Genomic DNA, 54,641 nt, shown 5'->3' with positions numbered 1-54,641 from the left:
CCTGAAAGCGCGCAAGGCGTACTTCCGCTCCTGGGACCACCAGCTGATGCAGGAAGCCTATCCCTTCACCGTCAAGGCCAAGGGCCAGGCGAAGAACGACAAGGACTTCCTGAAGTTCGGCGACGCGCTGCCCGCGCCCAACCAGCCGCTCGAACTGCTGGCGCCGCCCAAGTCGGAGAACGCCTGCAAGATGTGAGATGGAACTCACCTTCCTCCTCGAGCAGCTGGTCAACGGGCTGGTTCTCGGCGGCTACTACCTGCTGCTTGCGCTCGGACTCTCGCTGATCTTCAGCGTCGGGGGCGTCGTCAACCTCGCGCACGGCGCCTTCTACGCGCTGGGCGCCTATCTCTCGCTGGAGATCGGGCGCCGGCTCGGCTGGGGCGCGGGTGTGGCGTTGTCGCCGGTGGCCGTCGGCGTGCTGGGCATCCTGTTCGAGCGCTTCCTGCTGCGCCGCTTCTACACGGCCGACCCCATCCTCAGCCTGCTGGTCACCTTCGGGCTGGCGCTGCTGGCCGAGCAGGCGATCCGCATGCTGTGGGGCGCGGCGCCGCTGCCTTCCAGCATGCCGCCCGGCTTCAAGGGCAACGTGCTGGTCGGCGACTTCATGTTCTCGCGCTACCGCCTGCTGCTGCTCGCGCTGGTGCTGGTGCTGCTGGCGGGCGTCTGGCTGCTGTTGAACAAGACGGCCTTCGGCCGCGTCGTGCGCGCCGGCGTGCAGCGTCCCGACATGGTGGCGGTGCTGGGCATCCGCCTGCAGCCCTACATGACGGCGATCGTGGTGCTGGGCGTGGCGAGCGCGGCGCTGGCCGGCGCGCTGTTCGGGCCGATCACCATCGTGCATCCGGCCATGGGCACCGAGGTGATGACCGCTGCGTTCGTCGTGGTCGTGATCGGTGGCCTGGGCAGCTTCTGGGGCGTGGTGCTGGCCGCGGTGCTGGTGGGCGTGGTGCGCGGGGCGACGATCTTCTTCCTGCCGGCGGCCGCCGAAGCCTCGATGTACGTGCTGATGTTCCTGGTGCTGCTGCTGCGCCCGCGCGGCCTGTTGGGAGAGCGGATTGAGCGTTTCGAATAGCATCGCCGCGCCCGCGGGACCGGCGCACGCCGCGGACCACGCATGGCGGCCGCTGTGGCTGGGCGCGGCCGGCCTGGTGCTGCTGCCCTTCCTGCTGCGGGCCATCGGCCTGACCGTGGACAACGCCATCGTCGTGGTCGTCTTGTGCATGGCGACGATGGCCCTGAACCTGCTGGTGGGCTACACCGGGCTCGTCTCCTTCGGCCATGCCGCCTGGTTCGGTGTCGGCGGCTATGCGGCGGCGCTGGCGCAGAAGCACTGGTTCCCGGGGCAGGTGTGGATGCCGTTGCTGTGCACCGCCGTCTTCATGGCCTTGCTGTCGCTGGTGGTGGGTTTCCTCGTCCTGCGCCGGCGCGGCGTCTATTTCTCGCTGATGACGCTGGCGCTTTGTGCGCTGACCTATGCGGTGGCTTTCCGCTGGACCGCGGTGACCGGTGGCGAAGGTGGCATGGGCGGCCTCGAGCGCGGGCGGCTCGGGCCGATCGACTTGAACGACGACCGCGCCTACTATGCCTTCACCGCGCTGGTGGCGCTGGGCGCGCTGTACGCCTTGCTGCGCGTGGTGCGCTCGCCCTTCGGCCACGTGCTGGTAGCGATCCGCGAGAACGAGCAGCGCGCCGCCTTCCAGGGCTATGCGGTGCGCCGCTACAAGCTGCTGGCCTTCGTCATCGCGATGACCTGGACCGGCGTGGCGGGCGGGCTGCTGGTGTTCGCGCACCGGCTCGCCGCGGCGGAGTCGACCACCGTCGGCTTCTCCGGCGAGATGCTGGCCATGGTGGTGATCGGCGGCATGCGCAGCTTCCTGGGGCCGGCGCTGGGCGTGCTGTTCTACCTGCTGTTCCGCGAGCTGTTTTCCATCCACACGGACAACTGGCTGTTCTGGTTCGGCCTCACCTTCGTCGGCTTCGTGCTGTTCTCGCCCTCGGGCCTGGCCGGCATCTGGGAGCAGGTCCGGCGCCGACTGAAGCCGCCGCCGGAAGAGTCCGCGGCCATGAGCCGGCGGCGCATCCACGAAGGACTGCCGCTGCCTTCCTTCCTGTGCCCGGCGCCGCGCGTGGGTGCGGTGCTGGAAGTGGACGGCATCCGCAAGAACTTCGGCGGCATCCGCGCCGTCGATGGCGTGAGCCTCACGGTGCAAGCCGGCCAGGTGCATGCGCTGATCGGGCCCAACGGCGCCGGCAAGACCACGGCCTTCCACCTCATCTCCGGCATGTTCGGGCCGGATGCCGGCAGCGTGAAGCTGCATGGCCAGCCCGTGGACGGAATGGCGCCGGAGCGCATCTGCCACCATGGCCTGGCGCGCTCCTTCCAGATCACCAACCTGTTCAAGGGCCTCAGCATCGAGGAGAACCTGCGGCTGTCGCTGCAGGCGCGCCACCCGGGCCGCTTCAACCTGTGGCGCGACGCTCGCAGCTACGCGCAGGTGCAGGAGGAGACGCGCGAGCTGCTGCGCTTCCTGGGCCTGGAAGGCATCGAGGACACCTTGGGTGGAGACCTGTCCTATGGCGGCCAACGGCTGGTGGACCTGGGCATCGCGCTCGGCTCCAAGCCGCAGGTGCTGCTGCTGGACGAGCCGCTGGCCGGCCTGGCCGCGGCGGAGCGCGAGCGCGTGTGCCGGCTGGTGAAGACCATCGCGCACCACATCCCGGTGCTGATCGTGGAGCACGACATCGACCGTGTGCTGGACTTCTCGCAGCAGGTCACGGTGATGAACCAGGGCCAGGTGCTGATGACCGGAACGCCGGAGGCGGTGCGCACGGACCGGCGCGTGCAGGAGGTCTACACCGGCACCGGCACGCCGGCAGTCACCGGGCGCACGGCGGTGGCCGCGGGTGTCGAGCGGCCGTTGCTGCTGAAGTTCGAAGGCGTCAACGCCTTTTACGGCAAGAGCCATATCCTCAACGACGCCAGCCTGGAAGTGCGCGAAGGCGAGATCGTCGCGCTGCTGGGGCGCAATGGCGCGGGCAAGTCGACCCTGCTGAAGTCTCTGTGCGGCCTGCTGCTGCCGGCCTCAGGCAGCATCGAGTTCGAAGGCCACGCCATCGCCGGCCTGCCGGCGCCGAAGATCGCGCGGCTGGGAATCGGCTACGTGCCGCAGGGGCGCGGCCTGTTCGCCGGCATGACGGTCGCCGAGAACCTGGCGCTGGGCCGGCTGGCGCGGGCCACCGACGGCAGCCACGGCGTGGCCTGGAGCGAGGAGAAGATCCTCGCGTACTTCCCGCGGCTGAAGGAGCGCATGCACGTCGCCGCCGACTACCTCTCCGGCGGCGAGCAGCAGATGGTGGCCGTGGCCCGCGCGCTGTCCGGCAACGTCAAGCTGCTGCTGCTGGACGAGCCCTTCGAAGGCCTCGCGCCGGCCGTCGTGCAGGAGCTGTTCACCGTGTTCGACCAGCTGCGGCGCGAGGTCTCCATCGTCATCGTCGAACACAACCTCGACCTGGTGCTGGCGCTGGCCGACCGCGTCTATGCGCTGGAGCGCGGTGCCGTGTTCCACACCGGCCCGGCCGAGCCGCTGCTGGCCGACCTCGAGTACCGCAAGAAGATCCTCTGGCTCTGAAGGAAAGACCATGACCGTCCGCAAGACCCGGCGCGACACCGCCTTCGTGGAGAAGATGGCGCTGCTGCCGTGGAAGGAATACCCCGGCCACTTCGGCGGCGCGCTTTCCAAGGCGCTGGTGGGCCCGGAGAACGCCGGCTCGCGCCGCGTCGACTTCCGCATCTCGCGCTACGCGCCGGCCGCCTACGTGGGCGAACACGTGCACGCGGTGCAGGAACAGATCTATTACGTGCTGGAAGGCGAGGGCGTGCTGACGCTGGACGACGAGCGTCACCTGATGCGGCCGCACGACTACGTCTACGTGCCGCCTGGCATCCGCCACAGCTTCACCAACACCGGAACGAACGGCCTTGTGTTCCTGGTGGTGACGACGCCGGCCGAGGACCACGAGGAGGCGCTGTGATGGAAGCCTTGCCGGAGTGCCGGGTCCTGGTCGGCGGCGAATGGGTCGCCGGCGCAGAGACGAGCGAAGTCCTCGACAAGTACCGGCTCACGCCCTGCTGGAAGCTGCACCGCGCGGGCCGCGAACAGGTGCGGCAGGCCGTGCAGCATGCCCATGCTGCGTTCGAATCGTCGGTGCTGAGTCCCTTCGAACGCGGCGCGATCCTCGATCGCGCGGCGGCGCAGATCGAGCAGCGCGCGGGCGAGATCGTCGCCGCCATGCAGCGCGAGGCCGGCTTCACGCAGTCGGATGCGCAGGGCGAACTGAAGCGCACGGTGCAGACCTTCCAGCTGTCCGCCGAAGAGGCGCGGCGGCTCGCCGGCGACGTCATCCCGCTGGCCGGCGCGCCGCAGCAGGAAGGCCGTTTCGGTTTCACCATCCGCGTGCCGCTGGGCGTGGTGTGCGCCATCACGCCCTTCAATGCGCCGCTGAACACCGTCGCCCACAAGGTGGCGCCGGCGCTCGCGGCCGGCAATGCCGTGGTGCTGAAGCCGTCCTCGCACACGCCGCGCACGGCCAACCTGATGGCCGAATGCCTGCTCGCGGCCGGCCTGCCCCCTGGCCTGCTGGCCGTGGTGCATGGCGGCGCGCAGGTGGTGCAGTGGCTGCTGGACGAGCCGCTGGTGCGCTTCTACGCCTTCACCGGCAGCACCGAGGTGGGCCGCGACATCCATGCCCGCGCCGGCCTGCGCCGCACGCAGATGGAGCTGGGCTCGATCGCCTTCACGGTGCTGGCGGAGGACGCGGACCTGGACAAGGCGCTGCCCAAGGTGGTGAACGCGGGCTACCGCAAGGCTGGCCAGGTGTGCACCTCGGTGCAGGTCCTGCTGGTGCAGCAGGCGCTGCGGGAGCGCGTCGAGGAGCGGCTGGGCGCGCTGGTGCGGGCGCTGCCTTTCGGCGACCCCGCGAAGGCGGACACGGTGGTCGGGCCGGTCATCAGCGAGGCCGCGGCCGAACGCATCGAAGCCTGGATCGCGCAGGCGATGGCGCTCGGTGCGCGCCGGCTGGCCGGCGGTGAGCGGCGTGGCGCCGTCATTCCGCCGACCTTGCTGAGCGGGATCTCGCCGGCGATGAACGTGTCCTGCCAGGAGATCTTCGGGCCGGTGGTCTGCATCGAGCCCTTCGCGAAAGTGGACGAGGCCATCGCCCGCATCAACGGCACGCCTTACGGCCTGGCCACCGGCATCTTCACGAACAAGTTGGACGACGCTTTCCGGCTGGCGCGCAAGCTGGTGGTCGGCGGCGTGCACATCAACGAGACTTCCAGCTCGCGCGTGGACATGATGCCCTACGGCGGCAGCAAGGACAGCGGCTTCGGCCGCGAAGGTCCACACTACGCCGTGCGCGAGATGACCGAAGAGCGCATGGTCACGATCACGGCTTGAGGGAGAAGGACATGGCCAAGATGAAGGGCGGCGAGCTGATCGCCGACTACCTGGTGCAGGAGGAGGTTCCGTACATCTTCGGCATCTGCGGGCATGGCAACGTCGGCATCCTCGACGCGCTGTACGAGCGGCGCGACCGCATCAAGCTCATCTCGCCGCGGCACGAGCAGTGCGCCGGCCACATGGCCGACGCCTACTTCCGCGTCAAGCACAAGCCGGTGGCGACGCTCACGTCCACCGGGCCGGGCTCGGCCAATCTGGTGATGGCGGCGATCACGGCGCTATCGGACTCCTCGGCCTTCCTGGCGATCACGTCCAACGTGCCGACCTCGCAGCACAACCGCGCGCCCTTCCAGGAGCTGTACAAGCACAACCAGGCGGACTTCGCGCAGGTGATGCGACCGGTGACCAAGCGCGCCTTCCAGCCGACGCGCGTCGACATGCTGCCGCTGGCCCTGCGCCAGGCGATGGACACCATGGTCACCGGCCGGCCCGGGCCGGTGAACCTGGACATCCCCTACAACGTATACCAGGAGGAGGCGGACGTCGAACTGCCGCCGCGCGCGCACGTGCATGGCCGGCACCGGCCCGGCGCCAGCGAGGCCGACATCGCCGCCGCATTGGATCTATTGGCGGCCGCGCGCAAGCCGGTCATCTTCATCGGCCATGGCGCCACGCTGTCCGAAGCCGGGCCCGAGATCACGGAGCTGGCCGATCGCCTGCAAATCCCCGTGATCACCTCGCCCAACGGCATGGGCTGCATTCGCGGCGACCACGCGCTGGCGCTGGGCTTCATCGGCCGCAACGGCGCCTATCCCGCCAACGAGGCGGGACGCCGCAGCGACCTGGTGCTGACCCTGGGCACGCGCTTCGACGACCGCTCCGCATCGAGCTGGCACGCGGGCTATTCGTGGAACTTCCCGCAGACGAAGCTGGTGCACGTGGACATCGACCCGCAGGAGCTGGGGCGCAACTACGCGCCAGACCTGGGCGTGATCGCCGACGTCAAGGTGTTCACGCGGCAACTGCTGAACGCATCGGCAGCGCGGCCCGAGATCGAAGCGAAGCGCTACGCGCCCTGGCTGGACCAGGTGCGCGGCTGGCAAGCCGAGTGGGAAGCCTTCGTGCGGCCGCACTTCGAGGATTCCACCAGCCCGCTGCGGCCGGAGTTCGTGGTCGGCACCTTGCAGAAGCTGCTGCCCGAGGACGTGATCCTGTCGCTGGACTCGGGTGTGCACCACAACTGGTTCATGCAGTTCTGGCAAGCGCGCAGGCCGCAGAGCATGTTGAACAGCTGGGGCTATTCCTCCATGGGCTTCGGCGTCTGCGGCGTGCTGGGCGCGCAGCTTGCCGCGCCCGGCCGGCCCTGCGTGGCCGTGGTCGGCGATGGCGGCTTCACGATGGCGCCTTACGTGCTTTGCACGGCGGTCGAATACAACCTGCCGGTCGTCTGGATCGTCTGGAACAACTTCGCCTGGGGCGCCATCCGCGACCTGCAGTACGGCTTGTTCGACGGCCGCGAGATCGGCACGGCCTTCTATCACGGTGCCACCGGCGAGCCCTACAACCCGGACTTCGCGGCCTGGGCCCGCGCCTGCGGCGCCGACGGCATGACGGTGAAGCGCCCGCAGGACCTGGGCGCGGCCGTGCAGCAGGCCTTGAAGAACAAGCGGCCCTGCGTGATCGACGTGCACGTGGACGCCGACGTGCGTCCGCCTTCGACCGGCACCTGGCAGCTGCCACCCATCCCCTACAAAGAGCCGGCCTACGGCAAACCCTTCAAGGCATGAACGACATGGACAAGAAGATCGCCCTCGTCTTCGGCGGCACCCGCGGCATCGGTGCGGCCTGCGTGCGCCGCCTGGTGGCGGATGGCTACGCCGTCGCCTACACCTTCGTCTCCACGGCGGACGGCCCGGCGGGCACGCGCGGCTACCAGGCCGACATCCGTGATGCCGCGCGGGTGGCCGAGGTGTTCGCCGCGGTGAAGCGCGACCTCGGCGGCGCACCGCATTGCGTAGTGGCCAACGCGGGCATCAACGTGCCACCGGCGCCGATGGCGCAGTTCGACCCGGACAACTTCCGCCAGCTGGTGGAGACCAACATCGTCGGCGCCTTCAACGTGCTGTCGGCGGCGGCGCGCGAGGTGGCCGATGGCGGCAGCATCGTCGCGCTCACCACCTCGATGGTGCGGCATGCGGTGCCAGGTGGCGGTCCGTACACCGCGAGCAAGGCCGCCGTGGAAGGCATGGCCCGCTCGATGGCGAAGGAGCTGGCGGCGCGCAAGGTGCGCGTGAATTGCGTGGCGCCCGGCCCGGTGGACACCGACCTGTTCCGCGCCGGCAAGACCGACGAGGCCAAGGCGCGCTCGGCCGCCATGAGTCCCTTCAACCGGATCGGCACGCCGGAGGAGGTGGCGCAGGTGGTGGGCTTCCTCGCGTCCGACGCGGCGTCCTGGGTGCATGGCCAGGTAGTGCAACCGAACGGCGGCATGGTTTGAGCGGCACGGCCTGGGACGTCATCGTTGTCGGCGGTGGCGGCGCCGGGCTGGCCGCTGCCATCGAGGCGCGCGCGGCCGGCGCCACCGTGCTGCTGCTGGAGAAGAACCCGCGCCTGGGTGGCTCGACGTCCTGGTCCATCGGTTCCATCACGTCCACGCAGACACCGCACCAGCGCCGCAAGGGCATCGTCGATTCGCCGGCGGAGCACTGGGCCGACATGCCCGGCTTCAACGGTGAGCTCGATCCGCGCGACAACCCGGCGCTGCGACGCGTGCTGTGCGAAGGCATCCCCGACACTTTCCAGTGGCTGCTGGAGTCCGGCGTGCGCTTCATGGGGCCGATGCCCGAGCCGCCGCACCGCCAGCCGCGCATGCACAACGTGCTGCCCAATTCGCGGGCCTTCATCTACCACCTGGAGCGGCGCGCGCGGGCCGAAGGCGTGGCGATCCGCTGCGATGCGCGCGTGGTGCGGCTGCTGCAGGAGGAGGGACGCGTCACCGGCGTCCTGATGCGCAATGCCGGTGATGCCGAGGAACTGCGGGCGCGCCGCGCCGTGGTGCTCGCCGCCGGCGACTTCACCAGCAGCCCGGAGCTGAAGGCGCGCTTCATGGGCGAGGTCGAAGCGCAGGTGGGCGGAGTCAACGCCACGGCCACCGGCGACGGCCAGCAGCTGGCCGAGGCGCTGGGCGCGCGCATCGTCAACGGCGACCTGGCGCTGGGGCCGGAGCTGCGCTTCATCCCGCCGCAGCGCGAGACCCTGCTGCGGCGCCTGCCGCCCTGGCGCTGGCTCGCGAGCGGCATGGCCTGGGCCATCGAGTTCCTGCCGGCCGCGATCCTGCGGCCTTTCGTGATGCAGTTCGTGACGACGGCGCTGGCGCCTTCGCCCGCCTTGTTCGACGCGGGGGCGCGGCTGGTCAATGCGCGCGGGGAGCGCTTCTGCGACGAACGCGACCGCCCGGCGTATCGCGTGCCCATGCAGCCGGGTGGACAAGCCTGGATCGTGCTGGATGCGAAGCTGGCGGCTCGCTTCTCCGCCTGGCCGAACTTCGTTTCCACCGCACCGGGCGTGGCCTATGCGTACGTGCCCGACTACCTGCGCAACCGGCCAGACGTGACCGTGTGCGAGGTGAGCCTGCCGGCGCTGGCCGGCCGGCTGGGGATGGACGTCGCGGCGCTGGCGCGCAGCCTGCGCGATGGCGACGTGCCGCCGCTGGGCGAGGGGCCTTATGTGGTGCTGGGGCCGGTGCGCTCGGTGTTCGTGCATGCCGAGGGCGGGCTGATGGTGGACCTGCAGCATCGCGTGCTGGACGCGAATGACAAGCCGATTCCCGGCCTGTATGCAGCGGGTTCGACCGGGCAGGGCGGCTTGCTGCTGAAAGGGCACGGCCATCATCTCGCCTGGGCGTTCGTGTCGGGGCGCAGAGCAGGAAGGAACGCGGCAGCGAAGCCCGGTTAACCTTCGCGCATGGAACTGCGCCAACTCCGCTACTTCGCCCGCGTCGTCGAATTGGGGAGCATGAGCCGCGCGGCGCTGGACCTGGGAGTCGTGCAGTCGGCGCTGAGCCAGCAGATCAGCCGGCTCGAAAGCGAACTCTCCACCCGCCTGCTCCAGCGCAGCGCCAAGGGCGTGACGCCCACCGAAGCGGGCCTGGCCTTCTTCCGCGAGGCGCAGCTGGCCCTGCGCCATGCCGATGCCGCGAGCCGCGCCGCGCAGGAGTCGCGGCTTTCGGGCAGCGTCAGCGTCGGCCTCGCGCCCACCACCGCTTCGGTGCTGGGGTTGCCGCTGCTGCGCGCGATGCGCGAGCGCTACCCGGACGTGCGCCTGCACATGGTCGAAAGCCTCTCGGGCCACCTGTCGACGATGCTGAACCAGCGCCAGCTGGACCTGGCCGTGCTGTTCGACACCAACCCGGCGCGGCGCTGGAGCGTCACGCCGCTGCTGGAGGAAAAGCTGTTCCTGATCCAGGCCCGCGGCGCCGGCCGCGAGCTGCCGGCGCGCATCCGGTTGAAGGACCTGCGCGGCCTGCCGCTGATCCTGCCCAGTGGCGGCCACGGCTTGCGCAGCACCCTGGACGCCGCCTTCCGCGGCCGCCTGAGCCCCGATGTCGGCGCCGAGATCGACTCGCTGACCATGCTGATGGACGCGGTGTCCGCCGGACTGGGCGCCACCATCCAGCCCTGGGCGGCGCTGGGACGCTTTGCCGACGCGCCGCAGCGCTTCCAGCTGGCCGAGATTTCAGACGCCGGCGCCCGCCGCCTCAACTCGCTGTGCAGCCTGTCGGACGACGAGCTCTCGCCGGCGGCGCTGGCCGTGCGCGTGGTGCTGGCTGCCTGTGCCCGCGAACTGGTCGAGGCCGGGCGCTGGGGCGGGGCGAAGCTGAGCCATCTGGTTTCGTGATACCCCCTTGCCGGCGGCAGGCTTCCCGCCGGGGCCCAAGCGGCAGAGAATCCGCCGCGATGATCGATGTCCTGGTAATCGGCGGCGGCAACGCCGCCCTCTGCGCTGCGCTGATGGCCCGGGAGGCCGGCGCCAGCGTTCTCCTGCTGGAGGCCTCGCCGCGCGAATGGCGCGGCGGCAACTCGCAGCACACCCGCAACCTCCGCTGCATGCACGACCAACCACAGGACGTGCTGGTGGACGCCTACCCCGAAGAGGAGTTCTGGCAGGACCTGAGGAAGGTCACCGGCGGCCTCACCGACGAGAAACTGGCGCGCCTGACGATCCGCGCGTCGTCCACCTGCCGGCCCTGGATGCGAAAACATGGGGTGCGCTTCCAGCCGGCGCTGGCCGGCACCTTGCACGTGGCGCGCACCAACGCCTTCTTCATGGGTGGCGGCAAGGCGCTGGTCAACGCCTACTACCGCAGCGCCGAGAACCTGGGCGTGCAGGTGCGCTACGACGCGCCCGTGGATGCACTGGAGATCCGTGACGGCCGCTTCATTGCGGCGCACGTGGGCAGCGAGCGCATCGAGGCCAAGGCCTGCGTGCTGGCGGCCGGCGGCTTCGAGTCCAACCGCGAATGGCTGCGCGAAGCCTGGGGCCAGAACGAGCGCGGTGAATGGCCGGCCGACAACTTCCTGATCCGCGGCACGCGCTTCAACCAGGGCGTGCTGATCAAGCACATGACGCAGCAGGGCGCGGACATCATCGGCGACCCGACCCAATCGCACTGCGTGGCCATCGACGCCCGCGCGCCGCTGTACGACGGCGGCATCTGCACGCGCGTCGATGCGGTCTCGCTGGGCGTGATGGTCAACCGCGACGGCGTCCGCTTCTACGACGAGGGTGAGGACTTCTGGCCCAAGCGCTACGCGCTGTGGGGCCGGCTGGTCGCGCTGCAGCCGGGCCAGATCGGCTACTGCATCATCGACAGCAAGGCCATCGGCCGCTTCATGCCGCCGGTGTTCCCGGGCGTGCAGGCGGACAGCCTGCCGGAACTGGCGCGCAAGCTGGAATTGCCGGAAGCGGAATTCATGCAGACGCTGGACGCGTACAACGCCGCCTGCCGCGTCGGCCACTTCGACCACACGGTGCTGGACGACTGCCACACCGAAGGCCTGGCGCCGGTGAAGTCGCACTGGGCGCGGCCGATCGATACGGGGCCGTTCTTCGGCTATGCGCTGCGGCCCGGCATCACCTTCACCTACCTCGGGCTGAAGACCAATGAGAAGGCTGCCGTCCATTTCGGCGGCCAGGCCAGTGAAAACCTGTTCGTGGCCGGCGAGATGATGGCCGGCAACGTGCTGGGCAAGGGCTACACCGCCGGCGTCGGCATGAGCATAGGCACGGCTTTCGGCCGGATCGCGGGGACGGAGGCGGCGCATGCAGCGGGTCATTGAAATCGTCGAACTGGCGCGCGCCGAGAGCGAAGGCGAGGTCGCGCGGCAGATGCAGATCTGCAATGCCTGCCGCTACTGCGAAGGCTTCTGCGCGGTGTTCCCGGCCATGACGCGGCGGCTGGACTTCACGAAGGCCGACATCCACTACCTGGCCAACCTGTGCCACAACTGCGGCGCCTGCCTGCACGCCTGCCAGTACGCGCCGCCGCACGAGTTCGCGGTGGCGGTGCCGCAGGCCATGGCCAAGGTGCGGCGCGAGACCTATGCGGCCTATGCCTGGCCGCCGTCCTTCGGCGCGCTGTACCGGCACAACGGCCTGGCCGTGGCGCTGGCCACCGCCGGCGGCCTGGCGCTTTTCCTGGTGCTGGCGCTTGCCTTGAACGGCACGCTCGCGTCCGGGCCGCTGGCCGGCAACTTCTACGCCGTGTTCCCGCACAACCTGATGGCGACCTTGTTCGGCGTGGTCTTCCTCTATGTGGTGTTGGCGCTGAGCCTGGGCGTGGCGAAGTTCTGGCGCGACGTCACGCCGGGCGCAACGGCGCCGGGCGCCGCCGGCGAGGCGACGCGCAACGCGCTGGAGCTCACGTATCTGGGTGGAGGCCACGGCGACGGCTGCAACGAGGAAGACGATCGCTTCACCCTGGTGCGGCGGCGCTTCCACCACCTCACTTTCTACGGCTTCCTGCTGTGCTTCGCGGCGACCAGCGTGGCGACGGTCTACCACTATGCCTTCAACTGGCACGCGCCTTATCCCTTCTTCAGCCTGCCCGTCCTGCTGGGCACGCTCGGTGGCATCGGACTGCTGGCCGGCCCCGCGGGCCTGCTGTGGCTGAACCTGCGCCGGCATCCGCTGGAAGGCGACGTGGCGCAGCGGCCCATGGACCGGGGCTTCATCGCGCTGCTGCTGCTCACCAGCGCCACCGGCCTGGCCTTGCTGGCCGCGCGTGGCACCGGCGCGATGGCGCTGCTGCTGGCCGTCCATCTCGGGGTTGTCATGGCCTTGTTCCTCACGCTGCCCTATGGCAAGTTCGCGCATGCCGTGTACCGCTGCGCGGCCCTCCTCAAATTCAATATCGAGAAACGGCTGCCGAGCCGCATCGCGCTGGGCGCGGACTGAAGGAAACCTGGACATGAAAAGACCCGGCGTACTGGACATCCCTTCCATGAGGGGCCGCTGTTCCGAGGCCGAATGGCAGGCGCGCGTCGACCTGGCCGCCTGCTACCGGCTGGTGGACCTGTACGGCATGTCGGACATGATGGCCAACCACATCTCCATGCGCGTGCCGGACGAGGAGGGCGCCTTCCTCATCAACCCCTACGGGATGATGTACGAGGAGATCACGGCCTCCTGCCTGATCAAGGTGGACATCGAGGGCAACATCCTGTCGAAGCCGGACTTCGGCGCGCTGAACTACGGCATCAACCGCGCCGGCTACGTGATCCACAGCGCCATCCACGAAGCGCGGCCGGAAGTGGGCTGCATCATCCACACGCACAGCTGGGCATCGATGGCGGTGTCGGCGCTCGATTGCGGGCTGCTGCCGATCACGCAGACCGCCATGCGCTTCCTGAAGATCGGCTACCACGAGTACGAAGGCGTGGTGCTGGACGAATCCGAGAAGGCCTCGCTGATCGCCGACCTGGGCCAGGGCGAGGCGCTGATGCTGCGCAACCACGGCGCGCTGGTGGTGGGCAAGACTGCGGGCGAGTGCTTCAACTGGACGCACCGGCTGGAGCTGGCCTGCCGCTCGCAGATCGCCGCGATGTCCTGCGAGACGAAGTTGCGCGCCGTGCCGCCCGAGGTGCTGGAAGAGACCTGGAACAACTACCAGCCGGGGACGCGGCGGCCGTATGGGCTGATGGAATGGCCGGCGTTGCTGCGGAAGCTGGAGCGGATGGATCCGGGCTTCCGCGAGTAGTGCCGCGCTTGCGGCGGTGATGACAAACCAAGGAGACGAGCGATGATCGATTCGGTTCCCTTCACCCGCCGCGAAGCGCTCGTTGCGCTCGCTGCCGTCCTGCCCACTGCCCACGCGCAGACGGCCGACTACCCCGGCAAGCCCGTCCGCGTCCTGGTCGCCTTCACCGCCGGCGGCACCACCGACATCCTGGCGCGGGCCGTCTGCCAGAAGCTCACGGAGCGCTACAAGCAGCCCTTCGTCGTCGACAACAAGCCGGGCGCCGGCGGCAACCTCGGCACCGAAATCGCGGCGCGCGCCGCGCCCGACGGCTACACGCTGATCGTCGATTCGGTCGGGCCGATCGCGGTGAATCCCACGCTTTACAAGAAGCTCGCGATCAACCCGCTGGTCGACCTGGTGCCGGTGGTGCAGATCGCCGACGTGCCCAACGTGCTGGTCGTGCACCCGGCGATCCCGGCGCAGACGCTGGAGGAATTCGTCGCCTATGCGAAGGCGAACCCGGGCAAGCTCAATTACAGCTCCACCGGCATCGGCACCTCGTCGCATCTTTCGGGCTTCATGCTCAGCCAGCGCAGCGGCGCCGACACCACGCACGTTCCGTACAAGGGCGCCGACGCGCTGAAGGACCTGCTGGCCGGCCGCGTGCAGTTCATGGTCGCCACCATTCCCTCGGTGATCCAGCACATCCAGGCCGGCAGCCTGCGTGCACTGGCCGTGTCCAGCAGCCGGCCTTCGCGCTCGCTGCCCGGCGTGCCCACGGTGGCGGAGCGGGGCTTCCCCGGTTTCGAGGCCGGTTCCTGGTTCGGCTTCTTCGCGCCCAAGGGCACGCCGGAGACCGTGATCGCCGAACTGAACAAGGCCGTCAACGACGCGCTGCCCGCCATGGAGGCGCAGATGGTGCGCGAAGGCGCCGACCCGGTGGGCGGCTCGCCCGCCCAGTTCGCCGGCTTCGTGCGCAAGGAGTACGAGAAATGGAAAGTGATCGTGCAGGAGTCCAAGGCGACGGCGGAATGACGCTGCGCATCCTGCTGTCGGCGGCAGCTGCGCAGGACCTGCGCGGCGCGATCGCCGATGTGCTGGCCGACCGGCCGCATGTGCTGGTCACGCCGGAGCAGGGCGTGGAGGCGGACATCGCCTTCGTCACGCGCGACGTCACCGGCCTCTCGACCAAGCACCAGGTGCTGCCGGACACGCAGCGCTTCTACGACGCGCTGGAGGCTTCGCGCCCGCTGCGCTGGCTGCAGATCCACTCGGCCGGCACCGACCGGCCCGTCTACCAGCGGCTGCAGGCGCGCGGCGTGCAGCTGGCCACCGCTTCGGGCGTCAATGCGCTGGTGGTAACGCACACCGCGCTGGCCGGCGTGCTGGCGCTGGCGCGCCGGCTGCCGCAGCTGTGGCGGGCGCAGCAGGAACAGCGCTGGGCCTCGCTGATGGCGGATGCGCTGCCGCGCGACCTGGAAGGCCAGCACGCGGTGCTGGTGGGCTGGGGTCCCATCGGCCAGCGGCTCGGGCCGCTGCTGCAGGCGCTGGGCCTGCGGGTCACCGTCGTGCGGCAGCAGGACAGCCCGGTCGGCGGCGGCCTCGCTACCGTGCCGGCCGCGCGCTGGCGCGAAGTGCTGCCGCAAGCCGACTGGCTGCTGCTGGCCTGCCCGCTGACGCCGCAGACCCGCGGCATGGTGGATGCTGCGGCGCTGGCGCTGCTTCCGCGCCATTCCTATTTGATCAACGTCGCGCGCGGCGAGCTGGTCGAAGAGCCGGCCCTGGTGGCCGCACTGCAGCAAGGCCGGCTGGCCGGCGCCTTTCTCGACACCTTCGCCCAGGAGCCGCTGCCCGCCGATTCACCGCTGTGGAGCCTGCCCAACGTCATCGCCACGCCGCACAGCGCCGGGCTGTCCGACGGCAACGCGGCGCGGGTGCGGCGGCTGTTCCTGGACAACCTGCGGCGCTGGGTGGCGGGCGAGCCGCTGCTGCACCTGGCGCCCGACTGAAGGAGGCTGGCATGGACCTGCAACTGCAAGGCAAGACGGCGCTGGTGACCGGCGCCAGCGTCGGCATCGGCCGCGCGATCGCCAAGGCGCTGGCGGCCGAAGGCGTGCGGGTGGCCGTCTCCGCGCGCCGGCTGGAGAAGCTGGAAGAACTGGCCGGCGAGATCGTCGCGGCCGGCGGGCCGCGGCCCGTCACCATCCACAGCGATCTTTACGAAGCGGATGCCGCGCGCAAGCTGGCCGATGCGGCCCTGGCCGGACTCGGGCAGGTCGACATCCTCGTCAACAACGCCGGCGGCTCGCGCAGTTTCAAGGACCTGCATGTCAGCGAGGAGGCGTGGCAGGAGGCGATGACGCTCAACTTCCACCGGCCGCGGCAGGTGGCCGACGCGCTGGTCGACCAGATGGTCGCCCGCAAGTGGGGCCGCATCATCAACATCACCGGCAAGAGCGAGCCCGAGCACATCAACGGCGCTTTCTGCGCCAAGGCGGGCATCCACAGCTGGGCCAAGGGCTTGTCACGCATGGTGGGCCGGCACGGGGTCACGGTGAACTGCATTCCGCCAGGGCGCATCCTTTCCGAGCAGATCCTGCGCAACTACACGCCGGAGTACCGGGCCTGGCAATCGGAGCACGAGATCCCGGTGGGCCGTTACGGCGAGCCGGAGGAACTGGCGAACCTCGTGGCCTTCCTGGCTTCGCCGCGCGCCTCTTACATTACCGGCGCGGTGATCCCGGTGGACGGCGGCCTGCGGCGCTACCAGTTCTGAGTCACTTGGCGCCGGCGACCGGCTGCGGGTCGTAGACGCTGGGGTCCGTGTAAAGCGCGGACAGCGGCAGGCGCACGCCGGCCAGGTAGTCCTCCATGCAGCGCAGCAGCAGCGGGCTGCGATGGCGGTCGGCGCTGGCGCGGATCTCGTCGGGCGTCAGCCACAGCGTGCGCACGATGCCGGTGTCCAGTTCGAGCCGCGGGTCGCGTTCGCCCAGTTCGCCGGCAAAAGCGAAGCGCAGGTAGGTGACGTCCTCGCCGTTGGCAGCCTTCACGAAGCGCGAGATGTAGACGCCCAGCAAGGCGGTGGGACGGAAGTGCCAGGTGGTTTCCTCCAGCGCCTCGCGGGCGCAGCCTTCCACCAGCGACTCGCCCGGGTCCAGGTGGCCGGCCGGGTTGTTCAGGCGCAGGCCGTGCGAGGTCTCTTCTTCCACCAGCAGGAAGCGGCCGTCCTTCTCGATCACCGCCGCCACCGTGACGTTGGGCTTCCATCGATTGCTCATGGTTGATTGTGGTCCAGAATGCGGGGGTCCCAGGCTTCCGCTGCCATCCATGCACCGCATCCTGCCTGCTTTCCTGTTCGCCGTGGGCGCCATGGCGGCCCACGCCCAGGGCACGCTGCCCGCCATCCAGGCGCCCGCCGCCGCCAACCCCTATGGCCTCGGCGCCCTCTGGGCCCAGGGCGACCCGGTGGCCCGCGGCACCATCGTGATCCTGGCGCTGATGTCCCTGGGCAGCTGGTACGTGCTGGTCACCAAGCTCATCGCCCAGGGCCGCATGGGCGGCCAGGGCCGCGCGGCCAACCAGAGCTTCTGGAAGGCCGACAGCGTGCGCAAGGGCGCCGACGCGCTGCAGAAAGGCAGCCCTTACCGCTACATCGCCGAAAGCGCGCTGGAGGCCGCGCGCCGGCACGACGGCCTGATCGGCAAGGTGGACCTCAACACCTGGGTGGCGCAAAGCATCGAGCGCGCCGTCGGCGCCGTCCACAGCCGCACCCAGGAAGGCCTGGCGGTGCTGGCGACGGTGGGTTCCACCGCGCCCTTCGTCGGCCTGTTCGGGACCGTCTGGGGCATCTACAACGCGCTGGTGCGCATCGGCGCCTCCGGCCAGGCTTCCATCGACAAGGTGGCGGGCCCGGTGGGCGAGGCGCTGATCATGACGGCCATCGGCCTCGCGGTGGCCGTGCCCGCCGTGCTGGGCTACAACTGGCTGGTCCGCCGCAACAAGGTGGCGATGGACACGGTGCGGGCCTTCGGCTCGGACCTCCATACCGTGCTGCTGGCGGCGGGGCCCTGACGATGGCGATCCGCTACAGCGGGCAGGATTCCGAAGACGGCCTGATCGCCGAGATCAACACCACGCCGCTGGTCGACGTGATGCTGGTGCTGCTGATCATCTTCCTGATCACGGTGCCGGTGTTCAACAGCGCGGTATCCGTCGACCTGCCGCGCGAGCCGAACCAGGCCAAGAACCCGCAGATCGAGAACGTGATCATCACGGTGGACGCGCAGGGCGCCATCTACTGGTTCGACACGAAGCTGCCGGATGCCAGCGGCCTGCCCGAGTTGTTCGGCAAGATCGCGCAGATGCAGCCGCAGCCCGAGCTGCACATCCGCGGCGACGTGCGCGCCGACTACGCGCCCATCGGCCAGGTGGTGCAGGCCGCGCAGCAGGCCGGCATCGCGCGCATCGGCTTCCTCACCGAGCCGCCGGGACGCTGAGCCATGCACATCCGCGCCGGCACCGAGCCCGAAGCCGAACCGATGGTGGACATCAACACCACGCCGCTGGTCGACGTGCTGCTGGTGCTGCTGGTCATGCTGATCATCACCATCCCGATCCAGCTGCATGCGGTGGACGTGGAGATGCCGGGACGCAGCGCGCCGGTGCCGCCCGTGCCGCCGGTGGTGGTGCAGCTCGAGGTCGATGCGCTGGGCCGCTTCAGCTGGAACGGCGAGCTGCTGGCCGATCGCGCGGCGCTGGAGACCCGGTTGCGCGAGGCAGCGGTGGAAGCGAACCAGCCGGAGATCCACCTGCATCCGCATCCGCGCGCCAAGTACGACGCGGTGGCGGCGGCGCTCTCGAGCGCGCAGCGGCTCGGCCTGCGGAAGATCGGCCTGGTCGGCGAACCGGCGCCTTAGGTCTCGTACTCCGGCGCGCCCTGGACCCACATGAACGACTGCAGGTCGATCATGTCGCGCGCCTTGAACCCGGGCTTGCGCTCCAGGTCGCGGCGGATCACGGTGGCGAAGGTGAGCAGGTCCTGGTATTGCGCCCAGCTGGGCTTGGCCTGGTAACCGAGCGCGTAGCCGTACAGGTGCGCCGCCTTGCGCGTGGCGCGCGGCTTGAAGAACAGGTGGCGCTCCGGCCGTGCGATGAAGCCGAACACCGTCGCCACCGGCCAGGTCAGGACCGGGCTGCGTGGCTGCGGCAGGTCGCGCAGCGCTTCCAGCCAGTCGTTGAAGCGCCGCATCTGCGAGCCGTGGCCGTAGAGGAAGGCGTAGAGCTCGGTGGCGAACAGGCGCGCGCCGGCCGGCGTCTTCACCGCGTCGCGCAGCGCCATGCGCTCGAACGAGAAAAGCAGGTTCGAACGCGACTCGATGCGCACCGCCGCATCGGCGACGGCGCGGAACTCGCCGCGCGCCAGCAGCTTGCGGAAGTCGGCGGGAGGCAGCTCGGTGTCCCACTCCAGGTGCGCGCGCTCCTTGTGCGAGCGTTCGGCCACGAGGTAAGTCTCGTCCTCGAAGCCGGCGGGGTAGAACAGCTCGAACTTGCGCCGGCATAGCGACGCGCCGAGGTAGATGACGTTGGCCGCGGCGGCGCCGGCAAGACTGAACGGTAGGGATGCTGGACGTGCCATTCGGGCAGTGTTCTCTGCCCTTCAAGCTCAGCTACGTAGGACATTCCGCCGCCGGACTGTAGGACTCAGACTGACGCGGCCAGGCGGAGCTCGGAAATTTCAGATGGTGCACCCACGCGCTTCGGCGGGCCCCAATACCCGGTCCCACGGCTGACGTAGACGCGCAGGCCGTCGAGTTGGTGCAGTCCGGCCGTGAACGGTTGCTGCAGCGGCACGAACAGCGACCAGGGGAAGAACTGGCCGCCGTGCGTGTGTCCCGAGAGCTGCAGGTCGAAGCCCGCCGCCGCCGCGGCCGGCGCGGTGCGCGGCTGGTGCGCGAGCAGCACCTTCACCGCGTCCTCCGGCGCGCCTTGCAACGCCGCCACCGGGTCGCTGCGATGCGCGCGGTCGTAGTGGTGCGCGCCGTAGTCGGGCACGCCGGCCAGCACCAGCTGCTCGCCTTGGTGGCGCAGCACCACGTGCTCGTTCTGCAGCACGCGCACGCCCAGGCGCCGCAGCTCCGCGAGCCAGCCGTGCACGCCGGAGTAGTACTCGTGGTTGCCGGTGACGAAGTAGACGCCGTGGCGCGCGCGCAGCCGCGCCAGCGGCGCGACGTGGCTGGCGAGCTCCGCCACCGTGCCGTCCACCAGGTCGCCGGTGATCGCCACCACGTCGGCATCGAGCGCGTTCACGCGGTCGACGATGGCGTCCAGGTAGTCCTGCTTGATGGTCGGCCCGACGTGGATGTCGCTGATCTGGACGATGCGGAAACCGGCCAGCGCGGACGGCAGGCGTTGCAGCGGCACGTCGACCCGCCTCACGCGGGCCGTGCGGCGCGCGTTGGCGAGGCCGATCGCCGACGCCAGCAGGGCCAGTGCGAGCACGGCGCCGGCGCTGTCCGGGGCCAGCGCGGACGGCAGCGTCGCGCCGAAGTGGGCGGCGGCGGCCGCGGCCAGCAACAGCAGGTCGCGCAGGAAGGTGAAGACCAGCAGCGAGGAGAACAGGCCCATGGCCAGCATGCCGGCCCAGGTCAGGCGGTCGGCGGCTGGCCCCTTCAGCAGGCGGCGCGCGAGCAGTCCCAGGGGCGACAGCAGCGCCGAGACGGCCAGCCAGAGCGAAAGCGCCCAGCCGGCGTCCGCCGGCAGGGACGGCACCAGGCGCAGGCCGACGTAGAAGTGGAAGGCCGTGGACAGGGCGATCAGGGAAAGCAGGGACATGGGAAGGTTTTGCAGAGCTCGACAAGCCTTCATGTAAGCTTGGGTTCAGCGCCAGAAGATCAACAGCTCCCACCCAATCCGAGGAGAAGAGTCCATGCAAACCGCTGCTCCTGCCGTGCCAACGGCGGGTGAATCCCCCGTGGTCCTCGCACCGGCACCGGCCCGGCCGCCCATGCTGATCGGCGTGCCCAAGGAGACGGCGCCGGGCGAAAAACGCGTCGCCACGGTGCCGGACGTAGTCGCCAAGCTCGCCAAGCTCGGATTCGCGGTTGCGGTGGAAAGCGGCGCGGGCGATGCCGCCAACTTCTCCGACGAAACTTACCGCGCCGCTGGCGCCGAGGTGGTGCCGGACGCGGCGCAGCTGTGGTCGCGCGCCGATATCGTGTTCAAGGTGCGCCAGCCAACGCCGGACGAAGTGCGGATGCTGCGCGAGGGCGCGACCCTGATCGGCTTCGTCTGGCCGGCGCAGAACCCCGAGCTGATGCAGCAGCTGGCTGCGCGCCACGCCACCGTGCTGGCGATCGACTCGCTGCCGCGCCAGCTGTCGCGCGCGCAGAAGATGGACGCGCTGACCTCCATGGCGGGCGTCAGCGGCTACCGCGCCGTGATCGAGGCCGCCAATGCCTTCGGCCGCTTCTTCAACGGCCAGGTCACGGCCGCCGGCAAGATCCCGCCGGCGCGCGTCTTCATTGCCGGCGCCGGCGTGGCGGGCCTGGCCGCCATCGGCACTGCTGCCAACCTGGGCGCGATCGTGCGCGCCAACGACACCCGCGCCGAGGTCGCCGACCAGGTGGTCTCGCTGGGCGGCGAATTCGTCAAGGTCGACTACGAGGAAGAAGGCTCGGGCGGCGGCGGCTACGCCAAGGTCATGAGCGAAGGCTTCCAGCAGGCGCAGCGCGAGATGTATGCGCGCGAGGCGAAGGACGCTGACATCATCATCACCACCGCCCTGATCCCGGGCAAGCCGGCGCCCAAGCTGATCACCGCGGAGATGGTGCGCAGCATGAAGCCCGGCAGCGTGATCGTCGACATGGCCGCCGAGCAGGGCGGCAACTGCGAACTGACCGAGCCCGGCCAGGCCGTGGTGAAGCACGGTGTCACCCTCGTCGGCTACACCGACCTGGTCAGCCGCCTGGCCAAGCAGTCGTCCACCCTCTATTCGAACAACCTGCTGCGCGTGGCCGAGGAGCTGTGCAAGGCCAAGGACGGCCGCATCGACGTCAACATGGACGACGACGCCATCCGCGGCCTCACCGTGGTCAAGGAAGGCAACATCACCTGGCCGCCACCGCCGCCCAAGATCCCGGCCGCGGCGGCCAAGCCGAAGGCGGCGGCGCCGGTCGCCGCGCCCAAGGGGCACGGCCACGGCGCCGGCGAGCCCATGTCCGGCAAGTCGCTGGCCATCGTGTTCGGCGTCGGCGCATTGCTGTTCCTGCTGGTGGGGCTGTACGCGCCCATCAGCTTCCTGGCGCACTTCACCGTGTTCGTGCTGGCCTGCTTCGTCGGCTACATGGTCATCTGGAACGTGACGCCCTCGCTGCACACGCCGCTCATGAGCGTGACCAATGCGATCTCCTCGATCATCGCGATCGGGGCGCTGATCCAGATCTCGCCGCCGCTGACCGGGACGCCGGCCGACCGGCCGACGCACATCATCCTGGCCCTCGCCGTCGTTGCGCTGGCGCTGACGGCCGTCAACATGTTCGGCGGCTTCGCGGTGACGCGGCGCATGCTGGCGATGTTCCGCAAATAAGGAGGGACGGACATGAACGCAAGCCTTTCCACCGTCTCCTACATCGGTTCCACCATCCTCTTCATCCTGAGCCTGGGCGGCCTGTCGAACCCGGAGACGGCCCGCCGCGGCAACCTCTTCGGCATGATCGGCATGGCGCTGGCCGTGCTGGCCACGGTGTTCGGCCCGCGCGTCACGCCGGCCGGCCTGCCCCTGATCATCGGGGCGCTGGTCATCGGCGGCAGCGTCGGCCTGCTGGCCGCGCGCAAGGTGCAGATGACGCAGATGCCGGAGCTGGTCGCGCTGATGCACAGCCTGGTCGGCCTCGCGGCCTGCCTGGTCGGCTTCGCCAGCTACATCGACACGTCCTTCGACTACGAGGGCGCCGAGCACTCCATCCACCAGATGGAGATCTACATCGGCATCCTGATCGGCGCGATCACGTTCTCGGGCTCGATCATCGCGTTCGGCAAGCTGTCCGCCAAGATCGGCGGCAAGCCGCTGCTGCTGCCCGGCCGCCACTGGATCAACCTGGTCGGCCTGCTGGTCGTCATCTGGTTCGGCCGCGCCTTCCTGCATGCCGAGACGATCCAGGCGGGCATGACGCCGCTGATCGTGATGACCGTCATCGCGCTGCTGTTCGGCGTGCACATGGTGATGGCCATCGGCGGCGCCGACATGCCGGTGGTGGTCTCGATGCTCAATAGCTACTCGGGCTGGGCGGCCGCCGCCACCGGCTTCATGCTGAGCAACGACCTGCTGATCGTCGTCGGCGCGCTGGTCGGCTCCTCGGGCGCGATCCTCTCGTACATCATGTGCCGCGCGATGAACCGCAACTTCCTGAGCGTCATCGCCGGCGGCTTCGGCACCGGCGGCGGCACCACGGCGAAAAAGGGCGATGCCGCGCAGCCGGCCGGCGAGGTGTCGCCGATCAGCGCCGTGGACACGGCGGAGCTGCTGCGCGATGCCAGGAACGTCATCATCGTCCCCGGCTACGGCATGGCGGTGGCGCAGGCGCAACACACGGTGTTCGAGATCACCAAGCTGCTGCGCGAGAAGGGCGTCAACGTGCGCTTCGGCATCCACCCGGTGGCGGGACGCATGCCGGGCCACATGAACGTGCTGCTGGCCGAGGCCAAAGTGCCTTACGACATCGTGCTGGAGATGGACGAGATCAACGCCGACTTTCCGCAGACGGATGTCGCCATGGTGATCGGCGCGAACGACATCGTGAATCCGGCCGCGCAAGATGACCCCACCAGCCCGATCGCCGGCATGCCGGTGCTGGAAGTGTGGAAGGCCAAGACCTCGATCGTCATGAAGCGCAGCATGGCGTCCGGCTACGCGGGCGTGGACAATCCGCTGTTCTACAAGGACAACAACCGCATGCTGTTCGGCGACGCCAAGAAGATGCTGGACGAAGTGCTGGCTGCCCTGAAGACATAAGATCGCAAGACGAGGAGACGAGAACAATGAGCAGCAAACCCTGGCTGGGCGCCTATCCGCCCGGCGTGCCGGCGGAGATCGACCCGTCGCAGTACGGCTCGCTGGTGCAGCTGATGGAGGAGAGCTTCACCAAGTTCGCCGCCCGGCCGGCCTATTCCTTCATGGGCAAGGAAGTCAGCTTCGGCGAGACGGATTCGTACAGCCGCGCCTTCGCCGCCTACCTGCAGGGCCTGGGCCTGCAGAAGGGCGACCGCGTCGCGATCATGATGCCCAACGTGCCGCAGTACCCGGTGGCCGTGGCCGCCATCCTGCGCGCCGGCTTCGTGGTGGTGAACGTCAACCCGCTGTACACGCCGCGCGAGCTGGAGCACCAGCTGAAGGACTCCGGCTCCAAGGCCATCGTCATCATCGAGAACTTCGCCAATACGCTGCAGCAGTGCATCGCGCACACGCCGGTGCAGCACGTGGTGCTGGCCACCATGGGCGACATGCTGGGCGGCCTGAAGGGCGCGCTGGTCAACTACGTGGTGCGCAAGGTCAAGAAGATGGTGCCGGCCTTCGACCTGCCGAATGCCGTGCGCTTCAAGGACGCCATCGCGCGCGGCCAGAAGGGCACGCTGCGCAAGCCCGAGATCCGTCCGGACGACGTGGCGGTGCTGCAGTACACGGGCGGCACCACCGGCGTCAGCAAGGGCGCCGTGCTGCTGCACCGGAACGTGATCGCCAACGTGCTGCAGTCGGAAGCCTGGAACGCGCCGGTGATGGAAAAGGTGCCCAAGGGCGAGCAGTCCACCGGCGTCTGCGCGCTGCCGCTGTACCACATCTTCGCCTTCACGGTCGGCATGATGCTGTCGCTGCGCACCGGCGCGCAGCTGATCCTGATCCCGAATCCGCGCGACCTGCCGGCGGTGCTGAAGGAACTGTCCAAGCACAAGTTCCACAGCTTCCCCGCGGTCAACACGCTGTTCAACGGCCTGGCCAACCACCCGGACTTCAACAAGGTGGACTGGAGCAACCTGAAGGTGTCCGTCGGCGGCGGCATGGCCGTGCAGGGCGCCGTGGCCAAGCTGTGGCTGGACAAGACCGGCTGCCCGATCTGCGAAGGCTACGGCCTGTCGGAGACCTCGCCCTCGGCCAGCTGCAACCCGGTGACCAGCACGCAGTACACCGGCACCATCGGCGTGCCGCTGCCGTCCACCGAGATGAAGTGCCTGGACGACGAGGGCCGCGAAGTGCCCATGGGCCAGCCCGGCGAGATCGCCATCAAGGGCCCGCAAGTGATGGCCGGCTACTGGCAGCGCCCCGACGAGACGGCCAAGGTCATGACGCCCGACGGCTTCTTCAAGAGCGGCGACATCGGCGTGGTGGACGAGCGCGGCTACTTCAAGATCGTCGACCGCAAGAAGGACATGGTGCTGGTGTCGGGCTTCAACGTCTACCCGAACGAGGTGGAAGACGTGGTGATGACCCTGCCGGGCGTGGCCGAATGCGCGGTGGTGGGCGTGCCCGACGACAAGACGGGCGAAGCCGTCAAGCTGGTCATCGTCAAGAAGGACCCGGCTCTGACGGAAGAACAGGTGCGCGAGTTCTGCCACGCCAACCTCACCGGCTACAAGCGGCCGCGCGTGATCGAGTTCCGCACCGACCTGCCGAAGACCCCCGTGGGCAAGATCCTGCGGCGGGAGCTGCGCGACAAGAAGGTCGCGTAGGCGTCCGCGCCGCGCAGGCGGCCCCCGGGAAGTCCGGGATGACAAGGCGCGCTTCTTGCAGACAATGGCGGAATGCTCCGTTTCATCCTGACCCGCCTGTCGCTGGTCATCCCGACTTTCTTCGGGATGACCCTGCTGGCGTTTTTCCTGATCCGGCTGGTCCCCGGCGATCCCATCGAGACGATGGCGGGCGAGCGCGGCATCGATGCCACCCGGCACGAGCAATTGCTGCACGAATACGGCCTGGACCGCCCGGTGCTGGTGCAGTACGGCATCTACATAGTCAAGGTGCTGCACGGCGACCTCGGCAAGTCGATGATCACCCAGGAGCCGGTGATCCGCGAGTTCCTGGCGCTGTTCCCGGCCACCATCGAGCTGGCCGTCTGCGCCATCCTGTTCGCGCTGATCCTCGGCATTCCCGCGGGGATCATCGCGGCGGTGCGGCGCAACTCGGTGTTCGACCATGGCGTGATGGCGACCTCGCTCACCGGCTACTCGATGCCGATCTTCTGGTGGGGCCTGCTGCTGATCCTGCTGTTCTCGGTGCAGCTCGGTTGGACGCCGGTGTCCGGCCGGGTCGACGTGCAGTACTTCATCGAACCCAAGACCGGCTTCCTGCTGATCGATTCGCTGCTGTCGGATGACCAGGGCGCTTTCCGGTCCGCGCTGTCGCACCTGATCCTGCCGGCCATCGTGCTGGGCACCAACCCGCTGGCCGTGGTGGCGCGCATGACGCGCTCCGCGATGCTGGAAGTGCTGGGCGAGGACTACATCCGCACGGCGAAGGCCAAGGGGCTGCCGCCCTGGAAGGTGATCGGCGTGCACGCGCTGCGCAACGCGCTGATCCCGGTGGTCACCGTCATCGGCCTGCAGGTGGGCGTGCTGTTCACCGGCGCCATCCTCACCGAGACCATCTTCTCCTGGCCGGGCGTCGGCAAGTGGCTGATCGAGGCCATCAACCGCCGCGACTACCCGGTGCTGCAAGGCGGCATGCTGCTGCTGGGCGTCATCGTCATGACCGTGAACCTGCTGGTGGACGTCGCCTATGGCGCCATCAATCCGCGCATCCGCCAGGGAGGGCATTGAAATGACTGCCGTCCTGCCTCCCACCACGACGACGCCGGCCAACATGCCGGCGCCGCCCGGGCCGTGGAAAGAGTTCTGGCTCGCCTTCTCCGCCAACCGCGGCGCCGTCATGGGCCTGGGCGTGGTGGCGTTCCTGTTCCTGCTGGCGCTGTTCGCGCCGTGGCTCGCGCCGCATGCGCCTGACGCGACCAACAGCGCCGCCTTCCTCAAGCCGCCGGCGTGGCAAACGGGTGGCAGCTGGAGCTATCCGCTGGGCACCGATGCGATCGGCCGCGACATCCTTTCGCGCCTGATCTACGGCGCGCGGCTGTCGCTGTCGATCGGCGTGGCCGTGGTGGCGATCTCGGTGGCGGTCGGCATCACGCTGGGCCTGGTCGCCGGCTTCGCGCGCGGGCTGACCGAGATCTTCATCATGCGTCTGATGGACATCATCCTCACCTTGCCCAGCCTGCTGCTGGCCATCGTGATCGTGGCCATCCTCGGGCCCGGCCTGGTGAACGCGATGCTGGCGGTGGCCGTGGTGGTGCTGCCGCACTACGTGCGCATCACGCGCGCCTCGGTGATCGCGGAGGTGTCGCGCGACTACGTGACGGCAGCGCGCGTCAGCGGCGCCGGCACCTTGCGGCTGATGTTCAGCGAGGTGCTGCCCAACTGCGCGGCGCCGCTGATCGTGCAGGCCTCGCTGGGCGTATCCACCGCCATCCTCGACGCCGCGGCGCTCGGCTTCCTCGGCCTGGGCGCGCAACCGCCGTCGCCCGAATGGGGAACCATGCTGGCCGACGCCCGCGAATTCGTGCTGCGCGCCTGGTGGGTGGTCACCTTCCCCGGCCTGATGATCCTGGCCGCCGTGCTGGCCTTCAACCTGCTGGGGGATGGTCTGCGCGACGCCCTGGACCCGAAGTTGAAGCGATGAAGATGAACCTCCGGACTTCCGAGCGCAAAGGGCGCAAAAGTGCGCAAAGAGCGCAAAAGGAGACAAGATGAATGCCTATTCAATGGCTGTTCTTTTGCGCCCTTTGCGGAACCTTTGCGCCCTTTGCGTCCGGAAGTCCGCATTGATGCAGGCCTGAGATGCCACTCCTAGAAATCGAAGACCTCCACGTCGAATTCCCGACGCAGGGCAGCGTCATGCATGCGGTGGAGGGCGTGAGCCTCGCCGTGGAAGAGGGCGAGGTGCTGGGCATCGTCGGCGAGTCCGGCTCCGGCAAGAGCGTGACGATGATGGCGCTCATGGGCCTCATCGGCTATCCGGGCCGCGTGCGGGCGAAGAAGCTGCGCTTTGCCGGCCACGACCTGCTGGGCATCTCCGACAAGGAAAGACGCCGGCTCGTGGGCAAGGACATGGCGATGATCTTCCAGGAGCCCACGACCAGCCTCAACCCCTGCTTCACCATTGGCTACCAACTGGTGGAGCAGCTGCGGCAGCACTCGCCCCTGGACAAGAAGAGCGCGCAGCGCCAGGCCATCGAGCTGCTGGAGCAGGTGGGCATCCCCGCCGCCGCTTCGCGCATGAACGACTACCCGCACCAGCTCTCTGGCGGCATGAACCAGCGCGTGATGATCGCGATGGCGATCTCCTGCAACCCGCGCCTGCTGATCGCCGACGAGCCGACCACGGCGCTCGACGTGACCATCCAGGCCCAGATCCTCGACCTGCTGCGCAATCTGCAGAAGGAGCGCGGCATGGCGCTGGTGCTGATCACGCACAACATGGGCGTGGTGAGCGAAATGGCGCAGCGCGTCGCCGTCATGTACGCGGGCCAGGTGATGGAAATGCAGCCGGTGGAGCGCCTCTTCACGCAGCCGCAGCATCCGTACACCGAAGCCTTGCTGGCGGCGCTGCCGGAGCAGGGCGAGGCCGGCCACCGGCTCGCCACGATTCCGGGCGTGGTGCCGGGCGTGTTCGACCGGCCCATCGGCTGCCTGTTCGCGCCGCGCTGCGCGTATGCGACGGCGCATTGCACTACCGTGCGCCCGCTGCTGCGCGACTGGCAGGGCGGGCAGGTGCGTTGCCACTACCCGCTGGGCGATCCGACGCGCGGCGCCGCGATCGCGCGCGACGTCCCGCTGCACCAATCCACCAAGGAGACGGCGTGAGCAAAGTCGTCGTCGAAGCGAAGAACCTGCGCAAGGTCTACCCGATCCGCCGCGGCATGTTCCGCGAGCCCGCGCAGTTGCAGGCCGTGGGCGGCGTGTCCTTCACCCTGGAAGAAGGCAAGACGCTCGCCGTCGTCGGCGAATCGGGCTGCGGCAAGTCGACCCTGGCCCGCATGGTGTCGCTGATCGAGCAGCCGACCGAAGGCACGCTCACGCTCGATGGCACCGATGCCGTGCAAACGCCCGCGAGCGAAAAGCGCCGGCTGCGCCAAGCGGTGCAGCTGGTGTTCCAGAACCCCTACGGCTCGCTGAACCCGCGCAAGAAGATCAGCGCGGTGCTGGAAGCGCCGCTCGCGATCAACACCGACCTGAAGCCGGCCGAACGCGCCGAGCGCGCCCGCGCGATGCTGCAACAGGTGGGCTTGCGGCCCGAGTACGCGAACCGCTATCCGCACATGTTCTCCGGCGGCCAGCGCCAGCGCATCGCCATCGCGCGCGCCCTGATGCCGGGGCCGAAGCTGGTGGTGGCGGACGAGCCGGTGTCGGCGCTGGACGTCTCGATCCAGGCGCAGGTGCTGAACCTGCTGGCGGACCTGCAGAAGGAACTGCAGCTCGCCTATCTCTTCATCTCGCACGACCTCGCGGTGGTGCGGCACATCGCGCACGACGTGCTGGTGATGTACCTGGGCCACGTGATGGAGCAGGGGCCCAAGGAGCGCATCTACGCGCGCCCGTTGCACCCGTACACCAACGCGCTGCTCGCTTCGACGCCAGGCATTGGCGGCCGCAACCGCAAGCGCATCGTGCTGCAAGGCGAACTGCCTTCGCCACTGAATCCGCCGGCGGGATGCGTGTTCTCCAGCCGCTGCCCGTATGCGCAGGACGTCTGCCATCGCGAGCGTCCCTTGCCGCGCCCGCTGGACGAGCGACTGGTCGCCTGCCACTTCGCCGACGACTTCCTCTCCCAGGGTTTCCCCGAAGTCCCGCTTGCCTATGATGCAGCACCCTCCGGCACTGCCGGATCCCAATAGCAAGGAGTCAACGATGCAACGCATTCCCTTCGCCAAGCACTTCGCCGTCGCGGCGCTCGCGCTGGCCGCCGTGGCCGGTGCCCATGCCAAGACGCTGGTGTTCTGCTCCGAAGGCAGCCCCGAGAACTTCTACCCGGGCGTCAACACCACGGGCACGTCCTTCGACGGCAACGAACCGATCTACAACCGCATCGTCGAATTCGAGCGTGGCGGCACCAAGGTCGTGCCCGGCCTGGCGGAAAAGTGGGAAGTGTCGGCCGACGGCCTGGAGTACACCTTCCACCTGCGCAAGGGCGTGAAGTGGCACAACCACCGCGCCTTCAAGCCTTCGCGCGACTTCAACGCCGACGACGTGCTGTTCATGTTCGACCGGCAGTGGAAGGAAAGCGATCCCTACTTCAAGGTCACCAGCTCCAACCACTCGTACTTCAACGACATGGGCATGCCCAAGCTGCTGAAGTCGGTGGACAAGCTCGATGACTACACGGTGCGCGTCACGCTGAACAAGCCCGAGGCGCCCTTCCTCGCCGACCTGGCCATGCCCTATGCGGCCGTCCAGTCGAAGGAATACGCCATCGCCATGCTGAAGGCGGGCACGCCGGAGAAGATCGACCAGGAGCCGATCGGCACCGGCCCGTTCTACCTGGTGCAATACCAGAAGGACGCCGTGATCCGCTACAAGGCCTTCGCGCCTTACTGGGGCGGCAAGGCCAAGATCGATGACCTCGTCTACGCGATCACGCCCGATGCTTCCGTGCGCTGGGCCAAGCTGCAGAAGGGCGAGTGCCACGTGATGCCCTACCCGAACCCGGCCGACCTGGAGGCGATCAGGAAGGACCCGAACGTGCAGGTGCTGGAGCAGCCCGGCCTGAACGTCGGCTACCTCGCCTACAACGTCACCAAGAAGCCCTTCGACGACGTGCGCGTGCGCAAGGCGGTGAACATGGCCATCAACAAGAAGGCCATCATCGACGGCGTGTTCCTCGGCTCCGGCGTGCCGGCCAAGAACCCGCTGCCGCCCACGATGTCCGCGTACAACGACGCGGTCAAGGACGACCCCTACGATCCGGAAGCCGCGAAGAAGCTGCTGGCGCAGGCCGGCTACAAGGACGGCTTCACCACCGACCTGTGGGCGATGCCGGTGCAGCGTCCCTACAACCCGAACGCGAAGCGCATCGCCGAACTGATGCAGGCCGACCTGGCCAAGGTGGGCATCAAGGCGGAGATCAAGAGCTTCGAGTGGGGCGAGTACCGCAAGCGCATGCAGGCCGGCGAGCACCAGATGGGCATGCTGGGCTGGACCGGCGACAACGGCGACCCAGACAACTTCCTGGCCGTTCTGCTGGGATGCGAATCGGCGAAGACCAACGGCTCCAACGTCGCCAAGTTCTGCTACCAGCCCTTCGAGGACATCATCCAGAAGGCCAAGACGGTCACCAAGCCGGCCGAGCGCGATGCGCTGTACAAGAAGGCGCAGGTGATCTTCAAGGAGCAGGCGCCCTGGTTCACCATCGCCCATGCGGTGCAGCTGAAGCCGGTGCGCAAGGAAGTCGTCGACTTCAAGCTGTCGCCGTTCGGCCGGCACAACTTCTACGGCGTGGATATCAAGTGACGCGCAGCGTCGTCCCGGCGTAAGCAGGGATCCAGCCCGATGCGTACCGCCATCGTCTCCGCCATGCAGCAGGAGCTCGCTGCCGTCCTCGAGATCCTGCCCGACGAGCAGAAGCAGGTCGCCGGGGGCCGCGAGTTCTGGGTCGGCCACCTGCATGGCCAGGAGGTGGTGGCGGTGCTCTCGCGCATCGGCAAGGTGGCCGCGGCCACCACCGCCACCGCGCTCGTCGAGCGCTTCGGCGTCGATCGCATCGTGTTCACCGGCGTGGCTGGCGGGCTGGCAACGGGCGTGAACCGCGGCGACGTGGTGATCGCCGACAGCTTCCTGCAGCACGACATGGACGCCTCGCCGATCTTCCCGCGCTACGAGGTCCCTCTCTACGGCACCGACAGCTTCGCCACGCAGCCCGAACTGACCGAGCAGCTCGCAGCCGCCGTGCGCCGCGCGCTGCCTGGCACGCACGTGCATCGCGGCCTGGTCGTCAGCGGTGACCGCTTCGTCTCCAGTTCCGCCGAATCACGCGTGCTGCAGGCCGCCTTGCCGCAAGCGCTGGCGGTGGAAATGGAAGGCGCCGCTTTTGCCCAGGTGTGCCACGACTATGGCGTGCCCTTCGCCGCCGTGCGCACGGTGAGCGACCGCGCCGACGACGACGCGCATGGCGACTTCCTGCAGTTCATCGAGCAGGTCGCCAGCCGGCATTCGGCGGCGATCGTCGAAGCCTTCCTGCGCCCTTAGTTGGCGCCGAGCTCGAAGGTCAGGCCGAGCGTCCAGCTCGAAGGCAGCTTGCCGGCCAGCCGCTGCGCGCGGCTGACATCCAGGTTCCAGTGCTGCGTCGACGTCCAGCGGGCGCCGGCGCGCGCGTACTGGGTTTCGTTCTCGAAGTAGCGCTCCAGCACATAGGACCAGCGCTGCGTCGGCAGCCACTCCGCGGCGACGCCGCCGCGCGGCGTGTCGCGGCCCGTCTCCAGGAAGTTCCGGCCGTAGTTGGCGTGGAAGGCCCAGGCCTCGTGCGGCGTCCAGGTCACGATGCCATAGGCCTGAGTGGCGGCGTGGCGCACGCCGCTGTCCACGCGCCAGAAGGGCTGGGCGTCGACGCCGACGCTCACGCCTGCCGCGACTTCATGCACCCACTTCAGTTCGAGGTTGGCCGTCGTCGCGCCGGGCTCGCCGGGCGGATGGAAACGCTCGGTGGCCAGGCCCAGCTCCACGGGGCCGGCCCGGCAGTTCGCGCCGGCGTGCCCCAGGTCGCCGCCATGGTCATAGCGCGTGACCCAGGTGTCGACGACGCATTGGCCGGGCGGCGCGATGGTGGCGTCGTCCACCGAATGGTGGCCGCCCGCTGCCCGCGCGCTGCCTGCCGCGAGGCACAGGGCCAGCCCTGCTGCCAGCGCGCTCGATCCACTTTTCATCGCGCGCATCATGCCTGCGCGCATTGACAGGCGCGAGACAGTGTTGCGCGCTTGCCGCGTTCAGGCGTGCCCGGGCTGGCCCTGCGTGACGGGCTGCGCGGAAGGCAGGTTCGCCGCGGCGACCGCCGCTGCCGCCAGCGCGCAGACGATCACGGCGCCCGAGGGCAGGTCGAACACCGCCGACAGCACGAGGCCGACCACGTAGCCGATCGCGCCCACGACGTAGGCGAGCGCCAGCCGCGAGCGGCCCTGGCGCCGCACCGTGGCCAGCGCCGGCACGATCAGGCTGGTGAAGACGAGATACACGCCCACCACCTGCACCGAGGCCGTCACGGCAATGGCAAAGGCGGCGTAGAAGCCGAAGCGGCCCAGCCGGCGCGTCCAGCCCAGCGCGATGGCGGCGAGCAGCAGCGCGCTGACGATGGCGAGCGCGACCAGTTCCTGCGTGCCGACCCACAGGATCTGCCCGACCAGCAGGTCCTTCAGGTGTTCGCCGCCATGCGGGTTGCCGGCCAGCAGCAGGATGCCCACGGAGGCGGCCAGCACGAACAGCACGCCGATCAGCGCTTCCTGCTGGTGCGGCAGCTTGCGCTCCGTCCACGTGAGCAGCGCGGCGCCCAGCAGCGCCGCGCAGACGGCGGCCGCCTGCACGGCCAGGCCGTGCTCCGGCAGCCCCAGCGCGTCGGCCGCGATCACGCCGAGCCCGGCGATCTGCGCGATGGCGAGGTCGATGAAGACGATGCCGCGCTCCAGCACCTGCATGCCCAACGGGACGTGGGTGGCCAGCACCAGCAGGCCGGCCACGAGGGCCGGGCCGAGGATGCCGAAGTCGATGGCGCTGAAGTTCATTTCGGGGACGCCCCGGCCAGCAGGCGCGCGACGGTGTCGTCGAACAGGCCGAACAGGTCCTTGGCGCCATCGGTGCCGCCGACCGTGAACGGGATCTTCACCACCGCGATGCCGGCGTTCTTGCCCAGCCACTCGGCGGGGCGCGAGTCCTGGTAGGCGGAGTAGATCACCATGCGCGCCGGCGTGGCCTTCAAGGTCGCCAGCACTTCCTGCAGGTGCGCCGCGCTGGGCTCGACGCCCGGCTTGGGTTCCAGCACCGCCACTTCCTTGATGCCGAGCCAGTCATACAGGTAGACGTAGCCCTTGTGCTGCGACACCACCGGCACGCCGCGCAACGGCGCCGCCTGCTGCGTCCAGCGTGCCACGGCGGCCTGCCATTTCTGCTGGAAGGCCGTGGCGCGCTGCGCGTACTGCGCGGCGTTGGCGGCGTCGACCTGCTGCAGCCGTGCCGCCAGCGCCACCGCCACCGTGCCGATGTTGCGCGGGTCGGTCTGGATGTGCGGGTTGCCGGCCGCGTGGACGTCGCCTTGCGAGCGGTCCACGCTGGTCGGGATCTCCAGCTTGCGCACGTAGTCGGCGGCGGCGAAGTTGCCGGGCTGGCCCGCCTGCACGCGCGCATTGCCGGACTGCTGCAGCAGCACCGGCAGCCACCCGACCTCCAGCTCGGCGCCGGTGCAGACCACGAGGTCCGCATTGCGCGTGCGGGCGATCAGGCTCGGCTTGGCCTGGATCTGGTGCGGGTCCTGCATCGCCGTGGTGGCGACGGCGACATCCACCAGCGGACCCCCCAGCTCCTGGACCAGCGCGCCCCACTCGGGCTCGCAGGCCAGCACCTTCAGCGCAGCATGGGCCGGCGCGGCCGCCACGGCCAGCAGCAAGCCGGCGGCAGCGAGGAAACGTTTCACGATGCTCATCATCGCTCTCCTTAATAACTGTGGGCGCCGTGCACGCCCAGGCTCATCTGGTATTGCAGCGTCCATTGCCAATCGGGGTTGCCGGGCCGGGCGCGATCCTGCGCGACCTGCACGCGCCAGCGCGAGAACTCGCTGGGGTTCCAGTCGACCATCAGCGTCTGCTTGCTCGGGCTGCCGCTGTCCAGGCCGACCAGGCCGGCGTTGGCGCCGTAGTCCGGCGTGCCGTAGCCCAGGCGTTCCGTGCGCAGGCCGACGCGCCAGCGCGGCATGAACTGGTACACGCCCTGCAGGTACCAGCCGGACTGCGCCTGGCGATAGCTGCCGGACGACGCCGCGCCGGTGGTGTCCGCCACCAGCGAGCCGTCACGCGTCGCATGCAGGTATTCACCTTGCAGCTTGAAGTTGGTCCGCGTGGCGTTGCCGTTGGGCGCCCACTTCCACACTGCATCGGCGATCCAGACGTTGGTGCTGCCGCTGAAGGAGTTGGTGATCGGGTTGCCCACCGGGTCGAACGCCGACAGGTCCTGGTTCGTGGCCTTCGCGTTCAGGTACGAGAGACCGGCGCGCCAGCTCTGGCTCTCGCCGATGTCGCCGCCGGTGTGGGCGGAGATCGCCGACATGCCGGCGCCGTTGCGGTTGCTGTCGGTGCCGGGGTAGCTGCGGCCGCGCCCGAGTTCGCCGCGGATCTCGAAGAACTGGTCGGTCGGCGCCAGCCACGCGACCTGCAGGCCGTCGTCGTTGAACTGGGTGCCCAGCATGGCCTGGTAGGCCAGCGGCGCGTCCGCGAAGTCCCAGGTGTGGGCGTGCTGCGAGTTCAGGTAACCCACGCTGGAGAAGAAGCGGCCCGCCTTCAAGGTCAGCCCGTTGCCCAGCGAAGTGGTCTGCACGTAGGCCTCTTCGATCGAGACGCTGTTGTCCGGCTCGAAGGCGATGTTGGCCTGGCCGCGGAACCAGGGGTCGATGTTGGCCGTGAGCGCCAGCTCGCTTTCCGCCAGGCTGAAGCCGCGGGTGCCGGGGCCGATCTGGGCGTCCGGCGGCAGGCTGAAGCCGCGGATGCGGTAGTCGGCCGGGTCGCGCGAGGTGCGCGTGTACTGGCCCGACAGGATCAGCGAAGTCTCCAGCAGCGACTGCGTGCTGGCCTGCGCGCTGGGCACGGGCTGGGGCGGCGGCGCGATCGCGGTCGGAGGCAGCGGCGCGCCCGGGGCGGCAGCCGTGGCCGGCGCGGCCGTCGGCGGCTGCGCCTTCTGCGCGTCTTCCGCGGCCTGCAGCCTTTGTTCCAGCGCCTTGATGCGCTGCTCGTAGTCCGCTTTCATCGCGTCGATCTCGCGACGCAGGCTTTGGGTATCGGAGGCGGGCTGCGCAACGGCGCTGCCCGCGGCGAGGCAGAGCACCAGCCCTGCCGAACGCCATGAGGAATCCATGTTTGCTCCTGGACGAATGACGAAACGCACGCGCTGGGAGGCGCGCGTGCGGGGAAAGTCAGGCGTTCAGGAAGGGCGGGGCGCGGCTGCGATAGGCCGGGAGGTCGACGGCGCGCAGGACCTGGGCCGCCGGCGCCTGGGGTTGCGCTTCCGGCAGGGGCACCGGCAGCACGGCAAACGCGGCCGGGGCCGGCGCAGCGCCGCCGACGGCGGCCGCTACCACGCACAGGTCACAGCTGGATGGCAGGTGGAGCGGTGTGTCGCGGTCGGTCGCGCTGGCGGCTGCGTGCAGGTGCAGCAGCGCGTGCGTGGCCGAGGCCCATTGGGCCGCCGGCAGCCACAGCGCGAGCACCAGCAGCCACGCCCAGGGGCGGTGGCGCAGGTTGCGGCGGAAGGCGGCCAGCGTCATGGCGACAAGGATACTCGTTCAGCGCAGCCAGCCGCGCTTGCGGAAGTACAGCATGGGCACCAGCGCGCTCGCGATCATCACCGTCACGACATATGGATAGCCCAGGTCGCCCAGCCAGGCGATTTCCGGGAAGCGGACGTTCATGCCGTAGATGCTGGCCACCAGCGTCGGCGGCAGCAGCGCGACGCTGGCCACCGAGAAGATCTTGATGATCTTGTTCTGGTTGATGTTGATGAAGCCGACGGTGGCGTCCATCAGGAAGTTGATCTTGTCGAACAGGAAGGCCGTGTGCGAATCCAGCGACTCGATGTCGCGCAGGATCTGCCGCGCTTCCTCGAACTGGCCGGCGTTGAGCATGCGGCTGCGCATCAGGAAGCTGACGGCGCGCCGGGTGTCCATCACGTTGCGGCGGATGCGCCCGTTCATGTCTTCCTGCCGCGCGATCTGGCCCAGCACCTCGCTGGCCAGTTCGTCCGTCACCTGGCCGTTCAGCACCTTGGCGCTGGCTTTTTCCAGCGCCTCGTAGATGCCTTCCAGCGTGTCGGCGGAGTATTCGGCGTCGGCGTCGAAGAGCTTCAGCAGCACTTCCTTGGCGTCCTCGATCAGGCCGGGGGCGCGGCGCGCGCGCATGCGCACCAGCCGGAACACCGGCACGTCCTCGTCGTGAATGGAGAACAGCACGCCGTGGCTCTTCAGCGAGGCGTTCAGCAGGTTCAGGATGAAGGCCACGCGCACCGTGCGCGGCTCGTCTTCGTCGGCGATCAGAAAGTCGCTGCGGATGTGGAGGTCGCCGTTGTCCTCTTCATAGAAGCGGGCGGATTCCTCGATGTCCTCGTCGGTCGCGTCCTCCGGGAAGGACAGGCCGTAGTACTGCTTCACCCAGCGCTTTTCTTCCGGCGTGGGCGCTTCCAGGTCGACCCAGATCGGCTGGAAGCGCGAGAGCTCCTCCAGCGACTCGATCTCCTCCTGGAACAGGCGGCCGTTGGCGAGCGTGAAGATATTCAGCATGCGAAATTCGCCGCGATTATGCCGCGCTGCAGCGGCCGTTCACGCGAAGAATGCCAGCAGTTCGTCCTTGCGCGCATAGGCATCCTGCTCACCCAGCGACACCAGGGCCTGCACGAACGCGGGCTCGAACAGCAGGTAGCTGGCCAGCGCGCCGCCGCCATTGCGCAGCGCCGCGGCGCCGCCCAGTGCGCGCTGCACGGTGGGCGGCAGCAGGTGCGCGTGCTTGCGGGCGATGGCGTCCAGCGATTCGGTGGGCTGGATCGCCAGCACCTCGATGGCGCGGTAGGGCAACACGGAGGCCAGCTCGCGCGGCAACTCGTGCAGCGTGCGCGCCAGCCTTTGCGTCTGCTCGACGTCGCCCTGCAGGGTGTCGTGGAAGACGCTGGCCATCGCATGGGCGGCCATGCCGGCAAAGCCGGGCGCGCCGGCCACGTGCCCCACGCCGAAGCCGCTGCGCTCCGGCTGGCCGACTCCGACGACCAGCACCTTGCGCGCGCCCAGGTGCACGGCCGGCGACAGCGGCGAGACTTGCCGCATGGAGCCGTCGCCGAAGAATTCGCGGTGGCCGTCCACCCACAGCGGCGTCGCGGGAAAGAGGAAGGGGATGGCGCTGGACGCCATCAGGTGTTCGATGGTGAGCGGCTGGAATTCGGCGCGCCGGCCCGGTCGGTTCCAGGGCTGGCGTTCGGTGGCGGCCTGGCAGAAGGTCCAGTGCACGCCGCTGGTGTAGCTGGAGGCGGTGATCGCCACCGCGTCCAGCGCCCCGGCCTGCAGCGCGCCGTCGATGCCGGCCAGCGGGATGGCGCGGTGCAGGGTGTCCACCAGCGGCATGGTGTCGAGGATGGCGCCGCGCCGGCGCGCCTCGCCCCACAGGCGGGCCGCGGCCAGCAGCCGGCTGAAGCCGACCCAGGCCGGCGCTTCCAGTTGGTAGACGTGGTTGCAGTGCAGGTCGCCCCAGAAGGCGCGCAGTTCGTCGAAGGCGACCATGCCGCGGGCGGCGCCGCTGGCCAGGTAGGCCACGTTCAGCGCGCCGGCCGAGGTCCCGACCAGGACCTGGAAGGGAAAGTGGGCGTCGTTGCCGGGTTGCAGCCGCAACATGGAGGCGAGGGCGCCCAGCACGCCCACCTGGTAGGCGGTGCGGGCGCCGCCGCCCATGAGGACGAGCGCGCGCGTCGGCCGCTCGTGGTCGACCATGCCGCCCTGGATGATGGAATCGAGGCTCATTGCTTGCGTTTTGACCCTGAATCGTAGAGCTTGCCGCACCAGTCGCGAGCATTGCCTGCATGGAGGTTACTGCTGTGTAGGAGGAGAAGGATTCGTCCTACACGGCTGGGCCAGAACGTCCGACACCATGGCTCAGGAGGCCTCCCTACAGTAGCTCCATCCCCGGGTAAAGCCGGGCACTGCAACCAGGAGCCACGATGATCCAGCTAGCGACCGACCCGAACGCCAGCCGTCCGAACTGGCGTCCCGCCCCGGCCGAAGCCAAGGACGGCACCCTGGCCGCCAGCCGCCGCAGTGGCCACGCCTGGCCGTTCATCAGCAGACTCGAGGAACGGTCGGAACCACAGGAACGCAAGCGCTCGCCCAGCCCGCACGTCGGCAGCTGAGGGCGCAAGGAGAAGCCAAGTGCACAAGGAACCCAAGTCCATCAACCGTTTCCACGACACGCCGCGCGACAAGCCGCAGGCCGAGCGCGTCGAACACGCCAACCTGGAACGCCCGGGCGCCCAGGCGCACCCCAAGGCCATGGGCTGGAGCCGCGTCCACGACCCGGTCGCCGGCTGGCGCCTGCGCTAAGCGCAAATCCACCCCTGCGGAAAGCCGGCCCTGCGAGGCCGGCTTTCGTCATTGGGCCTTCCGTTTTCCTGTCTCCCATGACGCAGCGCAAATGCACCTGCGGCAGAGGCGCATATTCATTGCAATTCGATGACAGGGCGGGCATAGTGGTTCGCAAGACAGCCAGATTCCGAGTTCCTTCCCCAGTGCCAAGAACAGGAGGCTCCATGAACCTGACGATCAGCGGTCACCACCTCGAAGTTACCCCCGCTCTGCGCAACTACGTGACCACCAAGCTTGATCGAATCACCCGCCACTTTGAACAAGTCGTCGACATCCGGGTCCTCTTGACCGTCGAAAAGCAGAAGGAGAAGGAACGAAGGCAGCGTGCTGAATGCAGAATCCACGTGAAGGGCAACGATATGTTTGCCGAAAGCGCCCATGAAGACCTGTACGCGGCGCTGGACGAACTGGTCGACAAGCTCGACCGCCAGGTCGGCCGGCACAAGACCCGCCTGCAGGACCACCATTGCGATGCGCCCAAGCGCGTGATGTAAACCTCGCAGAAACCGTGCAAAGGCCCGCATACGCGGGTCTTTTCGTTTGTGGCGTCCTCCACGAAGGGGGCTGTTACCGTTTTGTTGCAGTGCACTCGCCGGGTGCATAATCCGCCCCAAGTCATCATGAACCGCCTTGCGTCCATCCTGCCGCCCGCCCAGGTCCTGGTCGGCGTCGACGCCACCAGCAAGAAGCGCGCATTCGAGGAAGCCGGGCTTCTCTTCGAAAACCTGCACGGCTTGTCGCGTGCCCTGATCACCGACAGCCTGTTCGCGCGCGAGCGCCTGGGCTCCACCGGCCTGGGGCACGGCGTCGCCATTCCGCACGGCCGCATCAAGGGCCTGAAGGCCCCGATGGCGGCCCTGTTCCGCCTGGCCTACCCGATCGGCTTCGACGCCCCGGACGAGCAACCGGTGAACCTGCTCATCTTCCTGCTGGTGCCGGAAGCCGCGACGCAGAAGCACCTGGAAATCCTGTCCGAGATCGCCGAGCTGCTGAGCGATGCGCCCCTGCGCGAGAAGATCAAGGCCTGTACCGACGCCGGCGAGCTGCACCGGCTGATCGCGTCCTGGCAATCGGCGCAGCCGAACTGAAGCGCGCTTGAAGCCGACCGTCGTTTCCGCCGACGTCCTGTTCGAAGACCACCGGGCCCAGCTCAAGTGGGAGTGGGTAGCCGGGCTGGGCGCGTCCGAACGCCGCTTCGACGAAGTGGCGGTGCGCCAGGCGCGCTCCGGCGCCGACCTGGTCGGCTACCTGAACTACATCCACCCGTACCGCGTCCAGATCCTGGGCGAGCGCGAGGTGGCCTACCTCACCAACGCCACGGCCGAAGATTGCGCGCGCCGCATCGCGCGCATCGTCACGCTGGAGCCGCCGGTGCTGGTGCTCACGGACAACCAGCAGGCGCCCGAGGCGCTGCTGTCCATGTGCGAGCGGGCCCAGATCCCGATGTTCTCGACCCGGGAGCCCTCGGCCTTCGTCATCGACGTGCTGCGGGCCTACCTGTCCAAGCATTTCGCCGAGCGCACCTCGATGCACGGCGTGTTCATGGACATCCTGGGCCTGGGCGTGCTGATCACCGGGGAGTCCGGGCTGGGCAAGAGCGAGCTGGGCCTGGAGCTGATCACCCGCGGCAACGGCCTGGTGGCCGACGACGCGGTGGACCTGTACCGGGTCAACCAGACCACCATCGAAGGCCGCTGCCCCGAACTGCTGCAGAACCTGCTGGAGGTGCGCGGCATCGGCCTGCTGGACATCCGAGCGATCTTCGGCGAGACGGCCGTGCGGCGGAAACTGCGGCTGCGGCTGATCGTGCACCTGGTGCGGCGCGAGACGATGGAGCGCGAATACGAGCGCCTCCCCTACGAGCCGCTCACCCAGGAAGTGCTGGGCGTCGCGATCCGCAAGGCGGTGATCCCGGTGGTCGCCGGCCGCAACATCGCCGTGCTGGTGGAAGCGGCCGTGCGCAACACCATCCTGCAGCTGCGGGGCGTGGATACCTACCAGGAGTTCGTGGAGCGCCACCGGCGCGCCATGGAAAACGGCGGCTGACGCCGGCGCGTCAGCGCCTCGGCCGGTGCGGGCAGTTCTCTTTGGTGCAGTGCGCGTACAGGCTCAGCGCATGCTCGGCGATCTCGAAACCCTTGGCTTTCGCCACGTCGTTCTGGCGGCGTTCGATTTCCGGGTCGTAGAACTCTTCCACCCGCCCGCAATCCAGGCACACCAGGTGGTCGTGGTGGGTGCCTTCGTTCAGTTCGTAGACGGCCTTGCCGCTCTCGAAATGGCTGCGGGACAGGATGCCGGCCTGCTCGAACTGCGTCAGCACGCGGTAGACGGTGGCCAGGCCGATGTCGGAGCGCTCTTCCAGCAGCACGCGGAAGACGTCTTCCGCGGTCATGTGCCGCTGGCTGCCTTTCTGGAAGACCTCGAGGATCTTCAGGCGCGGCAGCGTGGCCTTGAGGCCGGTGCTCTTGAGGTCTTCGATGTTGGACATGGTGCGCTCGGCGGCCCGGAGGGGGCCGCTACAATGGCCCGATCATATCGCCAGCCCTTTCCATGCCTGCCTTGCCCATGCGCAACCCGTGCCGAGCCGCCGCTGTCCTGGCCGCGGTACTCCTGGCCGGCTGCGGCTCCCTCGACAGCGTCAGCAACTCCATCGTGGACACCGTGCGGCCCTACCGCGTCGAGGTGGTCCAGGGCAACTTCGTCTCGAAGGAGCAGGTGGAGGCGCTGCAGAAAGGCATGACGCGCCAGCAGGTGCGCGAAGTGCTCGGCACCCCGCTGGTCTCCAGCATCTTCCACGGCGACCGCTGGGACTACGTCTTCACGCTCAAGCGCCAGGGCGTCCCGCCGCAGCAGCGCCACCTGGCCGTCTTCTTCGAAAGCGACAAGCTGGCCCGCTGGGACGGCGACGCCATGCCCAGCGAGGCCGAATTCGTCTCGGCGCTGGAAAAGCACAAGGGCAGCGGCAAGGTGCCGCCGCTGGTGGCCACCGAGGAGCAACTGCGCGCGGCTTCGACCAAGAACAGCGCGCCGCCGCAGCCGGCTCCGGCCGTAAGCGCGCCGGTCGCGGGCACGCCGCCCACCAGCTACCCGCCGCTCGAAGCTCCCGCGCGCTGAACGACACCATGGCCAAGACCCCCGTCTCCCTCAAGCAGGTGGCCGTGGCGGGCGCGGTGCAGCGCCCCCATGCCCCCGGCAGCCACCACCAGGTCGCCGTCGCTGGCGCCACCGGCCGCATGGGCCACATGCTCATCGAGGCCATCCGCGCCTCGGACGACTGCCGCCTGGCCGGCGCGCTGGACGTGCCGGCCAGCCCCGCCATCGGCAACGATGCCGCCGCCTTCCTGGGCCACGCCAGCGGCGTGCCGGTGACGGCCGACGTCCGCGCCGGCCTCGAGCATGCCGAGGTCCTGATCGATTTCACCCGGCCGGAAGGCACGCTGGCGCACCTGAAGGTCTGCCGCGAGCGCGGCGTGAAGGCGGTGATCGGCACGACCGGCTTCACCGACGCCCAGAAGCGCGAAATCGAAGACACCGCCCGCGACATCGCGATCGTGCTGGCGCCCAACATGAGCGTGGGCGTGAACGTCACGCTCAAGCTGATCGAGATGGCGGCCCAGGCGCTGGCCACCGGCTACGACATCGAGGTGATCGAGGCGCACCACCGCCACAAGGTGGACGCGCCCTCGGGCACCGCGCTGAAGATGGGCGAGGTCATCGCCGAGGCGCTGGGCCGCGACCTGAAGAAGGACGGCGTTTTCCAGCGCCACGGGGTCACCGGTGAGCGCGACCCGTCCAGCATCGGCTTCTCCGCCATCCGCGGCGGCGACATCGTGGGCGACCACACCGTGCTGTTCGCCGGCACCGGCGAGCGCATCGAGATCACCCACAAGGCGGCCAGCCGCGCCACGTACGCCCAGGGCAGCCTGCGGGCCGTGCGCTTCCTGGCCGACAAGGACAAGGGCTTGTTCGACATGTTCGACGTCCTCGGCCTGCGCACCGCATGAGCTTGCTCGGGCTGTTCCGCCAGGGCGATGCCATCACCCAGGTGGTGGCCCTGCTGCTCCTGGTGATGTCGGTGTCCAGCTGGGTCGTCATCCTCTGGAAGGGCTGGCTGCTGCGGCGGGCCAGCGGCGACGTCGCGCGAAGTACGGCCGCCTTCTGGCAGTCCGGCTCCATCGCCGAAGCCCAGCAGAAAGTCGGCGCCTTCGACCGCGAGGCGCTGGTCCTGCCCCTGATCACCGCCACCCAGCAACAGCCGCCCGGCTCGCTGGCCGCCGCGGCCGACAAGTCGCAGCAGCTCACCCGGGTGCTGCGCGACGCCCTGCATGCCGTGCTGGCCAAGCTGCAGTTCGGCCAGGTGCTGCTGGCCACCGTGGGTTCGACGGCGCCTTTCGTGGGCCTGCTGGGCACCGTCTGGGGCATCTACCATGCGCTGACGGGCATCGCCACCTCGGGCCAGATCACCATCGACAAGGTGTCCGGGCCGGTCGGCGAGTCGCTGATCATGACGGCCGCCGGCCTGGCGGTCGCCATCCCGGCCGTGCTGGGCTACAACATCTTCGGCCGCCTGATCGGCCGGATCGAGGCCGACCTGGAAGGCTTCGCCCGCGACCTGCGCGAGCTGCTGGCGAACGGGAGCGCCTGACATGGCTTTCGGCCGGCTGGAGCGCACCGTGGGCGACCCGCCCATGAGCGAGATCAACGTCACCCCGCTGGTGGACGTGATGCTGGTGCTGGTGGTGATCTTCATCATCACCGCCCCGCTGCTGGCCAGCTCGATCCGGCTGGACCTGCCCAAGGCCGAAGGCACCCAGGCCGGCGACACCCCCCGCTTCGTCACGGTGGTGGTGGACGCCAAGGGCGGCCTGTTCCTCAACGACAAGCCGGTCAGCGCCCAGGAGCTGGGCGACCAGCTCGGCGCCGCCGGCAAGGCCAACCCGGACACCGAAATCCAGCTGCGGGCGGACCAGGCGGTCCCCTACGGCAAGGTGGTCGAGGTGATGGGCCTGGCGCACAAGGCGGGGCTGCAGCGCATCGGCTTCGTGGCCGAACCGGCGAAGAATTAGGGTTCTCCAGCCCTTGCGCCGGGGGAAGAGGGGGCCAACCCCTACAATTTCCCCATCATGGAAGACAAGTACAACCACCTGGCGGTTGAAAAGGCCGCCCAGGCCGACTGGTCCGCGCGCGATGCCTACCGCGTGACCGAGGATGCGGGCAGGAAGAAGTTCTACGCCTGCTCCATGCTGCCTTACCCCTCCGGCAAGCTGCACATGGGCCACGTTCGCAACTACACGATCAACGACATGTTGACGCGTTACCTGCGGATGAACGGCTACAACGTGCTGATGCCCATGGGGTGGGACGCCTTCGGCCTGCCGGCGGAGAACGCGGCGCTGAAGAACAAGGTGCCGCCCGCCAAGTGGACGTACGAGAACATCGCGTACATGAAGGGCCAGATGCAGGCCATGGGCCTGGCCATCGACTGGTCGCGCGAGATCGCCACCTGCGACCCCAGCTACTACCAGTGGAACCAGTGGCTGTTCCTGAAGATGCTGGAAAAGGGCATCGCCTACCGCAAGACCCAGGTCGTCAACTGGGACCCGGTGGACATGACCGTGCTGGCCAACGAGCAGGTGATCGACGGCAAGGGCTGGCGCACCGGCGCGGTCGTCGAGAAGCGCGAGATCCCGGGCTACTACCTGAAGATCACCGACTACGCCGAGGAACTGCTGGACCACGTGCAGCACCACCTGCCCGGCTGGCCGGAGCGCGTGAAGCTGATGCAGGAAAACTGGATCGGCAAGAGCGAAGGCGTGCGCTTCGCCTTCACGCACGACATCAAGGGCGAAGACGGCCAGTTGGTCGGCGGCGGCCACATGTACGTCTTCACGACGCGTGCCGACACGATCATGGGCGTGACCTTTGCCGCTGTGGCGCCGGAGCACCCGATCGCCGCGGTGGCCGCGAAGCGCGACCCCAAGATCGCCGCCTTCATCGAGGAATGCAAGAAGGGCGGCACCACCGAGGCCGAACTGGCGCTGCGCGAGAAGGAAGGCATGCCCACCGGCCTGACGGTGACGCACCCGCTCACGCACGAACAGGTGCCGGTGTGGGTCGGCAACTACGTGCTCATGGGCTACGGCGACGGCGCCGTCATGGGCGTGCCGGGCCATGACGAGCGCGACTTCGCCTTCGCGCTGAAGTACAAGCTGCCGATCCTGCAGGTGGTCGACGTCGACGGCCGCCACTACGACTACCACCGCTGGCAGGAGTGGTACGCCGACAAGGAAATCGGCGTCACCATCAACAGCGACATCTTCAGCGGCTTCAACTACAAGGACGCCGTCAACGCTGTGGCGCACCAGCTGTCCTTGAAGGGCCTGGGCGAGAAGAAGACCACCTGGCGCCTGCGCGACTGGGGCGTGAGCCGCCAGCGCTACTGGGGCACGCCGATCCCCATCATCCACTGCGACGAACACGGCGCGGTGCCGGTGCCGGAAAAGGACCTGCCCGTGGTGCTGCCGCAGGACTGCGTGCCGGACGGCAGCGGCAACCCGCTGAACAAGCGCGAGGACTTCCTGGCCTGCAAGTGCCCGGTGTGCGGCAAGCCGGCGCGGCGCGAGACCGACACCATGGACACCTTCGTGGATTCGTCCTGGTACTTCATGCGCTACTGCGACCCGAAGAACGACCAGAAGATGGTCGCCGACGGCACGCAGTACTGGATGCCGATGGACCAGTACATCGGCGGCATCGAGCACGCGATCCTGCACCTGCTGTACGCGCGCTTCTGGACCAAGGTGATGCGTGACCTGGGCCTGGTCACGATCGACGAACCCTTCACCCGCCTGCTGACGCAGGGCATGGTGCTGAACGAGGCCTTCTCGCGCACCACGACTGGCAAGCAGTACTACTGGGCGCATGAACTGGACATCGTGCGCGACGAGCACGCCAACGTGCTGTCCGCCACCGCCAAGGCCGACGGCCAGCCGGTGACCTACGAGGGCTGGACCACGATGTCCAAGTCCAAGAACAACGGCGTCGACCCGCAGCACCTGATCGAGAAGTACGGCGCCGACACCGCGCGCCTGTACACGATGTTCACGGCGCCGCCGGAAGCCACGCTGGAGTGGAACGACGCCGCGCTCGAAGGCAGCTACCGCTTCCTGCGCCGGGTGTGGAACTACGGCGCCAAGCTGGCGCAGGCCCCGGCCGGTGCCAGTGGCGCCGGCTACGGCAAGAAGGCGCAGGCGCTGCGCCGCGAGATCCACTCGGTGCTGAAGCAGGTGGACTACGACTACCAGCGCATGCAGTACAACACCGTGGTCTCGGGCGCGATGAAGATGCTGAACGCGCTGGAGAGCTTCGACGGCGAGGCCGAGGCCGGCGCCGCGGGCGTCCAGCGCGAAGGCTTCGGCATCCTGCTGCGCGCGCTGTACCCGGTGACGCCGCACGTCACTCAGGCGCTGTGGAACGAGCTGGGCCTGCGCGAATCCATCGGCGAGCTGCTCGACGCGCCCTGGCCGCAGGTCGACGAGGCCGCGCTGAAGCTGGACGAAGTGGAGCTGATGCTGCAGGTCAACGGCAAGCTGCGCGGCTCGATCCTGGTGCCCGCCAGCGCGGACAAGGCGCTGATCGAGAAGACGGCGCTGGCGAGCGAAGCGTTCACCAAGTTCGCGGCCGGCGCCACGCCGAAGAAGGTCATCGTGGTGCCGGGTCGCCTGGTGAACGTGGTCGTATGAAGCGTCGTTTCCTCCTGACGCTGGCCGCACCGGCGGTCCTGGCCGGCTGCGGTTTCAAGCTGCGGGAAGCGCCGGACTTCGCGTTCGACGCCATCCTGATCAACGCGCCCGGCGGCTCCAACCTGATGCCGGAGCTGCGGCGCAACCTGCAGTCCACCGGCAAGGTGAAGGTGCTGACCACGCCGCCGCCAGCGGTGCTGCCGGCGCCGACGACCATTGCCGCGCCGCAGGCGCCGGCCAGCGCGCCGGTGCCGACCGCGCCCGGCTCGGTCATCCTCGACATCCTGCAGGAGCAGCGCGAGAAGATCGTCGTGGGCCTGACCGCCTCCGGCCAGGTGCGCGAGTTCGAGCTGCGCACGCGGATCCGCATCCGCCTGCGCAGCGCGGGTGGCAAGGAACTGATTCCCGAGACCGAGCTGCTGCAGACGCGCGACATCAGCTTCAACGAATCCAACGTGCTGTCGAAGGAATCCGAAGAAGCGCTGCTGTACCGCGACATGCAGACGGACCTGGTGCAGCAGATCATGCGCCGGCTGGCCTCGATCAAGGCCGTGTAAGACGCGGGCCGCGGCCCGCCCGTCGGCCGGCTTGCGCCGGCTGACCTTCCCGTCCTACAAGCCCTGGACGGCTCCACTGCGAACCTGCAACCTCCTGTCGCGGCCCGACTCCAACGAAGAGCCAGGCCGCCGCAAAGGTCACGCACGCCACGAACGTCGGCGGGAGATTGCGATGGATGCAAGCAGCAGCAACACGAACCCCACGGACCTCTACGTGGGCAAGGAAGCCCGCTTCGGCGCGCGCAACTACGCGCCGGTGCCGGTGGTGGTCGACCACGCCAGGGACTGCCTGGTCTGGGACGTGGAAGGCCGCGAGTACATCGACATCATGGGCGCCTATTCGGCCGTGAGCCACGGCCACCTGCATCCGCGGGTGGTGGCCGCCGCCGAGCGCCAGCTGCAGAAGGTGGCGGTGATGTCCCGCGCCTACTACAGCACCACGCTGGGCCCTTTCCTGGAGAAGCTGTCGGCGCTGACCGGCTTCGAGCGCATCCTGCCGATGAACACCGGCGCCGAAGCGGTCGAAACGGCGATCAAGTGCGCGCGGCGCTGGGGCCACCAGGTGAAGGGCATCCCGGACGGCCGCCAGCGCATCCTGGTGGCGCGCGGCAACTTCCACGGCCGCACCAGCACCATCATCGGCTTCTCCAGCGAGGAGGAGTACCGCACCGGCTTCGGGCCTTTCGACGGCGGCTTCCAGCATTTCGACTACGGCGACATGGCCAGCCTGAAGGCGGCCGCGAGCGTAGACACCTGCGCCGTGCTGATCGAACCGATCCAGGGCGAGGCCGGCGTGCGGGTGCCGCCGCCCGGCTTCTTCCGCGAACTGCGCGACTGGTGCACGGCCAACAACGTGCTGCTGATCGACGACGAGGTGCAGGCGGGCCTCGGCCGCACCGGCAAGTGGTTCGCCTTCGAGCACGAAGGCATCCGGCCCGACGCGCTGATCCTGGGCAAGGCGCTGGGCGCCGGCCTGTTGCCTGTGAGCGCCTTCTGCGCCGACGACCGCGTGATGCAGGTCTTCACGCCCAACAGCCATGGCTCCACCTTCGGCGGCAACGCGCTGGCGGCGGCGGTGGCGCTGGAAGGGCTGAAGGTGCTGGAAGAGGAGCATCTCGTCGACCAGTGCGCGGAAAAGGGCGACTACCTGTTCGCCCGCCTGCGCGAGGTGCAGGCCGAGGTGCAGCCGCTGATCCGCGACGTGCGCGGGCGCGGCCTGTGGGTGGGCGTGGACCTGGAACCATCCTGTGCCACGGCTCGCCAGCTGGTCGAACGGCTGGCGCGCGGCGGGGTGCTGTCGAAGGAAACGCACGCAACGGTGATCCGCTTCGCGCCGCCGTTGACGATCACGCACGCGCTGATCGACCGCGCGGTCGACGTGTTTCGCCAGGTCTGCCAGGAAAAGCTGCGCGAGCTGGGCGTGCCGAAACCGTAAAACCTCTACGCGAGCACGCGCGTGTGCCCCGCCGCGCGCTCACGCACGGCTTCCATCATCCTTTGCGCAAAGGCCGTGCAAAGGCTGCCTGAACCCGTCCCCTCCAGCGCCGCCAGCCCCAGCTGCGTGCCGATGCACGGCCTGAAAGGCCGCAGCACCAGCGGCAGCCGGTCGCAATAGCTCGCGATCAGGCCATTCACCAGGGCTAACCCCAGCCCCGCGGCGACGAAGCTGCAGGCCACGCCCACCGAATGCACTTCGGCCGCCACGCGCGGCAGCACGCGGGCCTGCCGGAAAGCCTGGTCGATCTCGTGGCGCAGCTGGCGCTGGCGGCCCAGGAACACCAGCGGCTCCGCTTCGAGATCCGCGGGCCCCAGCGATTCGCGGGTGGCCAGCCGGTGGCCCTCGGGCAGCACGCAGACGATGTCCGTCTCCAGCGTGGCGAGCAGCGCGAGGCCCGGAATGTCGGCCGGCAGCTGCACCATGGCCAGGTCCACGTCGCGCCCGACGACGGCCCGCGCCGCTTCGCCGTAGCTGGTGGACAGCACCTCCAGCACCACGTCGGGCCTTTCGGCCATGAATTGCCGCACCAGCGCCGGCATCATTTCGGACGCGAGCGTGTTCGGCACCGCCACCTTCAGCAGCTTGCGCTGGAAGCCGCCCAGGCGCAGCTGCTCCGAGTGGCGGCGGAAACCCAGGGCCGATTCGACCACGCGCTGCGCGTCAGGCAGCAGCGCTTCGGCCTCGGGCGTGGGCACCAGCCGGCCCTTCTGGCGCGCGAACAGGCGCAGGCCCAGGTCCTCTTCGAGCTGCGCGAGCATGCGGCTGATCGCCGACTGCGACAGGCCCAGCTGCTCGCCGGCCGCGATCGTCGATCCGCTGGTCATGATGGCCTGGAAGGCCTCGAGCTGCCGGAGGTTCATGGCCTGCGGATGCTGCCACAGTCCGCGCATAGGGCCATGCGGGGCGCTCATACCGTTGTGCGCTCCCGCGGCGTCCCACAGAATCGCGTCGCCTTCGAACACGGAGTACGGTTCCATGCAGACCTGGAAGTTGTTGGGCGCCTGCGCCCTGGCGGCCGTCCTGGCGCCGGCGCAGGCCGCGGGCTACCCCGAGCGGCCCGTGCGCCTGGTCATCCCCTTTCCGCCCGGCGCGGCGGCGGACAACGCGCTGCGGGTCGTCACCCAGAAGATGTCCGAGTCGCTGGGCCAGCCCGTCATCATCGAGAACAAGCCGGGGATCCCGGGCGTGCAGGCGGCTGCGATGGCGGCGCCGGACGGCTACACCTTCCTGCTGGGCGCGGGCTCCAACATGGTGACAGGACCGCTGCTGAACACGCACCTCGCGTACAACCCGGCGCGCGACTTCACGCCCGTGGGCCGCGTGCTGTTCAACGTACCGGTGCTGACGGCGCATCCCTCGCTGGGCGTGAAGACGGTGCCGGAGCTGGTCGCGCTGGCGCGCAGGCAGCCCGGGCGCCTGAACTTCAGCTCCAGCGGCACCGGCAGCCCGAACCACTTGTCGATGGAGATGTTCGAGCTGCTGACGAAGACGGAGATGGTGCACGTTCCCTACAAGGGCGCAGCGCCTTCGGTGAACGAGCTGCTGGCGGGCGTCGTCCAGCTCGGGATCAATGCGGTGCCCAGCGTCGCCCAGCACATCCAGGCCGGCAAGCTGGTGCCGCTGGCGGTGGCCAGCGCGAAGCGTTCGCCGCTGCTGCCGAACGTGCCGACCTTCGCCGAAGCCGGCCTGCCCGAGTTCACCTACGACATCTGGTACGCGGTGTTCGCACCGGCGCGCACGCCCGCCGACGCCGTGAACAAGGTGAGCGCGGCGCTGCAAGGCGCCCTGAACGACCCCGCCGTGGCTGGCAAGCTGCGTGCGCAGGGCGCCGAACCGGCGCCGAGCACGCCGCAGGAGCTGGGTGCGTACGTGAAGGAGGACACGGCGCGCTGGGCCCGCGTCATCAAGGAACGCAACCTGAAGCTGGAGTGAGCGCGATGTCTTCGACCTTCATGGTGGCCATGCGCGACGGCGTGTGCCTTGCCACCGACGTCTACCTGCCGCCGGGCGGCGGCCCCGCGCCCGTGCTGCTGGAACGCACGCCTTATGGCCGCGACGCCGTCTCGCGCCGCGAGCGCACCGCCTCGCAGCCGCAGCCGCGCCGGCGCGGCGAGCTGGCGCGCGAGTTCGCGGCCACGGGCTATGCCGTCGTCGTCCAGGACTGCCGGGGCCGCCACGGCTCGGAAGGCACTTTCACCAAGTACATCGGCGAAGCCAGCGATGGCGCCGACACGCTGGCCTGGATCCGCGGGCAGCCCTGGTGCAATGGCGACGTGGCCGCCTTCGGCATGTCCTATTCGGCGCACACGCAGACGGCGCTCGCTTCGCAACGGCCGGCGGGCCTGCGCGCGCTGTTCCTCGAAGCCGGCGGCTTCTCCAACGCGTATCGCGGCGGCATCCGGCATGGCGGCGCCTTCGAGCTGAAGCAGGCGACCTGGGCGCTGCGCAATGCACTGGATGGCGGCGTGCAGGACGAACAGGCCCTTGCTGCGCTGCGGCGCGAAGACATCCGCGCCTGGTTCCACGCGCTGCCCTGGGCGCGCGGCCGCTCGCCGCTGCAATGGGCGCCGGAGTACGAGGACTACCTGTTCCAGCAATGGGAGCGCGGCAACTTCGACGACTACTGGCGCCAGCCGGAGCTGTACGCCGCGGGCGACTACGCGGCCTATCGCGACGTGCCGACTTTCCTGATGTGCGGCTGGTGGGACCCCTACGCCCAGACCACGACCGACAACTACGCGGGCATCGCGCACCAGGCGGGCGGCCGTGCCTGGATGGTGCTGGGACCCTGGACGCATGGCGAGCGCAGCGTGCGCCATGCCGGCGATGTCGATTTCGGGCCGGCGGCAGTGCTGGATGGACAGCTCGCCGCGGACTTCACGCGCATGCGCCTGGAGTGGTTCGACCGCTGGCTGCGGCCGGACCGCAAGGCGGCGGAATGGCCGCGGGTGCGCTACTTCCGCATGGGCGGCGGCAGCGGCGAACGCACGCCGGAAGGCCGCCTGCTGCATGGCGGCAGCTGGCAGGCCGCGGCGGACTGGCCCGTGCCCGGGACGCAGGACCTGGCCTTGTACCTGCACGCCGACGGCACCTTGTCGTCCCGCAAGCCGCAAGGCGAATCGGTCCTCCGCTACGAGTTCGACTCCGAGCACCCGGTGCCGACGCTGGGCGGCTCGATCACGTCCGGCGAGCCGCTGATGTTTCCCGGCGCCTACGACCAGAGCACCAGCGAAGGCACCTTCGCGGCCACGGCGCCGTATGGTCCCTTGGCGGAGCGCGACGACGTCCTCGTCTTCCAGACCGAGCCGCTGGCCGAGGACCTGGAGGTGACGGGCACCGTGCTGGTCCGGCTCTGGATTTCCTCCAGCGCGCCCGACACGGATTTCACGGCCAAGCTGGTCGACGTGTACCCGCCCAGCGCGGACTGGCCGCAGGGCTTCGCGATGAACCTCACGGACGGCATCCTGCGCTGCCGCTACCGGCGCTCCTGGGAGCGGCCACAGCTGCTGGAGCCCGGTGAAATCGCGGAAATCACCATCGAGCCGATGCCCACGTCCAACCTGTTCCGCAAGGGGCACCGCATCCGGCTCGATGTTTCGAGCAGCAACTTCCCGCGCTTCGACGTCAACCCGAACACCGGCGCGCCCGAGGGCAGCGACGGGCCGCGGCGCAAGGCCATCAATGCGGTCCACGTTTCGGGCGTGCATGCTTCGCGGCTGGTGCTGCCGGTCGTCCCCTAGTTAAACTTGCGGGCATGCAGCTTGCGCCCGCCCAGTTGACCGCCCACCTGCAGCGCGGCCTGCGCCCGCTGTACACGCTGCACGGCGACGAGCCGCTGCTGCAACAGGAAGCCGCCGACGCCATCCGCGCCGTCGCCCGCCAGCAGGGCTACACCGAGCGGACGGTCCATGCCGTCTCCGGCGCCAACTATCCCTGGAGCGAGGTGCTGGCGGCAGGCGGCTCGCTTTCGCTCTTTGCCGACAAGCAGATCGTCGAAGTGCGCATTCCTTCCGGCAAGCCGGGCAAGGACGGCAGCGCCGCGCTGCAGCAGATGGCGGAGCAGGCGGCCGGCAATGATTCGACGCTGACCCTGGTGCTGCTGCCGCGCCTCGATTTCCAGACGAAGAAGTCGGCCTGGTTCGCCGCCCTGGAAAGCAACGGCGTCGCCATCGAAGTGCAGCCGGTGGAGCGCGGCGCGCTGCCGCAGTGGATCGCGCAGCGGCTGGCGCAGAACAACCAGCGCGTCGCCGCCGGCGACGAGGGCCAGCGCACCTTGCAGTTCTTCGCCGACCGCGTGGAAGGCAACCTGCTGGCCGCGCACCAGGAGATCCAGAAGCTGGCCTTGCTGTACCCCGCCGGCGAACTGGGCTTCGAGCAGGTGGAAAGCGCGGTGCTGAACGTGGCGCGCTACGACGTGTTCAAGCTGTCCGAGGCGGTGCTGGCCGGCCAGGTGGCGCGGGTGCAGCGCATGCTGGACGGGCTGCAGGCCGAGGGCGAGGCGGAGGTGCTGGTGCACTACACCCTGGCCGAGGACATCCGGGCGCTGAAGCGGGTGAAGGACGCGGTGGCCGGCGGCCGGCCGCTGCCGGTGGCCTTGCGCGAACAGCGGGTCTGGGGCCTGAAGGAAAAGCTGTTCGAGCGCGTGCTGCCGCGCCTGAGCGTCACCGCGCTGGAGAACCTGCTGCACGGCGCGCACACGGTGGACGGCATCGTCAAGGGCCTGAAGGCGCCGGGCTGGCCGAACGATGGCTGGCAGGCGCTGCACAAGCTGGCGCTGGACCTGTGCGTGGCGGTGGCGCCGACGGCAAAGCGCGCCGCGTAGCCCCGCCCAAGCGCGGCCGAGGCGGCGCTGGGATAATGCGGGCATGAACGCCCTGAACATCGCCGAACACATGCACAGCCTGGGCCTGCAGGCCCGGGAAGCGTCCGCGCGCATGGCGGCGGCGTCGGCGGCGGAGAAGTCGGCGGCGCTGCGCGGCCTGGCGGCCCTGCTGCGGGCCAACGTGGCCTCGCTGCGGCAGGACAACGCGAAAGACATCGAGCGTGCCACTGCCGCCGGCCTGGCCGCGCCCATGGTGGACCGCCTGAAGCTCACGCCGAAGATCATCGAGACCCTGGCCGTGGGCTGCGAGCAGCTCGCCACCATGCCGGACATCATCGGCGAGATCCTGGGCATGAAGCAGCAGCCTACCGGCATCCGCGTCGGCCAGATGCGCGTGCCGCTGGGCGTGTTCGGCATGATCTTCGAGAGCCGGCCCAACGTGACCATCGAGGCCGCCAGCCTGTCCATCAAGAGCGGCAATGCCTGCATCCTGCGTGGCGGCTCGGAGGCGATCGAATCCAACAAGGCGCTGGCGCGCCTGGTGCAGCAGGCGCTGGTCGATGCCGGCCTGCCCGCCGAGGCGGTGCAGTTGGTGCAGACCACCGACCGCGAAGCCGTCGGCTACCTGATCGCGATGCCCGAATACGTGGACGTGATCATCCCGCGCGGCGGCAAGAGCCTGATCGAGCGCATCTCGCGCGAAGCCAAGGTGCCCGTCATCAAGCACCTCGATGGCAACTGCCACACCTATGTCGACGATCCCTGCGACATCGAGATGGCGGTCAAGGTGGCCGACAACGCCAAGACGAACAAGTACAGCCCCTGCAACGCCAGCGAGGGCCTGTTGGTGGCGCGCGGCGTGGCCAAGGACTTCCTGCCCAGGATCGGCAAGGTGTTCGCGGACAAGGGCGTGGAAATGCGCTGCGA

Annotated in this window: 55 protein-coding genes (2 of these 55 running past the window's edge); 43 read left to right on the top strand and 12 right to left on the bottom strand. The window is 69.0% G+C overall.

Annotation, left to right across the window (positions count from 1 at the left end):
* The 15 genes in view from HHL11_RS00570 to HHL11_RS00500 are tightly spaced (at most 59 nt apart) and all read left to right on the top strand, a layout consistent with a single transcriptional unit that may run on beyond the window.
* Positions 1-196 carry the end of an ABC transporter substrate-binding protein gene (locus HHL11_RS00570; RefSeq protein ID WP_169416443.1) on the top strand. Its footprint begins 1,046 nt before the window's first position, so 196 of the gene's 1,242 nt are visible here — the last part of the coding sequence; its start codon lies off the left edge, out of view; its stop codon occupies positions 194-196.
* Position 197: 1 nt separating this feature from the next.
* Positions 198-1,073, top strand: coding sequence for a branched-chain amino acid ABC transporter permease (locus tag HHL11_RS00565; protein WP_169416442.1), 876 nt, complete (start codon positions 198-200; stop codon positions 1,071-1,073).
* Positions 1,057-3,630: a branched-chain amino acid ABC transporter ATP-binding protein/permease gene (locus HHL11_RS00560; protein ID WP_342593149.1), complete on the top strand. Its 2,574-nt coding sequence runs from the start codon at positions 1,057-1,059 to the stop codon at positions 3,628-3,630. Before HHL11_RS00565 ends, HHL11_RS00560 begins: the two co-directional genes overlap by 17 nt.
* Positions 3,631-3,640: 10 nt before the next feature.
* Positions 3,641-4,033 carry a cupin domain-containing protein gene (locus HHL11_RS00555; protein ID WP_169416441.1) on the top strand — a complete coding sequence of 131 codons (393 nt, stop codon included), beginning with the start codon at positions 3,641-3,643 and terminating at the stop codon, positions 4,031-4,033.
* The gene (locus tag HHL11_RS00550; protein WP_169416440.1) at positions 4,033-5,457 is read left to right on the top strand and encodes an aldehyde dehydrogenase family protein; all 1,425 of its coding nucleotides are present in this window, start codon (positions 4,033-4,035) and stop codon (positions 5,455-5,457) included. Before HHL11_RS00555 ends, HHL11_RS00550 begins: the two co-directional genes overlap by 1 nt.
* 11 nt (positions 5,458-5,468) lie before the next feature.
* Entirely contained in the window at positions 5,469-7,247 is a 1,779-nt protein-coding gene (locus HHL11_RS00545; protein ID WP_169416439.1) for a thiamine pyrophosphate-binding protein, read from the top strand.
* On the top strand, positions 7,244-7,957 hold the full coding sequence (locus HHL11_RS00540) for an SDR family NAD(P)-dependent oxidoreductase (protein WP_240979975.1): 714 nt from the start codon (positions 7,244-7,246) through the stop codon (positions 7,955-7,957). The genes HHL11_RS00545 and HHL11_RS00540 overlap by 4 nt, the downstream gene beginning before the upstream one ends.
* Positions 7,954-9,414 (top strand): FAD-dependent oxidoreductase, encoded by a 1,461-nt coding sequence (locus HHL11_RS00535; protein WP_169416438.1) that lies wholly within the window; start codon positions 7,954-7,956, stop codon positions 9,412-9,414. The genes HHL11_RS00540 and HHL11_RS00535 overlap by 4 nt, the downstream gene beginning before the upstream one ends.
* Before the next feature lie 9 nt (positions 9,415-9,423).
* Positions 9,424-10,356 carry a LysR family transcriptional regulator gene (locus tag HHL11_RS00530; protein ID WP_169416437.1) on the top strand — a complete coding sequence of 311 codons (933 nt, stop codon included), beginning with the start codon at positions 9,424-9,426 and terminating at the stop codon, positions 10,354-10,356.
* Between the two features lie 59 nt (positions 10,357-10,415).
* Positions 10,416-11,798 (top strand): FAD-dependent tricarballylate dehydrogenase TcuA, encoded by a 1,383-nt coding sequence (gene tcuA / locus HHL11_RS00525; protein ID WP_169416436.1) that lies wholly within the window; start codon positions 10,416-10,418, stop codon positions 11,796-11,798.
* Positions 11,782-12,915 (top strand): tricarballylate utilization 4Fe-4S protein TcuB, encoded by a 1,134-nt coding sequence (tcuB, locus tag HHL11_RS00520; protein ID WP_169416435.1) that lies wholly within the window; start codon positions 11,782-11,784, stop codon positions 12,913-12,915. The genes tcuA and tcuB overlap by 17 nt, the downstream gene beginning before the upstream one ends.
* 13 nt (positions 12,916-12,928) lie before the next feature.
* Positions 12,929-13,717, top strand: a complete 789-nt coding sequence (locus tag HHL11_RS00515) for a class II aldolase/adducin family protein (protein ID WP_169416434.1) — start codon at positions 12,929-12,931, stop codon at positions 13,715-13,717.
* A gap of 42 nt (positions 13,718-13,759) precedes the next feature.
* A complete protein-coding gene (locus HHL11_RS00510; protein ID WP_169416433.1) occupies positions 13,760-14,734 on the top strand; it encodes a Bug family tripartite tricarboxylate transporter substrate binding protein in 975 nt (324 codons plus the stop codon).
* On the top strand, positions 14,731-15,708 hold the full coding sequence (locus HHL11_RS00505) for a D-2-hydroxyacid dehydrogenase (RefSeq protein ID WP_169416432.1): 978 nt from the start codon (positions 14,731-14,733) through the stop codon (positions 15,706-15,708). Before HHL11_RS00510 ends, HHL11_RS00505 begins: the two co-directional genes overlap by 4 nt.
* A gap of 11 nt (positions 15,709-15,719) precedes the next feature.
* On the top strand, positions 15,720-16,475 hold the full coding sequence (locus HHL11_RS00500; RefSeq protein WP_169416431.1) for an SDR family oxidoreductase: 756 nt from the start codon (positions 15,720-15,722) through the stop codon (positions 16,473-16,475).
* Position 16,476: 1 nt separating this feature from the next.
* Here the strand turns inward: HHL11_RS00500 and HHL11_RS00495 are convergent, their stop codons facing one another.
* Complete coding sequence (locus HHL11_RS00495; RefSeq protein ID WP_169416430.1) at positions 16,477-16,977, bottom strand: NUDIX hydrolase; 501 nt, start codon at positions 16,975-16,977, stop codon at positions 16,477-16,479.
* Positions 16,978-17,026: 49 nt separating this feature from the next.
* Between HHL11_RS00495 and HHL11_RS00490 the strand changes: the two genes are divergently transcribed.
* Genes HHL11_RS00490 through HHL11_RS00480 form a run of 3 tightly spaced genes read left to right on the top strand, consistent with a single transcriptional unit; the run spans position 17,027 to position 18,615 of the window.
* On the top strand, positions 17,027-17,770 hold the full coding sequence (locus HHL11_RS00490; protein WP_425355177.1) for a MotA/TolQ/ExbB proton channel family protein: 744 nt from the start codon (positions 17,027-17,029) through the stop codon (positions 17,768-17,770).
* A 2-nt stretch (positions 17,771-17,772) separates the two neighbouring features.
* Entirely contained in the window at positions 17,773-18,195 is a 423-nt protein-coding gene (locus HHL11_RS00485; RefSeq protein ID WP_169416428.1) for an ExbD/TolR family protein, read from the top strand.
* Between the two features lie 3 nt (positions 18,196-18,198).
* Entirely contained in the window at positions 18,199-18,615 is a 417-nt protein-coding gene (locus tag HHL11_RS00480) for an ExbD/TolR family protein (protein ID WP_169416427.1), read from the top strand.
* Here the strand turns inward: HHL11_RS00480 and HHL11_RS00475 are convergent.
* Positions 18,612-19,334: a hypothetical protein gene (locus HHL11_RS00475; RefSeq protein ID WP_169416426.1), complete on the bottom strand. Its 723-nt coding sequence runs from the start codon at positions 19,332-19,334 to the stop codon at positions 18,612-18,614. The genes HHL11_RS00480 and HHL11_RS00475 overlap by 4 nt on opposite strands.
* 65 nt (positions 19,335-19,399) lie before the next feature.
* Complete coding sequence (locus HHL11_RS00470; protein ID WP_169416425.1) at positions 19,400-20,530, bottom strand: metallophosphoesterase; 1,131 nt, start codon at positions 20,528-20,530, stop codon at positions 19,400-19,402.
* 172 nt (positions 20,531-20,702) lie between these two features.
* On the opposite strand from HHL11_RS00470, the gene HHL11_RS00465 reads away from it, so the two are divergent.
* The 9 genes from HHL11_RS00465 to HHL11_RS00425 all read left to right on the top strand — a co-directional run bounded on the left by HHL11_RS00465 (position 20,703) and on the right by HHL11_RS00425 (position 31,978).
* A complete protein-coding gene (locus tag HHL11_RS00465) occupies positions 20,703-22,283 on the top strand; it encodes a Re/Si-specific NAD(P)(+) transhydrogenase subunit alpha (protein WP_169419857.1) in 1,581 nt (526 codons plus the stop codon).
* Positions 22,284-22,295: 12 nt separating this feature from the next.
* On the top strand, positions 22,296-23,708 hold the full coding sequence (gene pntB / locus HHL11_RS00460; RefSeq protein WP_169416424.1) for a Re/Si-specific NAD(P)(+) transhydrogenase subunit beta: 1,413 nt from the start codon (positions 22,296-22,298) through the stop codon (positions 23,706-23,708).
* Between the two features lie 26 nt (positions 23,709-23,734).
* A complete protein-coding gene (locus HHL11_RS00455) occupies positions 23,735-25,417 on the top strand; it encodes a long-chain-fatty-acid--CoA ligase (protein WP_169416423.1) in 1,683 nt (560 codons plus the stop codon).
* Positions 25,418-25,489: 72 nt separating this feature from the next.
* Complete coding sequence (locus HHL11_RS00450; protein WP_169416422.1) at positions 25,490-26,503, top strand: ABC transporter permease subunit; 1,014 nt, start codon at positions 25,490-25,492, stop codon at positions 26,501-26,503.
* A 1-nt stretch (position 26,504) separates the two neighbouring features.
* Entirely contained in the window at positions 26,505-27,416 is a 912-nt protein-coding gene (locus HHL11_RS00445; protein WP_169416421.1) for an ABC transporter permease subunit, read from the top strand.
* Positions 27,417-27,574: 158 nt separating this feature from the next.
* Positions 27,575-28,600: an ABC transporter ATP-binding protein gene (locus HHL11_RS00440; RefSeq protein WP_169416420.1), complete on the top strand. Its 1,026-nt coding sequence runs from the start codon at positions 27,575-27,577 to the stop codon at positions 28,598-28,600.
* A 56-nt stretch (positions 28,601-28,656) separates the two neighbouring features.
* A complete protein-coding gene (locus HHL11_RS00435; RefSeq protein WP_240980115.1) occupies positions 28,657-29,631 on the top strand; it encodes a dipeptide ABC transporter ATP-binding protein in 975 nt (324 codons plus the stop codon).
* 13 nt (positions 29,632-29,644) lie between these two features.
* On the top strand, positions 29,645-31,243 hold the full coding sequence (locus HHL11_RS00430) for an ABC transporter substrate-binding protein (RefSeq protein ID WP_169416418.1): 1,599 nt from the start codon (positions 29,645-29,647) through the stop codon (positions 31,241-31,243).
* A 39-nt stretch (positions 31,244-31,282) separates the two neighbouring features.
* Positions 31,283-31,978 carry a 5'-methylthioadenosine/adenosylhomocysteine nucleosidase gene (locus tag HHL11_RS00425; RefSeq protein ID WP_169416417.1) on the top strand — a complete coding sequence of 232 codons (696 nt, stop codon included), beginning with the start codon at positions 31,283-31,285 and terminating at the stop codon, positions 31,976-31,978.
* Here HHL11_RS00425 and HHL11_RS00420 read toward each other — a convergent pair.
* From HHL11_RS00420 to HHL11_RS00390, 7 genes are read right to left on the bottom strand one after another with little or no spacing between them, the layout of a single operon-like run.
* On the bottom strand, positions 31,975-32,652 hold the full coding sequence (locus tag HHL11_RS00420; RefSeq protein WP_169416416.1) for a hypothetical protein: 678 nt from the start codon (positions 32,650-32,652) through the stop codon (positions 31,975-31,977). The two genes, HHL11_RS00425 and HHL11_RS00420, sit on opposite strands and share 4 nt — an antisense overlap.
* Before the next feature lie 60 nt (positions 32,653-32,712).
* A complete protein-coding gene (locus tag HHL11_RS00415) occupies positions 32,713-33,501 on the bottom strand; it encodes a metal ABC transporter permease (RefSeq protein WP_169416415.1) in 789 nt (262 codons plus the stop codon).
* Positions 33,498-34,415, bottom strand: a complete 918-nt coding sequence (locus HHL11_RS00410; RefSeq protein ID WP_169416414.1) for a metal ABC transporter substrate-binding protein — start codon at positions 34,413-34,415, stop codon at positions 33,498-33,500. The genes HHL11_RS00415 and HHL11_RS00410 overlap by 4 nt, the downstream gene beginning before the upstream one ends.
* An 11-nt stretch (positions 34,416-34,426) precedes the next feature.
* Positions 34,427-35,836 carry a porin family protein gene (locus HHL11_RS00405; protein WP_169416413.1) on the bottom strand — a complete coding sequence of 470 codons (1,410 nt, stop codon included), beginning with the start codon at positions 35,834-35,836 and terminating at the stop codon, positions 34,427-34,429.
* Between the two features lie 58 nt (positions 35,837-35,894).
* On the bottom strand, positions 35,895-36,245 hold the full coding sequence (locus HHL11_RS00400) for a hypothetical protein (RefSeq protein WP_169416412.1): 351 nt from the start codon (positions 36,243-36,245) through the stop codon (positions 35,895-35,897).
* An 18-nt stretch (positions 36,246-36,263) separates the two neighbouring features.
* Entirely contained in the window at positions 36,264-37,253 is a 990-nt protein-coding gene (gene corA, locus HHL11_RS00395) for a magnesium/cobalt transporter CorA (RefSeq protein WP_169416411.1), read from the bottom strand.
* A 39-nt stretch (positions 37,254-37,292) separates the two neighbouring features.
* A complete protein-coding gene (locus HHL11_RS00390; protein ID WP_169416410.1) occupies positions 37,293-38,477 on the bottom strand; it encodes a patatin-like phospholipase family protein in 1,185 nt (394 codons plus the stop codon).
* A 197-nt stretch (positions 38,478-38,674) separates the two neighbouring features.
* Between HHL11_RS00390 and HHL11_RS00385 the strand changes: the two genes are divergently transcribed.
* The 5 genes from HHL11_RS00385 to hprK all read left to right on the top strand — a co-directional run bounded on the left by HHL11_RS00385 (position 38,675) and on the right by hprK (position 41,141).
* The gene (locus tag HHL11_RS00385) at positions 38,675-38,863 is read left to right on the top strand and encodes a hypothetical protein (RefSeq protein ID WP_169416409.1); all 189 of its coding nucleotides are present in this window, start codon (positions 38,675-38,677) and stop codon (positions 38,861-38,863) included.
* A gap of 19 nt (positions 38,864-38,882) precedes the next feature.
* On the top strand, positions 38,883-39,053 hold the full coding sequence (locus HHL11_RS00380; protein ID WP_169416408.1) for a hypothetical protein: 171 nt from the start codon (positions 38,883-38,885) through the stop codon (positions 39,051-39,053).
* Positions 39,054-39,259: 206 nt separating this feature from the next.
* Complete coding sequence (gene hpf, locus HHL11_RS00375; RefSeq protein ID WP_169416407.1) at positions 39,260-39,589, top strand: ribosome hibernation-promoting factor, HPF/YfiA family; 330 nt, start codon at positions 39,260-39,262, stop codon at positions 39,587-39,589.
* A 126-nt stretch (positions 39,590-39,715) separates the two neighbouring features.
* Positions 39,716-40,183 carry a PTS sugar transporter subunit IIA gene (locus tag HHL11_RS00370; protein ID WP_169416406.1) on the top strand — a complete coding sequence of 156 codons (468 nt, stop codon included), beginning with the start codon at positions 39,716-39,718 and terminating at the stop codon, positions 40,181-40,183.
* A gap of 7 nt (positions 40,184-40,190) precedes the next feature.
* Positions 40,191-41,141 carry an HPr(Ser) kinase/phosphatase gene (gene hprK, locus HHL11_RS00365; protein WP_169416405.1) on the top strand — a complete coding sequence of 317 codons (951 nt, stop codon included), beginning with the start codon at positions 40,191-40,193 and terminating at the stop codon, positions 41,139-41,141.
* 10 nt (positions 41,142-41,151) lie between these two features.
* Here the strand turns inward: hprK and fur are convergent, their stop codons facing one another.
* Entirely contained in the window at positions 41,152-41,583 is a 432-nt protein-coding gene (gene fur, locus HHL11_RS00360) for a ferric iron uptake transcriptional regulator (RefSeq protein ID WP_169416404.1), read from the bottom strand.
* Between the two features lie 77 nt (positions 41,584-41,660).
* Between fur and HHL11_RS00355 the strand changes: the two genes are divergently transcribed.
* The 7 genes from HHL11_RS00355 to rocD all read left to right on the top strand — a co-directional run bounded on the left by HHL11_RS00355 (position 41,661) and on the right by rocD (position 48,829).
* Positions 41,661-42,209, top strand: a complete 549-nt coding sequence (locus HHL11_RS00355; RefSeq protein WP_240979974.1) for an outer membrane protein assembly factor BamE domain-containing protein — start codon at positions 41,661-41,663, stop codon at positions 42,207-42,209.
* 8 nt (positions 42,210-42,217) lie between these two features.
* The gene (gene dapB / locus HHL11_RS00350) at positions 42,218-43,099 is read left to right on the top strand and encodes a 4-hydroxy-tetrahydrodipicolinate reductase (RefSeq protein WP_169416402.1); all 882 of its coding nucleotides are present in this window, start codon (positions 42,218-42,220) and stop codon (positions 43,097-43,099) included.
* A complete protein-coding gene (locus HHL11_RS00345; RefSeq protein ID WP_169416401.1) occupies positions 43,096-43,740 on the top strand; it encodes a MotA/TolQ/ExbB proton channel family protein in 645 nt (214 codons plus the stop codon). Before dapB ends, HHL11_RS00345 begins: the two co-directional genes overlap by 4 nt.
* A gap of 1 nt (position 43,741) precedes the next feature.
* Positions 43,742-44,161, top strand: a complete 420-nt coding sequence (locus HHL11_RS00340; RefSeq protein WP_169416400.1) for an ExbD/TolR family protein — start codon at positions 43,742-43,744, stop codon at positions 44,159-44,161.
* Between the two features lie 57 nt (positions 44,162-44,218).
* Positions 44,219-46,837, top strand: a complete 2,619-nt coding sequence (gene leuS, locus HHL11_RS00335) for a leucine--tRNA ligase (protein ID WP_169416399.1) — start codon at positions 44,219-44,221, stop codon at positions 46,835-46,837.
* The gene (locus HHL11_RS00330; protein ID WP_169416398.1) at positions 46,834-47,394 is read left to right on the top strand and encodes an LPS-assembly lipoprotein LptE; all 561 of its coding nucleotides are present in this window, start codon (positions 46,834-46,836) and stop codon (positions 47,392-47,394) included. The genes leuS and HHL11_RS00330 overlap by 4 nt, the downstream gene beginning before the upstream one ends.
* A 172-nt stretch (positions 47,395-47,566) precedes the next feature.
* Complete coding sequence (gene rocD, locus HHL11_RS00325; RefSeq protein WP_169416397.1) at positions 47,567-48,829, top strand: ornithine--oxo-acid transaminase; 1,263 nt, start codon at positions 47,567-47,569, stop codon at positions 48,827-48,829.
* A gap of 5 nt (positions 48,830-48,834) precedes the next feature.
* Here rocD and HHL11_RS00320 read toward each other — a convergent pair whose 3' ends face one another.
* Positions 48,835-49,752 (bottom strand): LysR family transcriptional regulator, encoded by a 918-nt coding sequence (locus tag HHL11_RS00320; protein ID WP_169416396.1) that lies wholly within the window; start codon positions 49,750-49,752, stop codon positions 48,835-48,837.
* A gap of 115 nt (positions 49,753-49,867) precedes the next feature.
* On the opposite strand from HHL11_RS00320, the gene HHL11_RS00315 reads away from it, so the two are divergent.
* The 4 genes in view from HHL11_RS00315 to HHL11_RS00300 are tightly spaced (at most 43 nt apart) and all read left to right on the top strand, a layout consistent with a single transcriptional unit that may run on beyond the window.
* Positions 49,868-50,824 carry a Bug family tripartite tricarboxylate transporter substrate binding protein gene (locus HHL11_RS00315; RefSeq protein ID WP_169416395.1) on the top strand — a complete coding sequence of 319 codons (957 nt, stop codon included), beginning with the start codon at positions 49,868-49,870 and terminating at the stop codon, positions 50,822-50,824.
* A 5-nt stretch (positions 50,825-50,829) separates the two neighbouring features.
* A complete protein-coding gene (locus HHL11_RS00310) occupies positions 50,830-52,632 on the top strand; it encodes a CocE/NonD family hydrolase (protein ID WP_169416394.1) in 1,803 nt (600 codons plus the stop codon).
* A gap of 14 nt (positions 52,633-52,646) precedes the next feature.
* The gene (gene holA / locus HHL11_RS00305) at positions 52,647-53,714 is read left to right on the top strand and encodes a DNA polymerase III subunit delta (RefSeq protein ID WP_169416393.1); all 1,068 of its coding nucleotides are present in this window, start codon (positions 52,647-52,649) and stop codon (positions 53,712-53,714) included.
* Between the two features lie 43 nt (positions 53,715-53,757).
* A protein-coding gene (locus tag HHL11_RS00300) for a glutamate-5-semialdehyde dehydrogenase (protein WP_169416392.1) crosses the window boundary here: on the top strand, positions 53,758-54,641 show its 5' portion. 397 nt of this gene lie beyond the right edge of the window; only the first 884 of its 1,281 coding nucleotides appear in the window; its start codon is at positions 53,758-53,760; its stop codon lies off the right edge, out of view.

Source organism: Ramlibacter agri (assembly GCF_012927085.1).
Taxonomy (GTDB): Bacteria; Pseudomonadota; Gammaproteobacteria; order Burkholderiales; family Burkholderiaceae_C; genus Ramlibacter; species Ramlibacter agri.
Note: the sequence above shows the minus strand (reverse complement) of the source record. Positions and strands in the feature narration are given on the sequence as shown.

What these genes read in the sequence shown, in the direction of transcription:
- HHL11_RS00565 (WP_169416442.1), top strand. Translation starts at nt 198, where the DNA reads ATGGAACTCACCTTCCTCCTCGAGCAGCTGGTCAACGGGCTGGTTCTC.
- HHL11_RS00555 (WP_169416441.1), top strand. Translation starts at nt 3,641, where the DNA reads ATGACCGTCCGCAAGACCCGGCGCGACACCGCCTTCGTGGAGAAGATG.
- HHL11_RS00550 (WP_169416440.1), top strand. Translation starts at nt 4,033, where the DNA reads ATGGAAGCCTTGCCGGAGTGCCGGGTCCTGGTCGGCGGCGAATGGGTC.
- HHL11_RS00545 (WP_169416439.1), top strand. Translation starts at nt 5,469, where the DNA reads ATGGCCAAGATGAAGGGCGGCGAGCTGATCGCCGACTACCTGGTGCAG.
- HHL11_RS00540 (WP_240979975.1), top strand. Translation starts at nt 7,244, where the DNA reads ATGAACGACATGGACAAGAAGATCGCCCTCGTCTTCGGCGGCACCCGC.
- HHL11_RS00530 (WP_169416437.1), top strand. Translation starts at nt 9,424, where the DNA reads ATGGAACTGCGCCAACTCCGCTACTTCGCCCGCGTCGTCGAATTGGGG.
- tcuA (WP_169416436.1), top strand. Translation starts at nt 10,416, where the DNA reads ATGATCGATGTCCTGGTAATCGGCGGCGGCAACGCCGCCCTCTGCGCT.
- tcuB (WP_169416435.1), top strand. Translation starts at nt 11,782, where the DNA reads ATGCAGCGGGTCATTGAAATCGTCGAACTGGCGCGCGCCGAGAGCGAA.
- HHL11_RS00515 (WP_169416434.1), top strand. Translation starts at nt 12,929, where the DNA reads ATGAAAAGACCCGGCGTACTGGACATCCCTTCCATGAGGGGCCGCTGT.
- HHL11_RS00510 (WP_169416433.1), top strand. Translation starts at nt 13,760, where the DNA reads ATGATCGATTCGGTTCCCTTCACCCGCCGCGAAGCGCTCGTTGCGCTC.
- HHL11_RS00505 (WP_169416432.1), top strand. Translation starts at nt 14,731, where the DNA reads ATGACGCTGCGCATCCTGCTGTCGGCGGCAGCTGCGCAGGACCTGCGC.
- HHL11_RS00500 (WP_169416431.1), top strand. Translation starts at nt 15,720, where the DNA reads ATGGACCTGCAACTGCAAGGCAAGACGGCGCTGGTGACCGGCGCCAGC.
- HHL11_RS00495 (WP_169416430.1), bottom strand. Translation starts at nt 16,977, where the DNA reads ATGAGCAATCGATGGAAGCCCAACGTCACGGTGGCGGCGGTGATCGAG.
- HHL11_RS00490 (WP_425355177.1), top strand. Translation starts at nt 17,027, where the DNA reads ATGCACCGCATCCTGCCTGCTTTCCTGTTCGCCGTGGGCGCCATGGCG.
- HHL11_RS00485 (WP_169416428.1), top strand. Translation starts at nt 17,773, where the DNA reads ATGGCGATCCGCTACAGCGGGCAGGATTCCGAAGACGGCCTGATCGCC.
- HHL11_RS00480 (WP_169416427.1), top strand. Translation starts at nt 18,199, where the DNA reads ATGCACATCCGCGCCGGCACCGAGCCCGAAGCCGAACCGATGGTGGAC.
- HHL11_RS00475 (WP_169416426.1), bottom strand. Translation starts at nt 19,334, where the DNA reads ATGGCACGTCCAGCATCCCTACCGTTCAGTCTTGCCGGCGCCGCCGCG.
- HHL11_RS00470 (WP_169416425.1), bottom strand. Translation starts at nt 20,530, where the DNA reads ATGTCCCTGCTTTCCCTGATCGCCCTGTCCACGGCCTTCCACTTCTAC.
- HHL11_RS00465 (WP_169419857.1), top strand. Translation starts at nt 20,703, where the DNA reads ATGCTGATCGGCGTGCCCAAGGAGACGGCGCCGGGCGAAAAACGCGTC.
- pntB (WP_169416424.1), top strand. Translation starts at nt 22,296, where the DNA reads ATGAACGCAAGCCTTTCCACCGTCTCCTACATCGGTTCCACCATCCTC.
- HHL11_RS00455 (WP_169416423.1), top strand. Translation starts at nt 23,735, where the DNA reads ATGAGCAGCAAACCCTGGCTGGGCGCCTATCCGCCCGGCGTGCCGGCG.
- HHL11_RS00450 (WP_169416422.1), top strand. Translation starts at nt 25,490, where the DNA reads ATGCTCCGTTTCATCCTGACCCGCCTGTCGCTGGTCATCCCGACTTTC.
- HHL11_RS00445 (WP_169416421.1), top strand. Translation starts at nt 26,505, where the DNA reads ATGACTGCCGTCCTGCCTCCCACCACGACGACGCCGGCCAACATGCCG.
- HHL11_RS00440 (WP_169416420.1), top strand. Translation starts at nt 27,575, where the DNA reads ATGCCACTCCTAGAAATCGAAGACCTCCACGTCGAATTCCCGACGCAG.
- HHL11_RS00435 (WP_240980115.1), top strand. Translation starts at nt 28,657, where the DNA reads ATGTTCCGCGAGCCCGCGCAGTTGCAGGCCGTGGGCGGCGTGTCCTTC.
- HHL11_RS00430 (WP_169416418.1), top strand. Translation starts at nt 29,645, where the DNA reads ATGCAACGCATTCCCTTCGCCAAGCACTTCGCCGTCGCGGCGCTCGCG.
- HHL11_RS00425 (WP_169416417.1), top strand. Translation starts at nt 31,283, where the DNA reads ATGCGTACCGCCATCGTCTCCGCCATGCAGCAGGAGCTCGCTGCCGTC.
- HHL11_RS00420 (WP_169416416.1), bottom strand. Translation starts at nt 32,652, where the DNA reads ATGAAAAGTGGATCGAGCGCGCTGGCAGCAGGGCTGGCCCTGTGCCTC.
- HHL11_RS00415 (WP_169416415.1), bottom strand. Translation starts at nt 33,501, where the DNA reads ATGAACTTCAGCGCCATCGACTTCGGCATCCTCGGCCCGGCCCTCGTG.
- HHL11_RS00410 (WP_169416414.1), bottom strand. Translation starts at nt 34,415, where the DNA reads ATGAGCATCGTGAAACGTTTCCTCGCTGCCGCCGGCTTGCTGCTGGCC.
- HHL11_RS00405 (WP_169416413.1), bottom strand. Translation starts at nt 35,836, where the DNA reads ATGGATTCCTCATGGCGTTCGGCAGGGCTGGTGCTCTGCCTCGCCGCG.
- HHL11_RS00400 (WP_169416412.1), bottom strand. Translation starts at nt 36,245, where the DNA reads ATGACGCTGGCCGCCTTCCGCCGCAACCTGCGCCACCGCCCCTGGGCG.
- corA (WP_169416411.1), bottom strand. Translation starts at nt 37,253, where the DNA reads ATGCTGAATATCTTCACGCTCGCCAACGGCCGCCTGTTCCAGGAGGAG.
- HHL11_RS00390 (WP_169416410.1), bottom strand. Translation starts at nt 38,477, where the DNA reads ATGAGCCTCGATTCCATCATCCAGGGCGGCATGGTCGACCACGAGCGG.
- HHL11_RS00385 (WP_169416409.1), top strand. Translation starts at nt 38,675, where the DNA reads ATGATCCAGCTAGCGACCGACCCGAACGCCAGCCGTCCGAACTGGCGT.
- hpf (WP_169416407.1), top strand. Translation starts at nt 39,260, where the DNA reads ATGAACCTGACGATCAGCGGTCACCACCTCGAAGTTACCCCCGCTCTG.
- HHL11_RS00370 (WP_169416406.1), top strand. Translation starts at nt 39,716, where the DNA reads ATGAACCGCCTTGCGTCCATCCTGCCGCCCGCCCAGGTCCTGGTCGGC.
- fur (WP_169416404.1), bottom strand. Translation starts at nt 41,583, where the DNA reads ATGTCCAACATCGAAGACCTCAAGAGCACCGGCCTCAAGGCCACGCTG.
- HHL11_RS00355 (WP_240979974.1), top strand. Translation starts at nt 41,661, where the DNA reads ATGCGCAACCCGTGCCGAGCCGCCGCTGTCCTGGCCGCGGTACTCCTG.
- dapB (WP_169416402.1), top strand. Translation starts at nt 42,218, where the DNA reads ATGGCCAAGACCCCCGTCTCCCTCAAGCAGGTGGCCGTGGCGGGCGCG.
- HHL11_RS00345 (WP_169416401.1), top strand. Translation starts at nt 43,096, where the DNA reads ATGAGCTTGCTCGGGCTGTTCCGCCAGGGCGATGCCATCACCCAGGTG.
- HHL11_RS00340 (WP_169416400.1), top strand. Translation starts at nt 43,742, where the DNA reads ATGGCTTTCGGCCGGCTGGAGCGCACCGTGGGCGACCCGCCCATGAGC.
- leuS (WP_169416399.1), top strand. Translation starts at nt 44,219, where the DNA reads ATGGAAGACAAGTACAACCACCTGGCGGTTGAAAAGGCCGCCCAGGCC.
- HHL11_RS00330 (WP_169416398.1), top strand. Translation starts at nt 46,834, where the DNA reads ATGAAGCGTCGTTTCCTCCTGACGCTGGCCGCACCGGCGGTCCTGGCC.
- rocD (WP_169416397.1), top strand. Translation starts at nt 47,567, where the DNA reads ATGGATGCAAGCAGCAGCAACACGAACCCCACGGACCTCTACGTGGGC.
- HHL11_RS00320 (WP_169416396.1), bottom strand. Translation starts at nt 49,752, where the DNA reads ATGAACCTCCGGCAGCTCGAGGCCTTCCAGGCCATCATGACCAGCGGA.
- HHL11_RS00315 (WP_169416395.1), top strand. Translation starts at nt 49,868, where the DNA reads ATGCAGACCTGGAAGTTGTTGGGCGCCTGCGCCCTGGCGGCCGTCCTG.
- HHL11_RS00310 (WP_169416394.1), top strand. Translation starts at nt 50,830, where the DNA reads ATGTCTTCGACCTTCATGGTGGCCATGCGCGACGGCGTGTGCCTTGCC.
- holA (WP_169416393.1), top strand. Translation starts at nt 52,647, where the DNA reads ATGCAGCTTGCGCCCGCCCAGTTGACCGCCCACCTGCAGCGCGGCCTG.